The sequence below is a fragment of the Chromobacterium paludis genome (assembly GCF_008275125.1).
Classification (GTDB): domain Bacteria; phylum Pseudomonadota; class Gammaproteobacteria; order Burkholderiales; family Chromobacteriaceae; genus Chromobacterium; species Chromobacterium paludis.
The window spans coordinates 4,118,722-4,175,678 of sequence record NZ_CP043473.1 but is presented as its reverse complement, the minus strand read 5'-3'; the positions used below and the strand labels follow the sequence as shown (position 1 = coordinate 4,175,678).

49 protein-coding genes, 2 tRNA genes and 3 rRNA genes (2 of these 54 only partly in view) are annotated in these 56,957 nt (G+C 63.5%); 18 read left to right on the top strand and 36 right to left on the bottom strand.

The window, feature by feature from the left end:
- The 5 genes from recD to recC form a co-directional block, all read right to left on the bottom strand.
- Positions 1–1,420, bottom strand: partial view of an exodeoxyribonuclease V subunit alpha gene (gene recD / locus FYK34_RS19885; RefSeq protein ID WP_149299524.1) — the 5' portion only. 272 nt of this gene lie to the left of the window's left edge; only the first 1,420 of its 1,692 coding nucleotides appear in the window; the start codon lies at positions 1,418–1,420; the stop codon falls past the left edge of the window.
- 33 nt (positions 1,421–1,453) lie between these two features.
- Positions 1,454–2,200 carry a substrate-binding periplasmic protein gene (locus tag FYK34_RS19880; RefSeq protein WP_149299522.1) on the bottom strand — a complete coding sequence of 249 codons (747 nt, stop codon included), beginning with the start codon at positions 2,198–2,200 and terminating at the stop codon, positions 1,454–1,456.
- Positions 2,193–3,677, bottom strand: a complete 1,485-nt coding sequence (gene pap / locus FYK34_RS19875) for a polyphosphate:AMP phosphotransferase (RefSeq protein WP_149299520.1) — start codon at positions 3,675–3,677, stop codon at positions 2,193–2,195. Before pap ends, FYK34_RS19880 begins: the two co-directional genes overlap by 8 nt.
- A 65-nt stretch (positions 3,678–3,742) precedes the next feature.
- On the bottom strand, positions 3,743–7,303 hold the full coding sequence (recB, locus tag FYK34_RS19870) for an exodeoxyribonuclease V subunit beta (protein WP_149299518.1): 3,561 nt from the start codon (positions 7,301–7,303) through the stop codon (positions 3,743–3,745).
- Positions 7,300–10,497: an exodeoxyribonuclease V subunit gamma gene (gene recC / locus FYK34_RS19865; protein WP_149299516.1), complete on the bottom strand. Its 3,198-nt coding sequence runs from the start codon at positions 10,495–10,497 to the stop codon at positions 7,300–7,302. Before recC ends, recB begins: the two co-directional genes overlap by 4 nt.
- A 246-nt stretch (positions 10,498–10,743) precedes the next feature.
- Between recC and FYK34_RS19860 the strand changes: the two genes are divergently transcribed.
- The 10 genes from FYK34_RS19860 to FYK34_RS19820 all read left to right on the top strand — a co-directional run bounded on the left by FYK34_RS19860 (position 10,744) and on the right by FYK34_RS19820 (position 18,281).
- Positions 10,744–11,127 (top strand): SirB2 family protein, encoded by a 384-nt coding sequence (locus FYK34_RS19860; protein ID WP_149299513.1) that lies wholly within the window; start codon positions 10,744–10,746, stop codon positions 11,125–11,127.
- Positions 11,128–11,260: 133 nt separating this feature from the next.
- A complete protein-coding gene (locus tag FYK34_RS19855) occupies positions 11,261–11,704 on the top strand; it encodes a type IV pilin protein (protein ID WP_149299511.1) in 444 nt (147 codons plus the stop codon).
- Positions 11,701–12,210 (top strand): GspH/FimT family protein, encoded by a 510-nt coding sequence (locus FYK34_RS19850; protein ID WP_149299509.1) that lies wholly within the window; start codon positions 11,701–11,703, stop codon positions 12,208–12,210. The genes FYK34_RS19855 and FYK34_RS19850 overlap by 4 nt, the downstream gene beginning before the upstream one ends.
- Positions 12,207–12,812, top strand: a complete 606-nt coding sequence (locus tag FYK34_RS19845) for a prepilin-type N-terminal cleavage/methylation domain-containing protein (protein ID WP_149299507.1) — start codon at positions 12,207–12,209, stop codon at positions 12,810–12,812. Before FYK34_RS19850 ends, FYK34_RS19845 begins: the two co-directional genes overlap by 4 nt.
- Positions 12,809–14,629, top strand: a complete 1,821-nt coding sequence (locus FYK34_RS20600; RefSeq protein ID WP_168209816.1) for a hypothetical protein — start codon at positions 12,809–12,811, stop codon at positions 14,627–14,629. The genes FYK34_RS19845 and FYK34_RS20600 overlap by 4 nt, the downstream gene beginning before the upstream one ends.
- Positions 14,626–15,000, top strand: a complete 375-nt coding sequence (locus FYK34_RS20595; protein ID WP_168209815.1) for a type IV pilus modification PilV family protein — start codon at positions 14,626–14,628, stop codon at positions 14,998–15,000. The genes FYK34_RS20600 and FYK34_RS20595 overlap by 4 nt, the downstream gene beginning before the upstream one ends.
- Before the next feature lie 79 nt (positions 15,001–15,079).
- Positions 15,080–16,096: a ubiquinone anaerobic biosynthesis protein UbiU gene (gene ubiU / locus FYK34_RS19835; protein WP_149299503.1), complete on the top strand. Its 1,017-nt coding sequence runs from the start codon at positions 15,080–15,082 to the stop codon at positions 16,094–16,096.
- Positions 16,097–16,109: 13 nt separating this feature from the next.
- A complete protein-coding gene (locus FYK34_RS19830; protein ID WP_149299501.1) occupies positions 16,110–17,042 on the top strand; it encodes a U32 family peptidase in 933 nt (310 codons plus the stop codon).
- Positions 17,029–17,457, top strand: a complete 429-nt coding sequence (ubiT, locus tag FYK34_RS19825) for a ubiquinone anaerobic biosynthesis accessory factor UbiT (protein ID WP_149299499.1) — start codon at positions 17,029–17,031, stop codon at positions 17,455–17,457. Before FYK34_RS19830 ends, ubiT begins: the two co-directional genes overlap by 14 nt.
- Positions 17,458–17,522: 65 nt before the next feature.
- A complete protein-coding gene (locus FYK34_RS19820; protein ID WP_149299497.1) occupies positions 17,523–18,281 on the top strand; it encodes a GGDEF domain-containing protein in 759 nt (252 codons plus the stop codon).
- A 47-nt stretch (positions 18,282–18,328) separates the two neighbouring features.
- Here the strand turns inward: FYK34_RS19820 and FYK34_RS19815 are convergent, their stop codons facing one another.
- Positions 18,329–19,300 (bottom strand): LysR family transcriptional regulator, encoded by a 972-nt coding sequence (locus FYK34_RS19815; protein WP_149299495.1) that lies wholly within the window; start codon positions 19,298–19,300, stop codon positions 18,329–18,331.
- Between the two features lie 623 nt (positions 19,301–19,923).
- Between FYK34_RS19815 and FYK34_RS19810 the strand changes: the two genes are divergently transcribed.
- Entirely contained in the window at positions 19,924–20,721 is a 798-nt protein-coding gene (locus tag FYK34_RS19810) for a LuxR family transcriptional regulator (protein ID WP_168209814.1), read from the top strand.
- On the opposite strand, the gene FYK34_RS19805 is transcribed toward FYK34_RS19810, so the two are convergent.
- Positions 20,642–21,295 (bottom strand): acyl-homoserine-lactone synthase, encoded by a 654-nt coding sequence (locus FYK34_RS19805; RefSeq protein WP_149299491.1) that lies wholly within the window; start codon positions 21,293–21,295, stop codon positions 20,642–20,644. The two genes, FYK34_RS19810 and FYK34_RS19805, sit on opposite strands and share 80 nt — an antisense overlap.
- 279 nt (positions 21,296–21,574) lie before the next feature.
- Between FYK34_RS19805 and FYK34_RS19800 the strand changes: the two genes are divergently transcribed.
- Positions 21,575–22,930 (top strand): aldehyde dehydrogenase family protein, encoded by a 1,356-nt coding sequence (locus FYK34_RS19800; RefSeq protein ID WP_149299489.1) that lies wholly within the window; start codon positions 21,575–21,577, stop codon positions 22,928–22,930.
- Positions 22,931–22,975: 45 nt separating this feature from the next.
- Here the strand turns inward: FYK34_RS19800 and FYK34_RS19795 are convergent, their stop codons facing one another.
- From FYK34_RS19795 to FYK34_RS19780, 4 genes are all read right to left on the bottom strand, one after another.
- Positions 22,976–24,421, bottom strand: coding sequence for a hypothetical protein (locus FYK34_RS19795; RefSeq protein WP_149299486.1), 1,446 nt, complete (start codon positions 24,419–24,421; stop codon positions 22,976–22,978).
- Positions 24,422–24,496: 75 nt separating this feature from the next.
- Entirely contained in the window at positions 24,497–25,165 is a 669-nt protein-coding gene (locus FYK34_RS19790; protein ID WP_231137323.1) for a GNAT family N-acetyltransferase, read from the bottom strand.
- Between the two features lie 62 nt (positions 25,166–25,227).
- Complete coding sequence (locus tag FYK34_RS19785; protein ID WP_149299482.1) at positions 25,228–25,971, bottom strand: GNAT family N-acetyltransferase; 744 nt, start codon at positions 25,969–25,971, stop codon at positions 25,228–25,230.
- Entirely contained in the window at positions 25,961–26,353 is a 393-nt protein-coding gene (locus tag FYK34_RS19780; RefSeq protein ID WP_149299480.1) for a rhodanese-like domain-containing protein, read from the bottom strand. The genes FYK34_RS19785 and FYK34_RS19780 overlap by 11 nt, the downstream gene beginning before the upstream one ends.
- 90 nt (positions 26,354–26,443) lie before the next feature.
- Here FYK34_RS19780 and pdxR point away from each other — a divergent pair, with 90 nt between their 5' ends.
- On the top strand, positions 26,444–27,886 hold the full coding sequence (gene pdxR / locus FYK34_RS19775; RefSeq protein ID WP_231137322.1) for a MocR-like pyridoxine biosynthesis transcription factor PdxR: 1,443 nt from the start codon (positions 26,444–26,446) through the stop codon (positions 27,884–27,886).
- Positions 27,883–28,383: a DUF523 domain-containing protein gene (locus FYK34_RS19770; RefSeq protein ID WP_149299477.1), complete on the top strand. Its 501-nt coding sequence runs from the start codon at positions 27,883–27,885 to the stop codon at positions 28,381–28,383. The genes pdxR and FYK34_RS19770 overlap by 4 nt, the downstream gene beginning before the upstream one ends.
- A gap of 103 nt (positions 28,384–28,486) precedes the next feature.
- Here FYK34_RS19770 and rrf read toward each other — a convergent pair.
- From rrf to FYK34_RS19745, 5 genes are all read right to left on the bottom strand, one after another.
- Positions 28,487–28,601 (bottom strand): 5S ribosomal RNA (rrf, locus tag FYK34_RS19765).
- A 123-nt stretch (positions 28,602–28,724) separates the two neighbouring features.
- Positions 28,725–31,613, bottom strand: a 23S ribosomal RNA gene (locus FYK34_RS19760).
- 253 nt (positions 31,614–31,866) lie between these two features.
- A tRNA-Ala gene (locus FYK34_RS19755) sits at positions 31,867–31,942 on the bottom strand.
- 86 nt (positions 31,943–32,028) lie between these two features.
- Positions 32,029–32,105 (bottom strand) — tRNA-Ile (locus tag FYK34_RS19750).
- A gap of 181 nt (positions 32,106–32,286) precedes the next feature.
- Positions 32,287–33,824: ribosomal RNA gene (locus FYK34_RS19745) — 16S ribosomal RNA — on the bottom strand.
- Together the 16S, 23S and 5S rRNA genes with 2 tRNA genes alongside form the textbook arrangement of a ribosomal RNA operon.
- A gap of 400 nt (positions 33,825–34,224) precedes the next feature.
- On the opposite strand from FYK34_RS19745, the gene FYK34_RS19740 reads away from it, so the two are divergent.
- Positions 34,225–34,860, top strand: a complete 636-nt coding sequence (locus FYK34_RS19740; RefSeq protein WP_149299475.1) for a pyrimidine 5'-nucleotidase — start codon at positions 34,225–34,227, stop codon at positions 34,858–34,860.
- Between the two features lie 60 nt (positions 34,861–34,920).
- Here the strand turns inward: FYK34_RS19740 and FYK34_RS19735 are convergent, their stop codons facing one another.
- The 5 genes from FYK34_RS19735 to FYK34_RS19715 form a co-directional block, all read right to left on the bottom strand.
- Positions 34,921–35,985, bottom strand: coding sequence for an ABC transporter substrate-binding protein (locus FYK34_RS19735; protein ID WP_149299473.1), 1,065 nt, complete (start codon positions 35,983–35,985; stop codon positions 34,921–34,923).
- A 75-nt stretch (positions 35,986–36,060) separates the two neighbouring features.
- Positions 36,061–36,855 carry an ABC transporter permease gene (locus FYK34_RS19730; protein WP_168209813.1) on the bottom strand — a complete coding sequence of 265 codons (795 nt, stop codon included), beginning with the start codon at positions 36,853–36,855 and terminating at the stop codon, positions 36,061–36,063.
- Positions 36,848–37,741 carry an ABC transporter permease gene (locus FYK34_RS19725; RefSeq protein WP_231137321.1) on the bottom strand — a complete coding sequence of 298 codons (894 nt, stop codon included), beginning with the start codon at positions 37,739–37,741 and terminating at the stop codon, positions 36,848–36,850. Before FYK34_RS19725 ends, FYK34_RS19730 begins: the two co-directional genes overlap by 8 nt.
- Positions 37,742–37,744: 3 nt before the next feature.
- Positions 37,745–38,830: an ABC transporter ATP-binding protein gene (locus FYK34_RS19720; RefSeq protein WP_149299471.1), complete on the bottom strand. Its 1,086-nt coding sequence runs from the start codon at positions 38,828–38,830 to the stop codon at positions 37,745–37,747.
- Positions 38,831–39,328: 498 nt separating this feature from the next.
- Positions 39,329–39,940: an OmpW/AlkL family protein gene (locus FYK34_RS19715; RefSeq protein ID WP_149299469.1), complete on the bottom strand. Its 612-nt coding sequence runs from the start codon at positions 39,938–39,940 to the stop codon at positions 39,329–39,331.
- 146 nt (positions 39,941–40,086) lie between these two features.
- Between FYK34_RS19715 and ubiD the strand changes: the two genes are divergently transcribed.
- Entirely contained in the window at positions 40,087–41,562 is a 1,476-nt protein-coding gene (gene ubiD / locus FYK34_RS19710; RefSeq protein ID WP_149299467.1) for a 4-hydroxy-3-polyprenylbenzoate decarboxylase, read from the top strand.
- Between the two features lie 56 nt (positions 41,563–41,618).
- On the opposite strand, the gene FYK34_RS19705 is transcribed toward ubiD, so the two are convergent.
- Positions 41,619–42,188 carry a HutD/Ves family protein gene (locus tag FYK34_RS19705; protein WP_168209812.1) on the bottom strand — a complete coding sequence of 190 codons (570 nt, stop codon included), beginning with the start codon at positions 42,186–42,188 and terminating at the stop codon, positions 41,619–41,621.
- 106 nt (positions 42,189–42,294) lie between these two features.
- Here FYK34_RS19705 and FYK34_RS19700 point away from each other — a divergent pair, with 106 nt between their 5' ends.
- A complete protein-coding gene (locus FYK34_RS19700; protein WP_149299463.1) occupies positions 42,295–42,654 on the top strand; it encodes a YggL family protein in 360 nt (119 codons plus the stop codon).
- A 114-nt stretch (positions 42,655–42,768) separates the two neighbouring features.
- On the opposite strand, the gene FYK34_RS19695 is transcribed toward FYK34_RS19700, so the two are convergent.
- The 4 genes from FYK34_RS19695 to FYK34_RS19680 form a co-directional block, all read right to left on the bottom strand.
- Entirely contained in the window at positions 42,769–43,347 is a 579-nt protein-coding gene (locus tag FYK34_RS19695) for a YdcF family protein (protein ID WP_231137320.1), read from the bottom strand.
- 89 nt (positions 43,348–43,436) lie between these two features.
- Positions 43,437–43,676, bottom strand: a complete 240-nt coding sequence (locus FYK34_RS19690) for a DUF2164 domain-containing protein (RefSeq protein WP_149299459.1) — start codon at positions 43,674–43,676, stop codon at positions 43,437–43,439.
- Positions 43,677–43,809: 133 nt separating this feature from the next.
- On the bottom strand, positions 43,810–45,213 hold the full coding sequence (aspA, locus tag FYK34_RS19685) for an aspartate ammonia-lyase (protein ID WP_149299457.1): 1,404 nt from the start codon (positions 45,211–45,213) through the stop codon (positions 43,810–43,812).
- A 150-nt stretch (positions 45,214–45,363) separates the two neighbouring features.
- The gene (locus FYK34_RS19680) at positions 45,364–46,272 is read right to left on the bottom strand and encodes a LysR family transcriptional regulator (RefSeq protein WP_149299454.1); all 909 of its coding nucleotides are present in this window, start codon (positions 46,270–46,272) and stop codon (positions 45,364–45,366) included.
- Positions 46,273–46,423: 151 nt separating this feature from the next.
- On the opposite strand from FYK34_RS19680, the gene FYK34_RS19675 reads away from it, so the two are divergent.
- Positions 46,424–47,002, top strand: a complete 579-nt coding sequence (locus tag FYK34_RS19675) for a hypothetical protein (protein WP_149299452.1) — start codon at positions 46,424–46,426, stop codon at positions 47,000–47,002.
- 32 nt (positions 47,003–47,034) lie between these two features.
- On the opposite strand, the gene FYK34_RS19670 is transcribed toward FYK34_RS19675, so the two are convergent.
- The 10 genes from FYK34_RS19670 to FYK34_RS19625 all read right to left on the bottom strand — a co-directional run.
- Complete coding sequence (locus FYK34_RS19670; protein WP_149299450.1) at positions 47,035–48,915, bottom strand: polysaccharide biosynthesis protein; 1,881 nt, start codon at positions 48,913–48,915, stop codon at positions 47,035–47,037.
- A 2-nt stretch (positions 48,916–48,917) separates the two neighbouring features.
- Complete coding sequence (locus FYK34_RS19665) at positions 48,918–49,385, bottom strand: GNAT family N-acetyltransferase (protein ID WP_149299448.1); 468 nt, start codon at positions 49,383–49,385, stop codon at positions 48,918–48,920.
- On the bottom strand, positions 49,382–50,050 hold the full coding sequence (locus tag FYK34_RS19660; protein ID WP_269203842.1) for a sugar transferase: 669 nt from the start codon (positions 50,048–50,050) through the stop codon (positions 49,382–49,384). Before FYK34_RS19660 ends, FYK34_RS19665 begins: the two co-directional genes overlap by 4 nt.
- Positions 50,047–51,210 (bottom strand): DegT/DnrJ/EryC1/StrS family aminotransferase, encoded by a 1,164-nt coding sequence (locus FYK34_RS19655; protein ID WP_149299446.1) that lies wholly within the window; start codon positions 51,208–51,210, stop codon positions 50,047–50,049. The genes FYK34_RS19660 and FYK34_RS19655 overlap by 4 nt, the downstream gene beginning before the upstream one ends.
- Positions 51,211–51,383: 173 nt before the next feature.
- Positions 51,384–51,929: a hypothetical protein gene (locus tag FYK34_RS19650; protein WP_149299444.1), complete on the bottom strand. Its 546-nt coding sequence runs from the start codon at positions 51,927–51,929 to the stop codon at positions 51,384–51,386.
- A 473-nt stretch (positions 51,930–52,402) separates the two neighbouring features.
- Positions 52,403–53,632 (bottom strand): glycosyltransferase family 4 protein, encoded by a 1,230-nt coding sequence (locus FYK34_RS19645; protein ID WP_149299442.1) that lies wholly within the window; start codon positions 53,630–53,632, stop codon positions 52,403–52,405.
- A 137-nt stretch (positions 53,633–53,769) separates the two neighbouring features.
- Complete coding sequence (locus tag FYK34_RS19640) at positions 53,770–54,864, bottom strand: glycosyltransferase family 4 protein (protein WP_149299440.1); 1,095 nt, start codon at positions 54,862–54,864, stop codon at positions 53,770–53,772.
- 3 nt (positions 54,865–54,867) lie between these two features.
- The gene (locus tag FYK34_RS19635) at positions 54,868–55,950 is read right to left on the bottom strand and encodes a glycosyltransferase family 4 protein (RefSeq protein ID WP_149299438.1); all 1,083 of its coding nucleotides are present in this window, start codon (positions 55,948–55,950) and stop codon (positions 54,868–54,870) included.
- Entirely contained in the window at positions 55,943–56,461 is a 519-nt protein-coding gene (locus tag FYK34_RS19630; RefSeq protein WP_231137319.1) for an acyltransferase, read from the bottom strand. Before FYK34_RS19630 ends, FYK34_RS19635 begins: the two co-directional genes overlap by 8 nt.
- Before the next feature lie 59 nt (positions 56,462–56,520).
- Positions 56,521–56,957, bottom strand: partial view of a lipopolysaccharide biosynthesis protein gene (locus FYK34_RS19625; RefSeq protein WP_149299434.1) — the 3' portion only. 829 nt of this gene lie beyond the right edge of the window; the window shows 437 of its 1,266 coding nt (coding positions 830–1,266); its start codon lies off the right edge, out of view; it ends in the stop codon at positions 56,521–56,523.

The window sequence follows — 56,957 nt, the reverse complement described above, 5'->3', positions numbered from 1 at the left end:
CATCGGCCGGAAACAGCACGCGCAGCCCCCCGCCCCGCGGCAGGGCAAAACCGATGTCGCCGTTGAACAGCCCCAAGCCGTAGTCGTTCTCCGCGATCATGACCGGCCGCCCCGGATACCACTCGCGCTCAGGCAGCTTGACGCCATCCCGCTCCAGCCGCTGCTCGATGCGCCGATTGCATTCGGCCACCTGCCTGCGCTCCGCGGCCAGCAGCATAAAGGCTGAAAAGGCGCGCGATACCGCGTCCGGGGCCGCGCCATCGGCGACTGAGCGCAAGTAGTCCCGCCGCTTGGCCAAGAGCTCGGCGTCGTCCCATTCGTCCAGCCAGGCCACATCGTCCCGGCCCGCGCCGCGCAGCACCCCCAGCGCCCCCTCGCCATCGCCGTCGTTGACGCGTCGCGCCAGTTCGCCGATGCCGGAATCGGCGCCGAAGCGGTGGCTGCGGGTCAGCAGGGCGACGCAATCCGTCAAGGCGCCGCCCTCTGCCTGGCCCGGCGCCGCGCCCGCCACGCGCGACAGCCATTGCCGCGTGCTCTCTCGATAGCCGATGCGGGCGCACAGCTCGCCCAGCACCGCGCCAGCCTCCACCGAAGACAGCTGATCGCGGTCGCCCAGCAGAATCAGCCGAGCCCGGGAGGGCAAGGCCTCCACAGTGCGCGCCATCAGCGACAGGTCGATCATCGAAGCCTCGTCCACCACCAACAGGTCCAGCGGCAACGGGTTGCCGGCATGATGCCTAGCCAGAGCCACCCCGGGACGCAAACCCAGCAAGCGGTGCAGCGTCTCCGCCTTCGCCGGCAACTGGCCGCGCACCGTATCCGCCACGTCCAGCCGATCACGCGCGGCGCGCACTGACTCGGTCAGCCGCGCCGCCGCCTTGCCGGTCGGCGCGGCCATCGCCATCACCAGCGGCCGCGGCGACATGGCCGCCAGCAGGGCCAGCAGCCGCACCACGGTAGTGGTCTTGCCGGTTCCGGGACCGCCGGAAATCACCATCAGCCGCTGGCGCAAAGCCAAGGCCGCGGCCATTTTCTGCCGGTCCGGCTCATCGTGCTGCCGCGCGGGAAACAGTCGCTGCAACGCCTCAGACAGGCTGGCCTCATCCGGCGGGGCCAAGGGCTCGGCCAGCCGGATCAGCGCCGCGGCCAGCCTGTCCTCATCATGCCAGTGCCGCGCGAAATACAGGCGCCCGGCGTCGTCCAGGATCAAAGGCGCATACGCGCCCGGCACGCCGACCAGGGGGCTGCCGCGCACGGCTTTCAATTCAGCGCGGTGCGCCAGCGGCAGGCAGACGTGGCCGGCCTGATTGGCGTGGCTCAGCTCGCCGATCACGGCCAGCAAGCTGTCATCGATATCGGGCTGCAGCCGCGCGAACAGCGCGGCCAGTTGCCCGGGCAAATGCGGAATCGGGGATTTCATCGGGAAAGTCCATGGGTGGCGCCGCCGCGCCGGCTAATGGGCGCCGGCCGCGCTGTGCAAGGCGAACAGGGGCTTGAGCTTGCCCTGGCTGTTCAGCGTCTGGATGGCCTGGTTCAGCCTGGGCAGCAGGTCCCGGTATTGCGGATGCAGCCGCAGCATCACCGGCAGCCGGCCCGCCGACTCCGACAGCTGGCAACGGCTGCCTTCGATGCGATGGTTCCAGTACCAGGCGCGGCCACGCTCCAGGGCCACCGCCTGCACCTGCCCCAGGCGCAGCTTGTCCAATAGTTCGTCTTCGCTCGTGGACACGTCGCGCTTGATGCGCTGGGACTGGAAGGCCGGCTCCAGCAACGGATAATGCATGCCGGCCAGGGTTCCGACGGTCCACCCCTTCATCTCCGCCAGCGTCACCGGCTGACGCTTCTTGCCCGGCGGCAGGCATAGCTGGAACTCCACTTCGCCTATGGGCTGGGTGTAGAACCCCGCCACCGGCGACAGCGTCCGCCAGGCGGGATTGACGCCCACTTCCACATCGAGCCGGCCGATCTGAAACAGCTGCTCCAGCCGCTGGGTTGGATAATAATCGAGCTGAAAGCGGATGCCGCTTTGCCTGGCGATCAGCGCCAGGGCCGCGCGGTAGGCCTGCAACGCACCATCCCCGCCCGCCTGCCGCAAGGGTTCGCTGGTGTCGTTGGCCACGCCCGCGCGCAACACCTGCTGCGCGCCGGCCGGTTGCCACATCAGGCAAAGGGCCAGGGCAACTCCATACCACTTATTCACTCAATCTCGCCTCCAACGCGTCGCAGATCGTGGTCAGTATCTTGATGCGCGCGAAATATTTGTTATTGGCCTCCACCAGCGTCCACGGCACCTTGCTGGTGCTGGTGCGGTCCACCATGTCGCTGACTGCCTGGCGATACACCTCCCACTTGTCGCGGTTGCGCCAGTCTTCGTCAGTGATTTTGAAGCGTTTGAAGCCGGTGTCCTCTCGCCCCTTGAAGCGCGCCAGCTGCTCTTCCTGGCTGATGGCCAGCCAGAACTTCAGCACGATGGCGCCGTTTTCCGTCAGCTGATGTTCGAAGTCGTTGATTTCGTAGTAGGCGCGCATCCAGTCCGCCTCCTGCGCGAACCCCTCCACCCGCTCCACCAGCACCCGGCCATACCAGCTGCGGTCGAAGATGGTGATGCCGCCCTTGCCCGGCACATTGCGCCAGAAGCGCCACAGCCAGGGCTTGGCCTTTTCCTCCTGCGTCGGCGCGGCCACCGGCACCACGCGGAAACGGCGCGCGTCCAGCGCCTGGGTGATGCGGCGGATGCTGCCGCCCTTGCCCGCCGCGTCATTGCCTTCAAACACCAGCACCAGCGAGTGGGCGCCGAAGCGCGGATCGCGCGTCAGCTTGTTGAGCCGTCCCTGCAGCTGATCCAGCTTCTTCTGATAGCTGTCCTTGTCCAGCTTCTGATCCAGCACCAGCGTGTCCAGCACCAGCTTGTTGTCTATCGGCGCCAGCAGCGGCGGCGCCTCCACCCGGTCCGTCGTCAGCACCGGCTGGCCGATGCGGTTGCGTATCGCCTCCAGTATGGTGTTGGCCACCGTCAGGCTGCGGTAGTTGGCGTCCTCGCCATCCACGATGATCCAGGGCGCGTAAGCGGTATTGGTCAGTCTGAGCATGTGTTCGCCGTACTTGCGTATCTTGTCGTAGCGCTCGTAATGATCCCAGTCGCTCTTGGTGACGCGCCAGCTGGTCGCCGAATCCTGCTCCAGCTGCTTCAGCCTTTGCTTTTGCTTGTCGCGGCTCAGATGAAACCAGAACTTCAGCACCACCGCGCCGTCCAGCGTCAGCATGCGCTCCAGGCGCAGGATGTCGAAAATCTGGCGGTCGAAGGCGTCGCGGTCGCTGCGGCTGAACACGCGGTCAAACAGGGTGTCGGAATAATACGAGCCAAAGAACATGCCGATGCGACCGTTGGCCGGCAACTCTCGCCAGTAACGCCACATCCAGGGCCGGGCGCGCGCTTCGTCGTTGGGTTTGTCGAAGGCGATGGTGTCGATCAGCCGCGGGTCCAGCCACTCATTGATCAGGTTCATCGTTTCGCCGCGGCCGGCGCCGTCGAAGCCATGGATCAGGATCAGCACCGGGAAGTTGGCCTGCTCCTTCAATTCGTACTGCACGTCCAGCAAGGCCTCGCGCAGCGAGGGCATCATCTTGCGGAAAGTGTCTTTGTCTATGCTGTGGCCGATTTCGGCAGATTCAAACATGCTGTGTTGTCCTTATCCACTTGCTTAGCTTAGTTGCAGTCTCCGGTAGTCAGCATTGCGTAAAACTACCGATCCCTCTTGAGCAAACCATCCAGCGCGTCCAGCAGCGCCGCGCTCGGCGCGTCCGCCCACACGCCGCAGCCGGGCTCGCCCATGCCGCGCAGGAACAGATAGCGCACGCCGCCGAAGCAGCCGTCCCAATCCGCGCCGCGCGCGGCGAAGTAGCGGCGCAGCGCCACCAGGTAAATCAGGTACTGCAGGTAATAATGCTCCCGCGCCACCGCCTGGACCAGGCTGTCCTCACGGTAAGCGCCGTAGTCGTCGCCCAGGTGGTTGGACTTGTAGTCGATCAGGTAGTAGCGGCCGCCCGCCTCGCACACCAGGTCGATGAAGCCCTTGAGATAACCCTGCACGCTGGCAAAATCCAAGGCCGCCGCGGCCTGGCGGAACGGTTCGGCCAGGCCGTGCTCCGGCTTTTGCAAGACGGCGATCAGCGCGCCCACGTCCAGCTGTTTGACCGGCAGCGTGAACTCCAGCTCGATCAGCCGCTTGCCGTCCGCCACCTCGCGCAGCCGCGCGCCGGGCGCGATTTCGGCGTTCAGCGTGGACAATATCAGGTCGCAGCCGGCGTCCAGCCATTCCTCCCCAAAACCATGCCGCGCCAGCGCGCGCGCCACCGCCGCGCGGATCTCGTCCTCGTCCGCGCCGAAGCCGATGTTCTCGAAGATTTCATGCAGGCAGACGCCGGCCTTGGCCCCGCGCGGGAAACGGAAGCGGTCCCGCGCCGGTTCCGCCGCCGGCTCTGCGGCCGCCTGCCGCGCCGCGCGGTCGTAATCCGGCGCTTCGGCCAGATGGCTGCCGGCGTCATGGGTCAGCGACGTGAAGCTGGCGATGCGCCAAGGCGTGTACAGCTTGCGCGCGAACGGCCGCGCGGCGTAGACGCGGCCGCCGTCATGGCTGCCCGCCAGCGCGCTGGGTTCAACCTCCGCCAGCCAGCGCGCCGCCTCGCCGCGGCCGGCCAGGAAATCGCGCAGCTGCGCCTCCACCATGCCGCCGTCCAGCTCCAGCGCCTCCAGCGCCGCCAGATCGCGCGCGCCCGGCGCGTGCAGCAGCCAGGACAGCGCGGCGGTCTTCAGTTCCCTCACCCAGCCCCAGGCGATGTACTGCCGGTACTGGGCGCGGGTCAGCGCCACGTACAGCAAGCGCAGCTTCTCCGCCAGCAGCTCGCTGCGCGCCGCCTGCTTCACCGCGTCGTCGGCGGCCGCCTCCGGCGCGAGCCAGGGCTCGTCGCCGTCGTGATAGCTCCAGAAGCTGGCGCCGCGCCGCTCCAGCGCGCCATTCCACAAGAATGGGCAGAACACCACCGGGTACTGCAAACCCTTAGACGTGTGGACGGTGACGATCTTCACCAGCGCCGCGTCGCTCTCCAGCCTGAGCGCCGCCTCCTCGCCGCGCGGCGGATCGGCGACGCGGGCGGCGAACCAGGCCAGCAGCGGCGCCATGCCCTGCCGGCTTTCGCTCTCTTGCTGGATCAGTTCGGCCAGGTGGCCCAGATTGGTCAGCCGCCGCTCGCCGTCCGGCAGCGGCAGCAAGCGCTCCGCCGCGCGCTCGCGGGCGAACCAGTGCCGCCAGGCGGCCATGAAGCCGCGCTCGCGCCAGCGCTGGTGGTCGTCGGCGTTCTTCAGCAGCTGGGCTTCCCAGCGTGTCTCATCCTCCAGCTCGGCCTTGATCTCCGCGGCGTTCAAGCCCGCCAGCTCGGTGGCCAGCGCGCGGCGCAGCCGGCCCTCGTTGGCCGGCTCGGCCCAGGCGTGCAGCACGGCCAGCAACTCGCCGGCCTCGCGGCTGGCGAACACGCTCTCCTGAGTCAGCGCCACGCTGGCCACGCCGCGCGCGCGCAATTCGCCGCGCACCCGGTCGCCCTGGCTGTGGGTGGCCACCAGCACCGCGATGTCGCCGCCGGCCAGCGGCCGCCGCGCCTCGCCCTGGACGATGGCGGCGCGGCCCTCGCCCGCCAGCGTCAGCAAGCGGGCGATCTCGTTGGCGCAGGCTTCGGCCGCCGCGCGTTCCGCGGCCTCCTTGCTCAATTCTTTTTCGCCGGCCTGTATCCATTGCGCGTTGAACGGCGCGCGGTCGTCATCCACTTCCAGCCTGCCGCCGGACGAGGGACTGGCCGCCACCGGCTGGTAAGCGATGCCGTCGAGCAGGAACGGCAGCTCGCGGCCGAACAGCGCGTTGACGGTGGCCACCAGCGGCGCGTCTGAGCGGCGGTTGGTGTCCAGCGTGTACTGGCGCTCGGCGTCGTGGCGCGCCGCCAGGTAGGCGAAGATGTCCGCGCCGCGGAAGCTGTAGATCGCCTGCTTGGGATCGCCCACCAGGAACACCGGCCGCGCCTCCTCGACGAAGCAGCGGCGGAAGATCCGGTACTGGGTGGGATCGGTGTCCTGGAATTCGTCGATCAAGGCCACGGCGAAGCTGTCCGCCACCTGCGCCGCCAGCAATGGGCCGGTTTCCGGGTGCGCCAGCGCCGCGCCCAGGTCGGTCAGCAGGTCGTCGAAGCTGCGGCTGCGCTCCACGCCGCGCCGCCGCGCCAGCTCTTCGTTGGCCCAGGCGATCAGCTCCAGCTTGAGCCCGGCCAACGACTTGGCCACCTGCTCCAGATACGCGCCCCAGGCGTCGAGCCAGGCTTCCACCAGTTCGAACAAGGGATGAGCCGGCGGCTCGCAGCCTTTCTTCATGCCCTTGGCCAAGGCCTCCGGCAGCAGTTTTTCCATCAGCTTGCGGCTGTCGCTGTCCAGCTCCGGCAAGTCGTCCGGCTGCGCCAGCCAGCCGCGCAGCGCGTCGGCGGCGCGCGCCATGGTGTCCGGCCGGTAGATATTGGCCTTGAAACCGGGGTGGTCGAGGAACCGCGCCAGCCCCTCCTCCACCCGCTCCGGCGCGGCAGCCAGCCGCTGCCATCGCTCGCTCGCCGTCCGTCTCGCCGTCTCCAGCCCCGCCGCATCCGGCGCGCGCAGCTTCAGATACGGTTTGGACAGATAGGGGCGGATCTCGGCCAGCCAGGCGTCCGGCGTTTCCCCGCGCTCCACCAGCACCTGGGCCAGCAAGGGCGCGGCGACGATGCGGCGGCGCCAGAAATCGTCGACGATCTCGGCCAGCCGGGCCGCGTCGTCGTCCACCAACTCGGCCTGAAAGGTCTGGCCGCTCTCGAACGCCGCGTCGGTCAGCACCCGCTGGCAGAAGCCGTGGATGGTGTAGATGGCGGCGGCGTCGAAGCCGTTGACCGCGGCAGTCAGCCGCTGGCGGGCCACGTCACGCGCCGGGCCCTCCGGAAAGCGCGCGGCCAGCGTCCGCAAAAAATCGTCCCCGTCGGCCTTGCCGTCCAGCAGCGCCAGCATCTCGGCCAGCCGCTTGCGCAGCCGCTCGCGCAGCTCGGCGGTGGCGGCCTTGGTGTAGGTCACCACCAGCACCTGGTCGATCAGCGGCGGCGGCGCGCCATCGCGCTCTTCCAGCAACAGCCGGACAAACAGCGCGGCGATGGTCCAGGTCTTGCCGGTGCCGGCCGAGGCCTCGATCAGGTTGACGCCCGCCAGCGGGCAGTTCAGCGCGTCCAGCGCCTGCATCGCGCTCATGCCCCGTCTCCCAGCAGCCGTTCCGCCAGCGGCAGCAGCAGCGTTTCCGCCAACTGGGCGAACAGCGGATCCTCCAGCGGGTCTTGATGACGGAAGGCCAGCGCGATCGCCGGCTCGTCCTTCTGCGCGATGCCGTCGCCCTGGATGAAATTGGGCTCCCACTTCTGCCTGGCGGCGGCCAGGGCTTTTTCGCGGTTTTCCGGCGCTTTGGCCAGCGCCTCGGCATAGGCCCAGCTGGTGCGGCCGAAGAAGGGCAAGGGCTGGGCCTGGCCCTGTTGCCAGCGGACGAGCCACGGCGCCAGCAGGCCGGCGGCGTCGATCTCGTCGCGCAGCACGGTATTGCCGGCGTCGTCATAACAGGCGCTGTGGCAGGCGATGCCGGGCGGCCGCGCCGCGCACAGGATCAAATGGCTCAGCCACAACGCGACGCGCTGGGCGGCGTTCATCTTGCCGACAATGAAATCCAGCCGTCCCTCCGGCCGCAGGCCGTACAGCTCCCCCACCAGAGTGAAGCCGGATATCTGCAGATGCACCGGCTGCGGCGGCAGCGGCTCTTCCCGCAACGCGCCCGGCAGCCTGCCTGCCAGGCGCAGGCTGGCGCGCCCCTCCTCCTGCAGCCAGGCCTGGCCCAGCTCCCCGGTGGGCAACAGGCCGGCGGCGGCCACGCGCTGGCGCACCGGCTGCGGCGGTTTGCCGTGCAGCATGGCCTCCACCAGTTGGCGGCGCAGTTCGCGGCTGGCGTCGCGCGCCATCGCGAACGGCTCCCGCGCCGGCTGCGCTTCGCCCTGGTAGGCGACGCGCAGCGCCAGCCGGTCCGCCAGCCAGGCCCGCGCCGGGTTCTGCCAGAAGCGGATGAAATCGTGCAGATTGACCACCGTCGCCGCCGCCTCGTCCGGCAGCGGCGCGATGAAGGGCGCGGGTTTGGCCGGCGGCGCGGCCAGCGCGGCGGCGAAGGCCGGCTCGAAGCTGGCCAGCCGCGCATCGCCGCCATCGAAAGCCCGGGGCGAGAACGGCTGCAGCGGGTGGCGCAGCGTCAACCGCGCCGCCATGTCCTCGCCGCACATCGCCGACAGCGTGTCCAATAGCTCGGACACCAGCGGCGACGGCGGCAGCGGCTCGCCGCTGCGCGCCGACTGGCCGACATAGGACAGATACAGTTTGCCCCGCGCCGACAGGATGGCCTCCAGGAACAGGTAGCGGTCGTCGAAGCGGCGCGAGCGGTCGCCGCGGCGCGGATTGCGCGCCACTAGGTCGAAGCTGACCGGCCGCTCGTCGCGCGGGTAGGCGCCGTCGTTCATGCCGATCAGGCACAGCGCCTGGAATGGTATCGAGCGCATCGGCACCATCGCGCAGAAAGTCACGCCGCCGGACAAGAAGCCCTGGGCCGACGACAGCGACAGCTTGCGCAGCAGCCAGTCGCGCGCCACCGCCAGGCCCGCCTCTTGTTCGAACCCTGCCAGCTCGGCGTCTTCGGCCAGTTCGCCGAAGGCCTCGCGCAGCAGCTCCAGCGCGGCTTCGTCGTCGCCTTCGGCCAGGAACAGCGCGTCGCAGGCCCAGTGGAAGCGCTGCGCCCAAACTGCCGGCGCCGCCGGCCGCGCCCATTCGCGCGCCAAGTCGTCCAGCGCGTCGTAAAAATCGGCGAAGCGCGCCAGCGTCTCGCCCAACTGGCCTTGCGCGGCGGTGTGCGGCAGCAGGCCGGCGAACAGGCCGGCCTCGTCGCCAGCCAGCGCCGGCGGCAACACGGTGCCCAGCAGCAGCCGGTCCAGCCCCCAGCGCCAGGTGTAGGCGGCCTCGGCCGGCAGGCCCAGCGCCGCCTTGTGCGCGGCGTCGCGGCCCCAGCGGATGCCGGCGCCGCGCACCCAGTCCTGGATGAAGCCGAGATCGGCGTCGGCCAGGCCGAAGCGCGCCAGCAGCGCCGGACAGTCCAGCAGCGCCAGCACTTCGTCGGCGGCGAAGCGGGAGTCGGCCAGCTTCAGCACGGCGGCGAAGGTGGACAGCAGCGGCTGCTCGCGCTCGACGCGGCGGTCGGCGATGCCGTAGGGGATGTTGGGCGCGTCGTCGCGGCGGCCGAACACCGCGTCGATATAGGGCGCGTAGGCGTTGATGTCCGGCGTCAGCACCGCCACGTCGGCCGGGCTGAGCTTGGGATCGGCCGCGAACATCGCCAGCAGCCGGTCCTTCAGCGTTTCCAGCTCGCGCATCGCGCCGTGGCAGGCGTGCACCTCGACCGAGTCGTCGGCCGGATCGTACGCACGCGGCAGCTGCGCCGGATCATTGAGCTGCAGGATGTCGCGCTGCAGCCGGGCCAGCAGGCTGTCGCCCTTGGGCGCGGCGAACAACGGCCGGGCGTCCAGCTCGGCGTCTTCGGCGATCAGCTCGAAAAAATCCCGCCCCTGCTTGCCCAGGGAGGCCAGCAGCGGATGGCCCTGGGTTGCGAACAGGTCGCCGGCTTGCCTGAGCTTGAGCATGCGGCGCGCGTCGACGATGTCGCCCCAGTAGGCTTCGCATGGATTCAGCGTGAACAGGCAGACGTCGGTCAGCTCGGCCAGGCGCTTGACCAGGGCCAGGTACATCGGCGCCAGGCTGGCGATGCCGAACAGCGTCACCCGCTGCGGCAGGTGTTCTGTTTTCAGCGCGGAGAAGAACTGGTCTAGCATGCGCACGCGGTGGCGGCCGGGATCGCTGTCGGCCAGCGCCCGCCACAGCGCCGCCTGCCAGGCTTCGTCCTCGCCCAGGCCCAGCAGCTCGCCGGCCTCCCAGGCGCGTATCCAGTCGGGGCGGAACACCAGGTATTGGTCGAAGATGTCGGCGATCTTGCCGGCCAGCTCGAAGGCCGCCGTCTCGCCGCCCTGCAGATAATGGATGACCGGCTCGAAAGGCTCGCCCTCCAGCCGCGGCAGGAGGGCGAGCAGCCGCCAGGCCAGCACTTCGGGCACGAAAGCGGACTTCTTCGGCAGGTCCGGCATCACTTTCTGCATCAGCCGCCAGGCGAAGGCGGCCGGCAGCGCGAAGTCGATATTGGCCGCCACGCCGGCCTCGCGCGCCAGGTCCAACGTGATCCAGCGCCCCATGCCGCGGCTCTGCACGATGACGGTTTCGGCGGCGAAGGGGTCGGCCAAGGGCATGGCCTGAGTCATGCCGCGGAACAGTTCGCCCAGTTGCTCGAGTCGATTGGATTGGTAGAGGAACAGCATGGGATGCGCAGCCGGGTGGGATATGGGCCGATTGTAGCATTGAGCATGGCCACGAAAGGGGCTGGCCACGCTTATTGATATGGATCAACGCAACACAATACCAATAAAATACCATATGCAAAATGAATTGCACTGATTTGTCGTCGCCCACTGCCGCGTTACGGCGCAGACAGGCTAGAAAACGCCGGCCGTCGCCTATAACATGGCCGGCATCGGCGCGTCGCGCCCTCTTTGCCCATACCTGCCATGTATCCATACCTGATCGTCAAGCACGCCCACATGGGCTTTGCCTTGCTGTCCATCTTGCTGTTCGCCGCGCGCGGCGCGCTGGTGTTGGGCGGCCGCGGCCACTTGCTGCAAAACAAGCCGCTGCGCATCCTGCCGCATGTGATCGACACCCTGCTGCTGGGCTGCGCCATCGCCCTGGTGATAATGGGCGGCTGGCCGATCCTGCAAAGCCCCTGGCTGATGGCCAAAATCGTCGGCCTGGTCGCTTACGTGGCGCTGGGCAGCGTCGCGCTGCGCGGGCCCACGGCGCGGGCGCGCGGCTTCGCTTTTGTCGCCGCGCTGGCGGTGGTGGCTTACATCGCCTGGGTGGCGCTCACCAAGTCCGTGCTGCCAGGAGCGTGAGCGGCGGCGCAATCTTGACTGTACTGATTGAAACTTCTAGGACTCAGTTAGAGATGCCTCCGCTAGAGCCGCGCCTTGCCGCGTTCTCGCGCCCGCCCCGCCCCCTGCCATCGTTGTCGGAGCCTGCGGCCTGATGATCAGTTTCCTTCGCCCCTCCCCGCGCGCCGGCGGTTTTTCCTTGCTGGAACTGCTGATTGTGCTGACCCTGGTCGCCCTGTTGCTGGGTTTCGCCATTCCGGGCTACCAGCACTATATGCAGCGCAGCCGCCGCAGCGACGCGCTGGACGCGCTGTACCGGCTGCAGCAGGCCCAGGTGCGCTATCGCGGCTTCCACACCGGCTATGCTGGCGCCTTGGCCGATTTGAAAACGCCGTTTGCCAGCGGCAACAGCACCCAGGGCTACTATCGGTTGGAAACCGGCACGCCCAAGGGTGAAGAAGCCTACAGTTTCTTCGTACGCGCCCAGGCGGTCGCCAACGGCGCCCAATCCGGCGATGCGGACTGCCAGACGCTCACGCTGAACCAGCGCCAGCAAACGGTGACGCTGGAGCCGCCGGCTTGCTGGAGCGGTCGATGAAACACAAGCTGCGCGGCGTCACCCTGCTGGAGCTGCTGGTGACGCTGACCCTGTTCGCCCTGCTGCTCACCCTGGCGCTGCCCGCCGTCGGCCAATGGATCGCACGCCAACAGCTGCAGGGCGCGCTGGACGATGTCCGCCAGAGCCTGGAGCTGGCGCGCCGCTCCGCCACCACGCGCCAGCGCCTGGTCTGGGTGGAGTTCAGCCAGCAGAATGGCGGCTGGCTGATGCGGGTTTCCGAACAAGCGGCCGGCGCCGGCTGCGACAGCCAGCACGACCTGCGCTGCATCGGCAGCGAACAGCACGCCGGCATCGTCCTGAATCCCGTCGGCCAGACGCTGCCCTTGCGGTTGGCGTTTTCCCCGCTGCGCGGCATGCCGCAGGATGTCGGCGGCAACGCCATCAAGGAAATCGACCTGCGGCTCAGCCGCGCGGCCTGCCAGCCGGCCACGCTGCAGCTGCTGTCCACCGGGCTGATCCATAACGAAGCCGTGCGCTGCCCATGAGCCGGAAAACGATACGCGGCGTCAGCCTGCTGGAGCTGCTGGTGGGCATGACCATAGGCCTGTTGCTGCTGCTGGCCATGTCCACCTTGCTGGTGGGCCTGCTGGGCAGCCAGAGCCATGACCGCCGCCAGGCCCAGCTGGGTGCCATGCTGGACGGCGCGCTGTCGCTGATGGCTATGGAGCTGCGCCGCGCCGGCTATTGGTCCGGCACCGGCGCCGTCAAGGATAATCCTTTCGGCAAGCTGTATATCGAAATGGGCGGCGCCTGCCTGCGCTACGCCTATGACGCGCCGCCGCCGGCCAAGAGCGACGGCAAGCGCTACTTCGCCTTTCGCCTGAAGCGCGACGCCGCCGGCCAGGGCCGCATCCAGCGCCTGGCTGCGGACCAGGCCGGCTGGAGCTGTTCCGCGCCGGACGCGCAATGGGACGACCTGAGCAAGCCGGAGATCGGCGTCATCGACGCCTTGCGCTTCGCCCCGGACGGAGCCGACGCCATCTCGCTGAGCGTCAGCGCCCGCGTCCCGGCCAACCCGGACGATGAAAAGCTGGACATCCGCACCAGCGTCACCCTGCGCAATCAGCCCGTGCGGGAGACAAAATGAACGGCCGCAGCCGACAGCGCGGCTTGGCCACGCTATTCATGGCGCTGACGCTGCTGGCCATCGCCAGCCTGGTGCTGCTGTCCGCCTCGCGCCAGCTGATCCTGGCCCACGCCAACGCGCAGAACCAGCATCGTTACCACCAGGCGCTGAACTATGCCGAGGAGGGCTTGCTGGCGGGCGAGGCCATGCTGGCCAAGGGTCAAGCCTTCCCCAAGACGGCCGCGGACGGCCGCTACCAGGTCAGCCGCGTCGACCAGGGCAAAAATGGCGTGATGCTGATCAGCGTCGGCCGCTACGACGGCCACCAGGTGACCGTGCGGCGGCTGTTCCTGCAAGGACAGGGCGACGAGGGCGCGCGCGATGCGCTCAACATCGTGGGCGACCTCGATCTGGGCGGCGATTTCAAACTGATCAGCGACACGCCGGTGAACGTCACCGTGGACGGCAAGGTGGCGCTGGGCGGCAGCGTGCTCAACATCGACACCCTGCAAAGCACCGGCGACATCACCGTCAGCGGCAACCAGTCCATCAATACCTTGCACTCCAACGGCAATATCGAACTGTCCAACGGCCGCTACCAGACCGTGAAGGCCATGGGCAATCTGACGCTGAGCGGCAGCGCGATGATAGAGCAACTGGCGCGCGTCAACGGCAACGCCCGCTTCCTGAGCAGCCCCGGCGGCCAGTACGCGGTCCGGCAGGCGCAAGTGAAGGGCAATGTCGAAATCAACAGCGGCGGGGCCAAGTTCGGCGGGTTGGAGACCGAGGGCAAGGTGGACATCCAGCAGTTTGGCGGCATGGAAGCGCTGCGAGCGCTGGGCGACCTGCTCATCCAGGGCTGGGGCGCGCCTATCGACGGCGTCGTGGCCGGGCGCGTCGGCTACAACGTCAACAATCCGGACATCCGCGTCCGCCTCGACCCCAAACTGCAAGTCAAACTGCAGCCCGTGCCCAGGCTGGACGTCACGCGGCCGCGCATCGACGCCTACGACTTCCGCGGCGAGGCCAATTACCGCTTCGAGCGCGACGCGCAAGGCCGCATCCTGGTGACGGTGCGCCAGGTCAACAATATTCCCGACGGCAGCTACCAGCTGGGCAAGGCGGCGGACAGCCAGCAGCCCAACCATTTGTGCCGCGAGCTAGACGGCGCGGGACGCTGCCTGGGCCACGGCCCCAGCTATTTGATCTGCAAAGGCTACGATCCCAACACCAGCGACTGTTTCGCCGGCAGCGCGCCGGGCAAGTGGAAGCTGGCCGGCGCCACCATGGCGCCCGGCGTGCTGTGGTTCGACGGCGATCTGGAAATCGGCAGCGGCACCTATTACAACAGCTTTCTTGCCACCGGCCACATCGCCACCAGCGGCCAGCATGTCAGCTACGCCGTCAATTACGCCGGCACCATCGGCATCTGCAGCAATAGCGACTTCCCGCTCAACGCGCCGCGGGACTATTGCCAGGGCAAAATATTCAAAGGCCGCCCCGTGGGCAATATCGTGCTGCTGGCCGGCGGCTTTCGCGGCGGCAAGTTCCAGGGCGGCAACATCACCCTGGGCGCGTCCAGCCAGGTCTTCGGCAATGTATGGGCCGGCAATCTGCTGAATGCCGGCGGCAGCACCACCATACACGGCTATATCAGCGCGGCCCGCCAAGGCGACGCCAGCGGCCATCACGAATGGGGCGGCAGCGTCACGATGGACCTGAGCGACCTGCCCGACTCCTTCCAGCCCGGCGACACGCCCAGCCAAGGCGGCGGCAGCGGCGGCAAGACGCTGCAGGCGCTGCCCTACAGCTGGATGGACAGCGGAGCCGGCTCATGAAACGCCTGGCCGGCTTCACCCTGCTGGAAATGATGATCACCCTGCTGGTGCTGGCGGTGGGCGTGCTGGGCCTGCTGCGGCTGCAGACCGAGCTATTGCACAGCCAGATCGCCGCCAACGACTACAACACCGCCACCAACCTGGCCCAGGCGGTGCTGGAAGAAAGACACAGCGGCGCGCAGTTGAGTTGCCTGGGCGCCAGCTACGCCCCCTACCAGAGCAGCGGCCCGCTGGCCCGCTTCCAGTGCCTCAGCGCCGCCGCCGGCGGCATGCTGACCGTACGCATGCGCTGGACCGACAGCCAGGGAGACGCCAACGAACTGAGCCTGAGCGCCCCTATCTTGCTCCAAACCGCGCCGCCGCCCAAGTGAGCCGCGCGCTTGACTCAAGACAAGGGCCGCTCCGGCCGCCTCTGTTACTGTCGGCGCATTTCCCTCACCCCAGACTCCCATGCCAGCCAGACAGCCTCTGCCGGAACTGGTGTGCCCCGCGGGCAGCCTGCCCGCGCTCAAGGCCGCCGTAGACAACGGCGCCGACACCGTGTATTTCGGCCTGAAAAACGACACCAACGCCCGCAACTTCGCCGGGCTCAATTTCGACGACCACACCGCCCGCATCGGCATCCGCTACGCGCATGAGCGCGGCCGCAAAGCGCTGCTGGCCATCAACACCTATGCCCAGGGCGGCGACATCGCGCGCTGGCAGCGCGCAGTGGACCAGGCCGCGGACCTGGGCGTGGACGCGGTCATCCTGGCCGACCTGGGCCTGCTGGCCTACGCCCGCCGCCGCCACCCCGCGCTGCGGCTGCACCTGTCGGTGCAAGGCTCCGCCACCAACCACGAAGCGCTGCAGCTGGCGCACGAGCTGTTCGGCATCCAGCGCGCCGTGCTGCCGCGGGTGCTGACGCTGGAGCAGGTGCGCCAGGTCATAGCGCGCAGCCCGGTGGAAATCGAGGTCTTCGGCTTCGGCAGCCTGTGCGTGATGGTGGAGGGCCGCTGCCTGCTGTCCAGCTACGCCACCGGCGAATCGCCCAACAGCCACGGCGTATGCTCGCCGGCCAAGCACGTGCAATGGCTGCAAGGGCCCACTCACCTGGACGCGCGGCTCTCCGGCATCCTGATCGACCAATACGGCAAGGACCAGCCCGCCGGCTACCCCACGCTGTGCAAGGGCCGCTTCGAGGTCAACGGCGACACTTATTACGCGCTGGAAGAACCCACCAGCCTCAACGTGGTCAGCATGCTGCCGCAGCTGCTGGACATAGGCGTGGCCGCCATCAAGGTGGAAGGCCGCCAGCGCAGCCCGGCCTATGTCGCGCAAGTGACGCGGGTGCTGCGCGAGGCGCTGGACGCCGCCGGCCGCGAACGCCAGCGCTTCATGGTGCAGCCCGCCTGGCAACAGGCGCTGAGCAAGGTGGCGGAAGGCTGCCAGCAAACGCTGGGCGCGTATAACCGCCCCTGGAAATGAGACCGAGGACGCCATGCAAGCCATCCCATTGAAACTGTCGCTCGGCCCGGTGCTGTTCTTCTGGAGCCGCGACGACATCCTGCGCTTCTACGCCGACGCGGCCGGCTGGCCCGTAGACAGCATTTACCTGGGCGAAGTGGTGTGCGGGCGCCGCCAGCAGATGCGCGCCCAGGACTGGATCGCCCTGGCTGGCGACCTGGCCGCCACCGGCAAGGAAGTGGTGCTCAGCAGCCAAGCCCTGATCGAAAGCGAGTCCGATCTCAAGCGCCTGCGCAAGCTGGTGGACAACGGCGAACTGGCCATCGAGGCCAACGACCTGGGCGCGGCGCGTCTGGCGCGCGAGCAAGGCCTGCCCTTCGTCGCCGGCCACCACCTGAACATCTACAATGCCGACACCCTGGCCCTGATGCGCAGCCTGGGCGCCTACCGCTGGCTGCCGCCGGTGGAAATGAGCCGGGACATGCTGGCCGGCGTGCTGGACGAAGCCGCGCGCCAAGCGCTGGACATCGAGACCGAAGTCTTCGCCTGGGGCCGGCTGCCGCTGGCGCTGTCCTCACGCTGCTTCACCGCGCGCCACTACAACCTGAACAAGGACGACTGCCAGTTCCGCTGCCTGGAGCATCCGGACGGCATGAGGCTGGCCACGCGCGAAGGCCAGCCTTTCCTTGCCCTCAACGGCATCCAGACCCTGTCCGACGGCTGCCACTCCCTGCTGCCGCATCTGCGCGAGCTGCAAGCCATCGGCGCGCGGCGCATCCGCGTCAGCCCGCAGTTTCAAGGCACGGCGCAAGTGGTGGAGGCCTGCGCCCAGCTGCTGCAAACACCGGAGCGGCAAGACGAACTGCTGGCCAGGCTGGCGCCGCAGGCGCCCGGCGCCCTGGTGGACGGCTACTGGCGCGGCGCCGCCGGCATACAAGCCCTGGAGAATCATCATGCGCATTCCTGACCTGACGCTGCCGGCCCCGCTGGGCCGCCTGCTGTCCAAGCTGCCCGCCACGCCGCCCAGCCAGTTGCTGGCCGGCTCGCTCAATCTGCTGGCCAAGCGCGGCGTGCTGCCGGTGGACATGGCGCTGCTGGAGGGAAAACACTTCGAAATCCAGTTGCTGGACGCCGGCCTGACCCTGAGCCTGGCCGCCACGGCGCATGGCTTCACCGCCTCGCGCGGCCCCGTCGACCTGACCCTGGCGGCGCAATGCGCGGACTTCGCCCGCATGCTGCTGCGCGAGGAGGATCCGGACACGCTGTTCTTCAACCGCAAGCTACGCATAGAGGGCAATACCGAACTGGGACTGATCGTGAAGAATCTGCTGGACAGCATAGACTGGAGCGAAACGCCGCTGGCGCGGCTGATGGTGGCCTGAAGCCATCTTGCCCCTGCCCTCGCCATGGGCTAGCAAGAAGCTAGCACTACGATGAATGGGGCACCATGAAATACTGGCCGTACAGCCAGCGGCGCATCTGGGTGGAACTGGCCTGGATCGCCGCCTTCAATCTGGCAAGCTTCCTGCTGTTTGGCTACCTCGACCTGTTTGAGCTACTGGACGACTGGTTCCACCGCCACCCCGACTCCGAACTGGACGAAGTCCTGCTGGTCAGCTTCACCCTGGCCATTTCCATGTCCGTGTTCGCCGTGCGCCGGCTGCGCGAAGCGCGAGTCCTGCTCAAGGCGCTGCGGCGCCAGGCGGAGCGAGACGAAGTCACCGGCCTGGTCAACCGCCGGCGCGCCAACATCGTGCTGCGAAGAGAAACCGAGCGCAGCTTCCGCTCCAACCGCCCCTTCTCCGTGCTGCTGATAGACCTGGACCACTTCAAGCGCATCAACGACACGCACGGCCATCTAGTCGGCGATCGCGTGCTGCAACGCTTCGGCCACGCGCTGCAACAGCGGGCGCGTCAGCTGGACACCATCGCGCGCTGGGGCGGCGAGGAGTTTCTGGTCATCTGCCCGGAAACCGGCCAGATCGGCGCCCTGCAACTGGCGGCCGACATCTGCCGCCTGCTGCGCGAGTTGGACTTCGCGCCGGTGGACACAGTCACTGCCAGCATAGGCGTCGCCACGCTGCAGGAGGACGACACGCCGGACAGCCTGGTCCATCGCGCCGACATGCGCCTGTACGCGGCCAAAGAGGCCGGCCGCGACCGCATCGTCGGCGAGTTTGGCGACGACCACGCGCTGAGCGCATGAAAAAGGCCGTCGCGCGGCGACGGCCTTGGCCATAGGACAAACAGCGCTCAAACGATGCCGATGCTCTGCTGCAGCGCGCTGCGCTTGGCGCTGAGGTCCAGCCCCGGCAGATCGGCCATGATGTCCGGATGGTCCGACAGCTTCTCCACCACAAAATCGACGAAGACGCGGGTACGCGGCGCGATGTGGTCGCGGTGCGGGAAGCAGATGTAGATGGAGCGCTCCACCGACACCATATCGGTCAGCACCGGCTCCAGTTCGCCGCTGCGTATCAGGTGCACCACCTCATGCCCCGGCAGCTGCGCTACGCCCATGCCCAACCGCGCCAGCTCGGCCACCGCCTCCATGTCGTTCAAGGTGTAAGTGCCGTTCACCTCCACCGGGATGCGTTCGCCCTTGCGGTCGAACTCCCACTTGAACAGGCGGCCGGAGGTCGGGAACTGGAAATTGATGCAGTCGTGGTTGCCCAGTTCCTCCGGCGAGGTCGGCCGGCCGTGGCGGTCCCAATACTCGGGCGAGGCCACCACGTACAAGGGCATCTGCGCCAGGTTGCGCGCCACCATGCGGCTGTCCGGCATCATGCCGGTGCGCACGCCCACGTCATAGCCATCCTCGATCAGATCGCTGAAATGATCGTCCAGGCCAAAAAACACGCGCACCTTGGGGTAGCGTTCGCAGAACTCGCCCATGATGGGCAGAATGAAACGACGGCCGAAGGAGTTGGGCATGCTGACCCGCAGATGCCCGGCCGGCTCGTCGCGGCTGGCTTTCAACTGATTGATCGCCGAATCCAGATTATTGACCGGGCCGCGGCATTGGGCATAGAAACGCCGCCCATCCTCGGTCAGCGTCAGCTGACGCGTGGTCCGGTTGAACAGTCGCACTTCCAGCTCCTGTTCCAGTCTGGCTATGCTCTGGCTGATGGCAGCCGGCGACACGCCAAGCTTGCGGGCCGCATCGGAGAAACTGCCGTTTTCAGCAGTGGTCATGAAGACCATTAGCGCTTTTAAGGTATCCATAGGCGAGGAGATTCCTGAACTGGCATGCTTGCCCGGCAAGCCTCAAACCACTGAGACCATGGCCAGGCATAGCCGTTCACAGGATTGAAGTGAACACTTTAAAAAGATTCCATCAATCCTGGATGATATTGAAAATTCTTCTAAAAATACGGTCATCACGTCGCCGGCTCACGCCACCGCGGCACTACACTTCCCCATCGCCCATCCTGCCGGGCGTCCTCAATCTATTTTTTATGCGAAGCAATTATGCGCTTTAAAGCGTTTGCTTGCCAGAATTTATTAGCTTCCACTTACAATTTATGCCAATGGATTGATCAAAAAACGCGACAGCCTCCCATTCCAGCCTCACCCGCCGGCAGACAAATCCCAATAAAGAACATAGAAAATGTCAAGAAAATATCAATGATGGAAATATTTCCCCATTAACAAAACATGAACGCCAAACAACAAGACCGTGATTTATCAGTAGTTTTCCCAGGAACAATCGCCTGCAAGTTTGGTATACTTACCAACAAAAAAACAACAATGCATATGTTTTTTTGAGCGCGAATTCTTACATGCGCCAAGCATGTAGGCTACTATCTGCTGCGCGTATCGGACATAAACCTAAGGATGACCCGCTCATGGCGATCTCTAAACCCATCAATGCAAGACCTCTACCTGCCGGCCTCACCAGTTCGCAGCAGTGGACTTTGCTGGAATGGATACACATGGCGGGGCACATCGAGACCGAGGGCGAGCTGAAAGCCTTTCTCGACAGCATTCTGGCCCAGGCCCCATCCGACAAACTCATCCTGGTCCTCGGCCGCCTCAACAACCAGAACCAGATTCAGCGCATGGAAAAAGTGCTCAACGTCAGCTACCCGTCCAGCTGGCTGGATCAATATGCCGAGGAAAACTTCGCCCAGCACGACCCCATCATGCGCATTCACCTGGGGCAAGGCCCAGTGAGCTGGGAAGAACGCTTCAGCCGCGCCAAAGGCGCGGAAGAAAAACGCTTCGTGGCCGAAGCCACGCAGAACGGCATGGGCAATGGCATCACCTTCAGCGCGGCCTCGGAACGCAACAACGTGGGCAGCATCCTGTCCATCGGCGGCCGCGAACCCGCGCGCAACGCGGCGCTGGTCGCCATGCTCAACTGCCTGACGCCTCACCTGCACCAGGCGGCGGTGCGCATCGCCAATCTGCCGCCGGCCTCCCCCAACAACATGCCGCTGTCGCAACGCGAATACGACATTTTCCATTGGATGAGCCGCGGCAAGACCAACTGGGAAATCGCCACGATTCTCGACATCAGCGAGCGCACGGTGAAATTCCACGTCGCCAACGTGATACGCAAGCTCAATGCGAATAATCGTACTCACGCCATAGTGCTTGGCATGCATCTGACACAGACACCCCGGGACATAGTGAGTGAATGAGCTCCGGCGGCGCCTGCCGCCAGTCTAGCAGGCCCGTCATCGACATCACCCCGCCATCCAGCGGCAGCGGCACGCCCACCGGCACGATGGGAAAACCAAACATCACCAGCCGACGATAAAACACCGGCTGCACCACGAAATACATCCAGCGCACGCCGCGGATTCTGGACCAAAGCCAGGCCCCCAGATACAACATCCTGGCCGCCATGACGGACTCCCGCCCCCCTAATGCCTCCCGATCTATGGCCAGGCGCGTGATTTCCGAATACTCCCTGCCCTTGACTATCGTCTCGCCGCGCGGCAACAAGCGGGAAAACTCTGCCTCCAGCATGAAGGGGGATTCGCCCCCCGTCAGGCGTATGGCGCCCACCACCTCCCCCGCGCGATACAGAGCCAGGTTATCCGAGAAATCATCGTAATCATCGCGGTCCAAGCCATCCTCGCATACCGGCACCCAGCCCAGTTGCTCCCGAAATATCTTGTGGCGGAACGCCCATAGCGCTTCGCGCTCTGCGGCGGACTCAACCACATCCAACACCAGGTCATTCAACTGCAGCGGGAAAAATGCTTTCATTTCAGCCTCCTATTCTTAAGCCTGTTCAGGCAGCCGAAATGTAAAACCGCCTCTCCACGCGGAAATCTGGCCAAACGGCCAGGAGTCAGCGCAAACCAGAAACCGCAGGCAGGCAAATTGGCTGAAATGAATATTAGGCGCCGTCGACAGCCGCGCCTTTCCGGAAAAACACCAGGCAAAGCAGATTGAAAACAGTAGCTTACAAAACCCAACATTAACAGGGGATGGGTTCATGGCAATTTATTTGTTACATTAACTTTTTTCAGCCATTCCAGCGCCATGACTGCATTCACCAGTTGCAACCCTGCCACCGGCGAGGTGTGCTTTACCCGCTCCGCCTGGACTACGGACACGCTCGCCCATCAGCTCGAACAGCTCCGGCGTGCCCAGCGCGACTGGTCGCAACGCACGGTCGAGCAGCGCGCCGAAGCGTTGCTGAAACTGGCGGAAAAACTGGCGGAGAACCGGGACGCGCTGGCTGACCTGGTGACCCTGGAAGTGGGCAAACGCACCAGCGAATGCCTGGCTGAAATCGACAAGTCCATCCAGCTGATACGCTATTACGCCGCGCTGGCGCCGGAGTTGCTGCAAGCACTGCGGATTCCGACCCAGGCCAGCCGCAGCGGCGTCGCTTTTGAACCCTTGGGCCTGGTGCTGGCAGTCATGCCCTGGAACTACCCGGTCTGGCAGGTGCTGCGCTTTGCCGTGCCCGCCCTGATGTCTGGCAACGCCTGCCTGGTGAAGCCGGCGCCATCTGTGCCGCAATGCAGCCAGCTGCTGCTGGACATTGTCCTCGCCTCCGGGCTGGAGACCCTGGGCATGGCCTGGATAGATACCGAGCTGGTTGAGGAAGCCATCCGCCATTGCGATGCCGTCGCCTTCACCGGCTCCACCCACACCGGCCGCACCATCGCCTCGCTGGCAGGCAAACATTTGAAGAAAACCGTGCTGGAACTGGGTGGCAGCAACCCCTTCATCGTGTTGGCCGACGCCGACATTACCGCCGCCGCGCGCGACGCCGCCCATTCGCGCTTCCGCGATGCCGGCCAAAGCTGCAATGCCGCCAAACGCATGATCGTGGTGCCGCAAATCGCCGAGGCCTTTGTCGAAGCCTTCTGCGCCGAGGCCGCGCAATTGCGCGCCGGCGACCCGCGCGATCCGGCCACCACGCTGTCCCCGTTGACGCGCGCCGACCTGAGAGAGGCGCTGCACGCTCAGGTGCTGGATGCCTGCCATCATGGCGCCGTGCTGAAGCTGGGCGGCCAGATGCCTCACACGCCGGGTTTTTTCTATCCCGCCACCGTGCTGGACCATGTCACGCCCGCCTGCCGCGTCTATCACGAGGAAGTGTTCGGCCCGGTGGCCAGCATCTTGCGCGCCGCTGACGAGGCCGACGCCATCCGTCTGGCTAACGATACGCCGTTTGGCCTAGGCGCCAGCGTCTATAGCTCCGACCAGGAGCGAGCCTGGCAACTGGCTCGGCAGATCGAGGCCGGCGGCGTGTTCATCAACCGGCATACCAGCTCGGACCTGCGCCTGCCGTTCGGCGGCGTGAAGGCATCGGGCTATGGCCGCGAGCTGTCGGAATTCGGACTGTACGAATTCGTCAACGTCAAAACCTACTGGCAAAAGTAACGCAAAAGGGGGCCTAAGCCCCCTGTTGGATGATGCGCCCCGCGCTCAATGCAGCCTGGCCACGCTTTGCGATAGCGGAACGCCCGCCTCGCGCAGGCAATCGGCCAGGTCGCGCCAGGCCGCGTCCCGGTCCGGCGCCACGTCCGGCACCACCAGCCAGGGCACGCGCGCCGCAGCCTCCTCGCTGCCCTTCACCCGCAGCATGACGTCAAAACCCTGGATTTCCGGCTGATATTCGGCCACGGCCTCCAGCTTGTCCAGACCGCCCTGGCTACTGGCCAACAGCGCCGCGGTCACGCCCAGACGCTTGCGGTTCCAGGCGCGCATGCCGCTGTTCAAAGCCTCCCACCATGGCAGCGGCGCAAACAGCTCCGCCTCGCCATATTCCATTTCCGCGGCGACGGCCTGCTGCACCAGCGGCATAGCCACATCAAGGGCGCGGCGGGCCAATCGGCGCGCCTTTTCCATCGGCAGCGCGCCGCGCTCCACCAGGAACGGAATCCAGGCCATCTCCAGTTTGGGGTCCTGGGTCTTGCGCGCCGCCTCATAGGTGGCGCGGGACGACTCCGGATCCAGCGGCGCGAAATCGCAGCCGGCATCCATCACCGGCGCCAGCTGCACCAAGTCCTGGCAGCCGCGCTCGTTCAGCATCTCCACGGTAAACAAGGTAGGCGAAATCCACAGAATGGACTTCTCCGGCACTTCCAGCGCATCGGCCAGCGCCACTTCCAGCGCCTCAAGCCGCGGGAAATGCCACCATACGCCGCCCTGGGCGCGGGAAAAGGCAAACGGCAAGGCCCATAGCTCGAATGACACCACCGAGCCGTCCTTACGCATCACCTCCGGGAACGCCACGGCGTCGCGCGCGCTGTTGATCAGCAACTGGCGCGCCTCGGGCTCGCTCAGCAGGGACAGCTGGGCCTCGGTGAATACCGCCTGATCGCCCGCCAACAAGGCCAGCTGCACCGCGGCAGCCAGCTGCATGCCGCCGACCGGCGTGCCAACAGCTTGCCGCGCCTGCTGCGCCAGCTGAGCGACTGCGCGCTGGCGCTCAGCGGGCGGCAGCGGCTTGGTCGGCCCCATGCGCATCTCGCGCGGCGGCGGCCCGGCGGCATCGCGCTCCATATAGGCCTTCTGCAGCCGCTGGTAAGTCCGCATCGCCTCGTCGCAAATGTCTTGCAACTCCCCGGCGCTCGGTTCGATCTCGTCGTAGAAATTGAAGTCGAACAGTCGCAGCCGCAAATTGCAGACATAGACCGTGATCTTCTCCTCCTCGTCGTACAGCATCGCGCTCGCCAACTCCTCGCGCTCGCGGCCGGGGAAGTCGGTATCGTCATTGCCCACCAGCCGGCAGATGAAGGCGGGTGACTCGGTATGCATCAGGTATTCGCAGCCTTCCAGGCCTTGCTCATCGACGGCATCGCCGAAAATGAAGCGGCTGGGCAGAAAGGGCTCGCCCCGGATGCGGGCGTTGCGCGGCAGAGATTTCATCAGACAACACTATCAACGATTACAAGCATCTATTGTAGCGCCGCCATCCTCTCGCATGAAGCCCGACGCGCGACATCACCCAAATTCAGCTAGACTGCGCCGCTGCTGGCCCGCCTCGTCAAAGTTATCCGCCGCCAGCCAGCGCTCCAGCGCCGCCCGCCGCGCCGGCCATTCGTGGTCCAGCATGGAAAAGCAGGCGGCATCGCGATTTCTGCCCTTGCTGACACGGCGCTGCCGCCATAAAGCCTCGAACGTGAAGCCCAGCCGCAGCGCCGCGCGCGCGGAAGCCTCGTTATGCGCGTCGCAACGCCACTCGCAACGCCGGAAACCCTGTTCGAAAGCCTGCCGCAACATGAGATAAAACATCTCGGTCGCCGCACGGCTCCGTCTCACTTCGGGGGAGAGATGCACGCCGCCGATTTCCAAAACGCCATCGGCAGCGCAGACATGGAGATAAGACGCGATGCCGCACGCCAGCCCGGTCTTAGCCGAAACCAGCGCGTAGTAATGCGCATGCGCCCGCGCCGCGAAACCAGCCAATGCTCTCGCCCAGTCCTGCTGGTCGGGGAATGGCCCTTGGTTGAGATAGGTCCAGCCGGCGCCGTCCGTTTCGCGATGCAGGCTAGAAAACAGCGCCGGACCATGCCGTTCCGCATCCAGCGCCTCCAGCCGGCACCATCGGCCCTCCAGCCGCTGCGGCGGGGGCCAGTCAGCGCCACGCCAGTCCGCCAGCGCATGGCCCACGCGCTGGCCATGCTCATTCCGCGCCCAAGGCTGCAGCAAGCCGCTCCAGCTTGCCGTCCGGCTCATTGCCCGGCCTCAACCGCGAAATCGGCCAAGCTGCGCCGCTGCCGCCCCTGCGCATCGAAATTGCCGTCGTCCAACCACGCTTCCAGCGCGCGCCGCCTCGCCGGCCACTCATGATCGAGGATGGAAAACCAGGCGGTATCGCGATTGCGCCCCTTATTGACGCGCGCCTGCCTAAACAATCCCTCGAAGGTAAAACCCAGCCGCAGCGCGGCCTTGACCGAAGGCGCGTTCTGCGCGTCGCACTTCCATTCATAACGCCGGTAGCCCAGCTCGAAGGCCTGCCGCATCATCAGGTACATCGCCTCGGTCGCCAGCCGGCTGCGCTGCAAGCGCGGCGAGAAATTGAGAAAGCCCACCTCGATGCAGCCATCGGCCGGCGCGATGCGCAGATAGCTGCACAGCCCGATGGCCACGCCGTCGGCGGCATCGACAATGGCGTAGAACTGCGGATCCGCCTGGGCAACGCTGGCCCGCATCCAGGCCAGCCAATCCTCCAGCGCCGCAAACGGGCCATGGCTCAGATAAGTCCAATTGGCGCCGCCTGGCATCTGATGCAAAGCGTCGAACAACTGCGCGCCATGCAGATCGACATCCAGCGGTTCCACGCGGCAATGCCTGCCAGGCAAGGCCAGATGCGGCGGAAATGCCGCGCCTTTCCAGTCCGGCACCGGCAAACCAACCAGCTGACCGGTGGCGATCCGCTCCGCCGGCTGAACCAACGCCTCCCACTCAGCACGCATCGCACACCTCCTTGCCGCAGCCTGCATCACGGGTGGTGGCGTAGCCGTCACGCTTCCACCAATCGAGTCCGCCCTGCAGCTCCTTGACCTGGAAACCCAGGCGAGTCAACTTCAGGGCGCCCTTGGTCGAAGCATTGCAGCCGATGCCATCGCAGAAAGTCACATAAGTGACATCGCGCGCCAGATTCGCGGTGCTCTCCTCCGTCATCAAGCGATGCGGCAGGCTGATCGCGCCGGGGATGCTCTCATGAGCAAACGCCTCCGCGCTGCGCGCATCCACCAGGATCAGGGAATGCTCCCCCGCGGCGATCACGTGCGCCACATCGGCGGCATCCATTTCATAAGCCAACTTGGCGGCGTAAAAGGCTTCTTGGCTGATCATGCCCTGGCTCCCGTTCGTAACAATGCCTGCATCGTACGTCGGATTTAGTACTATCATAAGCGCCACATTCACAGAAATGATGGAACCACTTTGTCCGATGACTGGCTGTGCCGCTACCTGCTTGCCCGCATGCAACGCGGGCAAGGCGAAACCCTGTCGCGCCAACTGTATCGCCTGCTGCGCGAACTGATCCGTCAAGCCAGGCTGGCGCCCGCCAGTCCATTGCCAGCCAGCCGACTGTTGGCCGAATCGCTTGGCCTAGGCCGCAATACCGTGCTGTCGGCCTACGATCAACTGATCGCCGAAGGCTATCTGGAGAGCCGGCATGGCTCCGGCACCTATGTCTGCCGGGCTTTTGCCGCGGTGGAACCGATGTCCGCCAATATGCGCAGGCAGCTGTCCCGCCGCGGCAGCCAATTGCAAATGCGCAGCCGCGTGCCCGCCGCCAAATTGGGCGCCTTCATCCCCGGCCAGCCGGAACTGCAGCAGTTTCCGCATCAACAATGGCAACGTTGCCTGGCGCGCGCTCAACGCAAGGCGCCGCTGGAGTGGATGCACTATCCACGCCAAGGCGGCTTGCCTGCCCTGCGCCAGGTGCTGGCCGAATACCTTTTCCTCACCCGCTCCGTGCACTGCGTGCCCGAGCAAATCCTGATCACCTCGAGCACGCAAGCCAGCCTATCGCTATGCGCCAAGCTGCTGACCGATGCCGGCGACCATGCCTGGCTGGAAGAGCCCGGCTATGCCGGCGCGCAAGCCGCCATGCTGGAAGCAGGCCTTCAATGCCATCCGGTTGCCGTCGACACCCAAGGCATGCGCGCCGACAGGCTCGCGCCCGCCCCCCGAATCATCTATGTCACACCCGCCCATCAATATCCCACAGGCGTGGCCATGACCCTGGCGCGCCGGCTGGAACTACTCAAGCTGGCCAGCCGGCACGACAGCTGGATCATAGAGGACGACTATGACGGCGAGTTCTGCCATACCGCTAACCCGCTTGCCGCTCTGCAGAGCCTGGATCGGGAACAGCGCGTCATCTATCTGGGCACCTTCAGCAAAGTCATGTTTCCCGCCCTCAAGCTAGGCTACTTGGTGCTGCCTCCGGAACTGGTCGACCCCTTCCGCGCATGCCAAAGCCGATTGCAAGGCGAAACCAGCTATCTGCAACAGGCTGCGCTGGCCGACTTCATCGAACGCGGCCACTTCGCTCGCCATATCCGCGCCATGCGAGAAATCTATGCCCGTCGTCAGGACTTGCTGCGGCACGCGCTGACCCAGCTATTGGGTTCAAGCTTGCCGCTCTCCGGCGGCGATGCCGGCATGCACCTGCTGGCCGGACTGCCCTTGGGCTTCGATGAGTGGGCATTGCAAGCGGCCGCAGCCGAACAAGGCTTATGGCTCAGGCCGCTGGCTCGCCACTACTTAGCGCAGCCCGACCGCAATGGCCTGGTACTGGGCTACGCGGCGGTGCCGGATGAGCGTATCCTGCCCGCAGCGCAACAGTTGGCCAAACTCCTGGAAAAACAGCTATGACGAACCCGCCCAAGCTATTGATCAGCGCCTGCCTGCTGGGTCAGCCCGTCCGTTACGATGGCCAGTCCAAACCCATGCGTTCGCCTGCCTGGCAGACCCTTCAAGAAAAGTTTGAGCTGATTGCCGTCTGCCCGGAATGCCTAGGTGGCTTGCCCACCCCCAGACCGGCAGCCGAAATCCATGGAGGACAAGGCGAGGACGTCCTCAATGGGGCTGCCTGCGTACAAACCAACCACCAGCAAGACGTGACCCAGGCCTTTATCTCAGGCGCCGAACAAGCCCTGGCCGTTGCGCAAAGCCATGGCTGCAAACTGGCCCTACTGAAGGCAAATAGCCCATCATGCGGCAATCGCCAAATCTACGATGGCAGCTTCTCCAAGCAATTGCGGCTAGGAAGCGGCGTGACGGCCGCCTTACTGCAACAGCACGGTGTGGCAGTTTGGAACGAGGACGAGTTGGCTGGCCTGTTGGCCACTGCAAAAGGCCGCAAAGAATAAAACAAAGCCCCGGCAGGGCATCCTGTCGGGGCGGGTTGGGGTCGGCGCGCGGCGCCAATGCACAAAGCCCAGCTCGTTTGAGCTGGGCTTTGTCTTATGGGGCGTCTGGCGGTGTCCTACTTTCACATGGCGAATGCCACACTATCATCGGCGCTAAGATGTTTCACGGTCCTGTTCGGGATGGGAAGGCGTGGGACCATCTCGCTAAGGCCACCAGACATAAACTTGTACAAACTCAAGAAGCCTGAACCAGAGAGGTTCTCTGATTCTGAATATTCGGTATTCAATTGTGTCGCACACACTCTATCTCGCGTCTTGGTTCCCCAAGCCACTCAAATGATAGGATCAAGCCTCACGAGCAATTAGTATCGGTTAGCTTCACGCCTCACAGCGCTTCCACACCCGACCTATCAACGTCCTGGTCTCGAACGACTCTTCAGGGAGGTCAAGCCTCCAGGGAAGTCTCATCTTCAGGCAAGTTTCCCGCTTAGATGCTTTCAGCGGTTATCTCTTCCGAACTTAGCTACCCGGCAATGCCACTGGCGTGACAACCGGTACACCAGAGGTTCGTCCACTCCGGTCCTCTCGTACTAGGAGCAGCCCCCGTCAAACTTCCAACGCCCACTGCAGATAGGGACCAAACTGTCTCACGACGTTTTGAACCCAGCTCACGTACCACTTTAAATGGCGAACAGCCATACCCTTGGGACCGGCTACAGCCCCAGGATGTGATGAGCCGACATCGAGGTGCCAAACACCGCCGTCGATGTGAACTCTTGGGCGGTATCAGCCTGTTATCCCCGGAGTACCTTTTATCCGTTGAGCGATGGCCCTTCCATTCAGAACCACCGGATCACTATGTCCTGCTTTCGCACCTGCTCGACTTGTCGGTCTCGCAGTTAAGCTACCTTTTGCCATTGCACTATCAGCACGATTTCCGACCGTACCTAGGTAACCTTCGAACTCCTCCGTTACACTTTGGGAGGAGACCGCCCCAGTCAAACTGCCTACCATGCACTGTCCCCAATCCGGATCACGGACCAAGGTTAGAACCTCAAACACACCAGGGTGGTATTTCAAGGACGGCTCCATCAGAACTAGCGTCCTGACTTCAAAGCCTCCCACCTATCCTACACAAGTCTGTTCAAAGTCCAATGCAAAGCTACAGTAAAGGTTCACGGGGTCTTTCCGTCTAGCAGCGGGGAGATTGCATCTTCACAAACACTTCAACTTCGCTGAGTCTCAGGAGGAGACAGTGTGGCCATCGTTACGCCATTCGTGCGGGTCGGAACTTACCCGACAAGGAATTTCGCTACCTTAGGACCGTTATAGTTACGGCCGCCGTTTACCGGGGCTTCGATCAAGAGCTTGCACCCCATCACTTAACCTTCCGGCACCGGGCAGGCGTCACACCGTATACGTCCACTTTCGTGTTGGCACAGTGCTGTGTTTTTGTTAAACAGTCGCAGCCACCGATTCTCTGCGACCTGTCAAAGCTTCGTGAGCAAGTCACTACACCTCAACAGGCATACCTTCTCCCGAAGTTACGGTATCAATTTGCCGAGTTCCTTCTCCTGAGTTCTCTCAAGCGCCTTAGAATTCTCATCCTGCCCACCTGTGTCGGTTTGCGGTACGGTTCTTATGTAGCTGAAGCTTAGTGGCTTTTCCTGGAAGCGTGGTATCAGTCACTTCAGGTCCGTAGACCCTCGTTATCACTTCTCGGCCTTAAGGGGCGGCGGATTTGCCTACCACCCCAGCCTACCGGCTTGAACAGACTATTCCAACAGTCTGCTGACCTAACCTTCTCCGTCCCCACATCGCACTACATAAAAGTACGGGAATTTTAACCCGTTTCCCATCGACTACGCTTTTCAGCCTCGCCTTAGGGGCCGACTCACCCTACGCCGATGAACGTTGCGTAGGAAACCTTGGGCTTTCGGCGAGCGGGCTTTTCACCCGCTTTATCGCTACTCATGTCAGCATTCGCACTTCTGATATCTCCAGCATCCCTTACGAGACACCTTCACAGACCTACAGAACGCTCCCCTACCACGCACAGTAAACTGTGCATCCGCAGCTTCGGTTATCAGTTTGAGCCCCGTTACATCTTCCGCGCAGGACGACTCGACCAGTGAGCTATTACGCTTTCTTTAAATGATGGCTGCTTCTAAGCCAACATCCTGGCTGTCTAGGCCTTCCCACTTCGTTTACCACTTAACTGATCATTTGGGACCTTAGCTGGCGGTCTGGGTTGTTTCCCTCTTGACGATGGACGTTAGCACCCACCGTCTGTCTCCCATGCTCGCACTTTCCGGTATTCAGAGTTTGCCATGGTTTGGTAAATCGCAATGACCCCCTAGCCATAACAGTGCTTTACCCCCGGAAGTGATACATGAGGCACTACCTAAATAGTTTTCGGGGAGAACCAGCTATCTCCGAGTTTGTTTAGCCTTTCACCCCTATCCACAGCTCATCCCCTAGTTTTGCAACACTAGTGGGTTCGGACCTCCAGTGCGTGTTACCGCACCTTCATCCTGGCCATGGATAGATCACTCGGTTTCGGGTCTACGCCCAGCAACTCAATCGCCCTATTCGGACTCGGTTTCCCTACGCCTCCCCTATTCGGTTAAGCTTGCTACTGAACGTAAGTCGCTGACCCATTATACAAAAGGTACGCAGTCACGGAACAAGTCCGCTCCCACTGTTTGTATGCATCCGGTTTCAGGTTCTATTTCACTCCCCTCCCGGGGTTCTTTTCGCCTTTCCCTCACGGTACTGGTTCACTATCGGTCGATCATGAGTATTTAGCCTTGGAGGATGGTCCCCCCATCTTCAGACAGGATTTCTCGTGTCCCGCCCTACTTCTCGACTGCTTAGTTCTTGCGATGCGTTTTCGTGTACGGGGCTATCACCCACTACGGCTGGACTTTCCATTCCATTCCACTAACGCAACTCATAACACAGTCAGGCTGTTCCGCGTTCGCTCGCCACTACTTACGGAATCTCGGTTGATTTCTTTTCCTCGAGTTACTTAGATGTTTCAGTTCACTCGGTTCGCCTCCTCTGACCTATGGATTCAGTCAGGGATCTCCTTGCGGAGGGGTTTCCCCATTCGGACATCGCGGGATCAAAGCTCTATTGCCAGCTCCCCCGCGCTTTTCGCAGGCTTACACGTCCTTCATCGCCTATGATCGCCAAGGCATCCACCAGATGCACTTAGTCGCTTGACCCTATCATTTCAGTAACCTAAATTACCGCAACAACAGAGAGTGTTTGTGCGACGACTGCACCGCCCCTTTTGATATGGCGACGCAGCCTTAGATACAATCAAATACCCAAGATGACGATTTGTTGATGCACAGAATTAACTCTGCATCTTCATCTCGCCGTCTTTATATATTCGGCTTCTTCAGTTTGTTAAAGATCGGGCGTTTATACAACGCAAACAGAATCCAACTCTTCCGAATTCGATTTTGTTTGCGATGGTGGAGGATGACGGGATCGAACCGACGACCCCCTGCTTGCAAAGCAGGTGCTCTCCCAACTGAGCTAATCCCCCTCTTTTTGGGTGATGCTGCGTTGCTCAGTCGCTCATGTGCATAAGCACATGTCGCTCCTTCGCGCCTTGCCTGACCCAAAAAATACTGGTGGGTCTGGTAGGACTCGAACCTACGACCCCTGCGTTATCAACACAGTGCTCTAACCAGCTGAGCTACAAACCCAGTAGTCGTTTGATACCACATCCTTTTCGATCAAAATCAAGCAGATCCAGGCGAAAGCTGACGACGTGTACATCGAGTACACGAGGAAGCTTTCAACGCAGAGCTGCGCCGATTTTCATCGAAAATGCCCTTAACTTGAATAACCGATAGGCTGTAAGTGCTTGGCGATCGCCTTCTCTAGAAAGGAGGTGATCCAGCCGCAGGTTCCCCTACGGCTACCTTGTTACGACTTCACCCCAGTCATGAATCCCACCGTGGTAAGCGGCCTCCTTGCGGTTAGCCTACCCACTTCTGGTGAAACTCACTCCCATGGTGTGACGGGCGGTGTGTACAAGACCCGGGAACGTATTCACCGCAGCATGCTGATCTGCGATTACTAGCGATTCCGACTTCACGCACTCGAGTTGCAGAGTGCGATCCGGACTACGATCGGTTTTATGAGATTGGCACCACCTCGCGGCTTAGCGACCCTCTGTACCGACCATTGTATGACGTGTGAAGCCCTGCTCATAAGGGCCATGAGGACTTGACGTCATCCCCACCTTCCTCCGGTTTGTCACCGGCAGTCTCATTAGAGTGCCCAACTGAATGATGGCAACTAATGACAAGGGTTGCGCTCGTTGCGGGACTTAACCCAACATCTCACGACACGAGCTGACGACAGCCATGCAGCACCTGTGTTACGGCTCCCTTTCGGGCACCAAGATATCTCTACCAAGTTCCGTACATGTCAAGAGCAGGTAAGGTTTTTCGCGTTGCATCGAATTAATCCACATCATCCACCGCTTGTGCGGGTCCCCGTCAATTCCTTTGAGTTTTAACCTTGCGGCCGTACTCCCCAGGCGGTCAACTTCACGCGTTAGCTACGCTACCAAGGATTCAAACCCCCAACAGCTAGTTGACATCGTTTAGGGCGTGGACTACCAGGGTATCTAATCCTGTTTGCTCCCCACGCTTTCGTGCATGAGCGTCAGTGTCATCCCAGGGGGCTGCCTTCGCCATCGGTATTCCTCCACATCTCTACGCATTTCACTGCTACACGTGGAATTCTACCCCCCTCTGACGCACTCTAGTCGTGCAGTCTCCAATGCCGTTCCCAGGTTAAGCCCGGGGCTTTCACATCAGACTTGCACAACCGCCTGCGCACGCTTTACGCCCAGTAATTCCGATTAACGCTTGCACCCTACGTATTACCGCGGCTGCTGGCACGTAGTTAGCCGGTGCTTATTCTTCAGGTACTGTCATCCCCCAGCGGTATTAGCGCTAGGGATTTCCTCCCTGACAAAAGTCCTTTACAACCCGAAGGCCTTCTTCAGACACGCGGCATGGCTGGATCAGGCTTGCGCCCATTGTCCAAAATTCCCCACTGCTGCCTCCCGTAGGAGTCTGGGCCGTGTCTCAGTCCCAGTGTGGCGGATCATCCTCTCAGACCCGCTACTGATCGTCGCCTTGGTGAGCTCTTACCTCACCAACTAGCTAATCAGACATCGGCTGCTCGTATAACGCGAGGTCTTTCGATCCCCCGCTTTCCCCCTCAGGGCGTATGCGGTATTAATCCGGCTTTCGCCGAGCTATCCCCCATTACACGGTACATTCCGATGCATTACTCACCCGTTCGCCACTCGCCACCAGGAGCAAGCTCCCGTGCTGCCGTTCGACTTGCATGTGTAAAGCATGCCGCCAGCGTTCAATCTGAGCCAGGATCAAACTCTTCAGTTCAATCTCATAGCAATTTTCTGGCACGCAAGTTCAAAGAAATAAACAAGTATCTCTTGTCTCTTGCAGTGCAAGTATTTGGCTTTCACCAAGCACTTACACCTATCGGTTATTCGTTCTGTTAAAGAGCAGTGCTGGACGCTGTTTTCGTCGCACCGGAAACCGTTTCGTTTCCGCCGTTTCGTTCGCTGCGTCAGCTGAGGAGGCGAACTATACGCCCGGGCCTAAACCTCGTCAACACCTTTTGCGAGAAAAGTTGAAAGAATTTCACTCAATCACCCTAAGCAACTGATTTGTAACAAAACTATAATTTAGGAAGACGGCAGAAACGCATCCACTGGCCGGAAAGCCGCCCCACAGGGATAATCAGCCTCCCCCTTTCATTAGCCCATGCAGCGCCAACGTGAACCATAAAACCTGGATTTTCGACCTAGACGACACCCTGCATCACGCCAGCGGCGGCATCTTCGACCATATCAACACCCTGATGACCGAATATATGATGCGCCACCTCGGCGTGGACGAGGAGCAAGCCTGCGCGCTGCGCTCGCGCTACTGGGCGCAATACGGCGCCACCATGCATGGCTTGACCACCCATCACGGCATAGACCCGCAGCAGTTCCTGATCGACACCCACCCGGTGGAAGTGCTGGCGCAATGGCTGCAGTTTGAAGACCGGCTGGCCGAGAGCCTGGCCACCCTGCCCGGCCGCAAGATCATCCTGTCCAACGGCCCCCAGCATTACGTCGAAGGCATTCTGCAAAGAATGAAGATCCAGCACCACTTTTCATCCATCTATGGCGTAGACCAGCTCAACTATATTCCCAAGCCTCATCTGGGCGCGTTTCAGACCGTGCTGGCACGCGAAGGCCTGGACCCGGCCCACTGCATCATGGTGGAAGACTCCCTGCCCAATTTGCTGACGGCCAAAGAGCTGGGCATGACCACGATCTGGGTCAGCCATGAGCCGCGCAAACCGGCCCACGTCGATTACCGCGTGGAGAAGATCAGCCAGCTGCTGCGGCTGCATCTGAACTGAGCGCACATATAAAGAAAGGCCGGGAAACTTCCCGGCCTTTCTATTGCATGGCGTATCCGCTTACTTCAGTTTGATCTCGGACCACACCTTGTTCAGCTCGCGGCGATCCTTAGAATTCAGATCATGCAGCTGCTGCAGGCGCGGCAGGTCGGTGGCGGTCGGGAAGATGGCCGGGATCTTGGTCAGCTCGGTCTTGACGAACTTGCCGGCGGCGGCGTTGGGGTTGCCGTTGCCCAGCTCATTGGTCAGGCCGGCGGCGTTCTTGCCGTCCAGCATGAAGTTGATGAACTTGTAGGCCAGGTCCTTGCGCGGAGCATCCTTCAGCACCACGAAGTTATCCAGCGACAGCGTGTTGCCTTCCTTCTGCAGGCTGAAGTTGATGGCGAAGCTGCGCTTGGCCTTCTTCGCATCTTGCTGCGCCTGGAACATATCGTTGGAGTAACCGAAGGCGACGTAGATATTGCCGACCGTCAGCTCCTTGATATAGGACTGGTTGTTGAAGGCGGCCCAGTACGGCTTGGCCTTCAGGATCACGTCGCGGGCGGCTTTCCAGTCGGCCGGATTGGTGGAGTTGGCCGGCTTGCCCAGATACATCAGCGCGGCGGCCACCAGCTCGCGCTGCGAATCCAGCACGGTGATCTTGCCCTTGATCTTGGCCAGCAGCGCCGGATCGAAAATCAGCGCCCAGCTGTTGACCTTGTCGCCCAGGCCCAGCTGCTTCAGCTTGGTCTCGTTGTAGCCGATCAGCGTGGTGGTGAAGGCGTACGGGGCGGAGTACTTGTTGCCCTTGTCGAAGAAGCTGTTCAGATAGCCCGGGTTCAGGTTCTTGAAGTTGGGCAGCTGGGCCTTGTCCAGCGGCTGGGCCTTGCCCTGCTTGATCAGCGCGTCGACGGCGAAGCCGGTCGGCACCACGATGTCGTAACCCTTGGCGCCGGCGGCCAGCTTGGCCAGCATCTCTTCATTGTCGCCGTAGTAGTCCTGCACCAGCTTGCACTTGCAATAGGCTTCGAAATTCTTGGCCGCGGCTTCGGACAGGTAGTTGTTCCAGTTGTACAGATGCAGTTCATCGGCGGCGAACGCGTGGGTCGACGCTGCCAGCGCCAACAGCGCGAGTATCTTCTTCATATTGTTTCCTTTGTATGGCACAGCATGGTGGTACTGCAAAAGCGGGCAGCCTCTCCCCGATGCCGCCCGAATCCGTCAGCCATTGGCGCGCAGCGCGCTGGGCGACACCCGGGACGCGATGACGATCAGCGCCAGCGTCAGCAACATCAGCAAGGACGACACCGCGTTCACTTCCGGCGTCACCGCGATCTTGATCATCGAATAGATCTCCAGCGGCAGCATGCTGGCGCCGGCGCCGGCGGTGAAGAAGGTGATCACAAAGTCGTCGATGGACAGCGTGAACGCCATCAGCGCGCCGGCGATGATGCCAGGCTTGATCACCGGCAGCGTGATCAGGCGGAAGGCCTGGAACGGGGACGCGCCCAGATCGCGGGCCGCTTCCACCAGGCTGTCGTCCATGCCCTGCATGCGCGCGCGCACCACGATGGCGACGAAGCCGATGCAGAAGGCGATGTGCGACAGCAGGATGGTGACGAAGCCCAGCTCCAGAATGCCGATCAACTGGTTGACGATGACGAAGAAGATCACCAGCGACACGCCCATCAGCAATTCCGGAATCGCGATCGGCGTCAGCACCAGGAAGGGCAGCAGCCTCAGCTTGTACTTATGCAGCGCGATGCCGGCCAGCGTGCCCAGGATGGTGGAAAAGAAGCTGGCCAGGATGCCGATCACCAGTGAGTTACCGGCGGCCGTCAGCATCTTGTCGTCGTGGAACAGCTTGTCGTACCACTTCAGCGTGAAGCCCACCCATTCCGCGTTCAGGCGCGAGTTATTGAACGAGTACAGCACCACGATGAACAGCGGCAGGTAGAGGAACAGATAGGTGACGATGGCCGAAGCCCACAGCCATTTAGATTGTTTCTTAGCCACGCGCCTTCCCCTTTCTGGCCACCACGGCCCCCAGCGCCGCGATCAGCAATACGCCGCCGGTCAGCATGATGGACAGCACGGAGCCGAAGGGCCAGTCGCGGGTGTCCAGAATCTGCTGCTTGATCAGATTGCCTATCATGATGGACTCGGTGCCGCCCAGGATGTCCGGAATGGCGAACATGCCCAGCGCCGGGATGAACACCAGCGCGGAACCGGCGAACACGCCGGGCAGGCTCAGCGGCCAGGTCACGCGCCAGAAGCGCTGCCAGGCGTTGGCGCCCAGGTCCTGCGCCGCGTCCAGCAGCGCCATGTCGTGCTTTTCCAGATTGGCGTACAGCGGCAGCACCATGAAGGGCAGATGCACGTACACCAGGCCAACGATCACCGCGAAGGTGGTGAACAGCAGCCGCACCGGCTCGAAGCCCATCGCCACCAGCACCGTGTTCAGCGCCTTGGTGAAGGCCGACTGCGGGCCGAGGATGATCATCCAGGCGTAGATGCGGATCAGGAAGTTGGACCAGAACGGCAGGATCACCAGCAGTAGCAGCAGGTCGCGGTACTTCTTGCCGGAGCGGGCGATCAGCCACGCCAGCGGATAAGCCATTACCAGGCAGACCACGGTGGTGGTCAGCGCGTAGCCGGCCGACTTGGCGAACAGCTCCAGATACAGCGGTTCCTCCACCAGGCGGTGGAAGTTGTCCAGCGTCAGTTGCCAGACGCGCTGGCCGTCCTCCATGGTGAACAGCGGCGCCAGGCCGCCATAATCGCCGGGCTGGCGGAATGCCGCCACCAGCATGATCAGCGACGGAATCAGGAAGAACAATAGAAGGTACAGCAAGGGGGGCCAGGACAGCGCCCACTTGCCGAAACGATCGCGCATGGCCATGGCTTACTCCGTCAGGAAACTGCCGGCGTCGAAACGCCAGGCGAGTTCGACCACGTCGCCGTCGTCGAAGAACTTGGCGACGCCCGGGATGTTGTTGGCCTGCATGGCCTCCACCATCACGCCATCGGCCACCTCCACCACATACAGGGTGACGTCGCCCAGGTAGAGGCAATCATGCACGCGGCCCTTGAAGTGGACTTCGTCCGCCGCGGCAGCCAGCGTCTTATCCAGCCGCACCTTTTCCGGACGCAGCGCCAGCCAGCCTTGCTGGCCTTCCTTCACGCCCGGTTTCACCTGGCAGACCACATCGCCGCAGCCCTTGAGAGAGACGGTCATGCTGTCGCCGTGCAGCGCCTTGACCACGCCCTCCAGCACATTGCACTGGCCCAGGAAGTCCGCGACGAAACGGTTCTTCGGATTGCTGTACAGCTTCTCCGGCGTGTCCAGCTGCTCCACCTTGCCGTGGCTCATCACCGCGATGCGGTGGCTCAAGGCCAGCGCCTCGCCCTGGTCATGCGTCACGTAGACGAAGGTGATGCCCACTTCCTTCTGCAGATTGATCAGCTCGATCTGCATCTCCTCGCGCAGCTTGGCGTCAAGCGCGGACAGCGGCTCATCCAGCAACAAGAGGCGCGGACGGTCCACCAGGGCGCGGGCGATGGCCACGCGCTGACGCTGGCCGCCGGACATTTCATGCGGATAGCGGTTGCCGAACTGAGTCAGCCGCACATCAGCCAGCAGCTGATCCACCTGGCTGGCGATCTTGGCCTTGTCCCACTTGGCCATCTTCAGCGGAAACGCGATGTTCTCGCGCACCGTCATGTGGGGGAACAGCGCATAGCTCTGGAACACGGTATGCACTGGACGCTTCTCCGGCGCCACCTGCGACATGTCCTGGCCATCCAGCAGGATCTGGCCGGCGTCCGGCTGCTCGAAGCCGGCCAGCATGCGCAGCAAGGTGGTCTTGCCGCAACCGGACGGTCCCAACAGGGTGAAAAACTCGCCCGCCTCGACCGACAGGCTGACGTCATTGACGGCCGTATAGTCGCCGAAGCGCTTGACCACGTTTTTGATTTCAAGGAGAGCCATGAATCTTCCCCGCCACGAAAAAGGGCGCCAGTTTAACAAAAATTCATAGGTCTAGGCCGGCGAATTCCCCAGCAAATTCAAGCCCTCAGCCTATTTTCGAACATCGCGCAAATGGCATGGCTATCCATTGGCATAAGTTGCTCTTTTCAATGAAAAAAGCCGGGAAACCCTCCTTGACGCCGCGCGTTCTCGGCTGGACAAAATTGATGCTTTTTGACAACAAATTTGTCTAAATGCGACATCCATCCACGCGCAAAACGACGATAAGCGCCTTCTTCAGAGCCGGATATCCTGCCATCAACGGGTATGCAAGCAGTTGCTGCCTGACTCGCATATAAACAGGGACACCGCGCAATCCTAGAAATTCACTGCAAGCGGCCATGACGACCTCGCCGCACGCCAGATACGGACATGCAATTCCAATGTCATCAAACAAGCCATAAGCCAAAACAAAAGGACGCCTGGCGGCGTCCTTGTGATCACGGCAAATCGAGAAGATCAGAACTTGGTGCCGATGCCGATGCCGAACACCCACGGATCGACGTGCAGCGTGCCCAGCTTGGCCCCGGCCAGCTTGTCGGCGGTTACGTCCGTCTGGATCCACAGCTTTTTCACGTCGACGTTGAAGAACCAGTCCTTGTTGATCGCGATATCCGCGCCGGCCTGCAGCGCCGGGCCGAAGCTGTTGTTCTTCACGCTCAGCGGAGTACCCAGCGCACTCAGGCCCGAGCTGTAGAAACGGGTGTAGTTCAGACCGGCGCCGACATACGGACGGAAGGTGGCCTCAGGCATGAAATGGTATTGCAGGGTCAGGGTCGGCGGCAGCACCGACACCTTGCCAATGTCGCCGCCGTTGGCGGTGATCTTATGGCGGGAGGTGCCCAGGATCAGCTCGGCGCCGATATTGTTGGTAATCATGTAGGTGAAATCCAGCTCAGGCACGGTGTCGTTCTTGGCATCGACGCTCAGGCCCGGCACCACGCCAGAATTGCTCCAGCTGGCGGACGGATCGACATTGATCACGCGGAAACGGGCCAGGATGTCGCCTTGAGCGGCAAAAGCGCTGGCGGAAATCATGCCGATCATGGCGGCGAGTGCGAGCTTCTTCATGGTTTTTTTTCTCCAAGGGTAAAGAAAATCAAGCCTGACGCTGGCTGCCTTTGCCAGTAAAATGGCCAACTCAGCCGTGCGCGACGTCCGAAGCCAGATTATCCAAGCGCCCATCCGCCAACTTTGCGCCAGATCATGAAACAGTCATGAAATATGCCGACCTCCGGGAATTCATTGCCCAACTCGAACAAAAACAGCTATTAAAGCGCATCAGCGCGCCGGTATCGCCACATCTGGAGATGACCGAGATCGGCGACCGCGTGCTGAAAGCCGGCGGTCCCGCCCTGCTGTTTGAACAACCGCGCCGCGAAGGCCGCGGCTACGACTTCCCGGTGCTGGCCAATCTATTCGGCACCCCGGAGCGCGTGGCCATGGGCATGGGCGCGGAAGATGTGATGCAACTCAGGGAGATAGGCAAGACCCTGGCCTATCTGAAAGAGCCGGAGCCGCCCAAGGGTCTGAAGGATGCCTGGGGCAAGCTGCCGCTCTTGAAGCAGGTACTGTCCATGGCCCCCAAGGAAGTCAAGAAAGCGCCGTGCCAGGACATCGTCTGGGAAGGCGAAGCGGTGGATCTGGAAAAATTGCCCATTCAGCATTGCTGGCCGGGCGATGTGGCGCCGCTGATCACCTGGGGCCTCACCGTCACCCGCGGCCCCAATAAAAAGCGGCAAAACCTGGGCATCTACCGCCAGCAGGTGATAGGCAGGAATCGCGTGATCATGCGCTGGCTGGCCCACCGCGGCGGCGCGCTGGATTACCGCGAGTTCCGCCAGCAAAACCCGGATAAACCTTATCCGGTGGCGGTGGTGTTGGGCTGCGACCCCGCGACGATACTGGGCGCGGTGACGCCGGTGCCGGACACGCTGTCCGAATACCAGTTCGCCGGCCTCTTGCGCGGCAGCCGCACCGAGTTGGTGAAATGCATAGGCTCGGACCTGCAAGTGCCGGCGCGGGCGGAGATCATCCTGGAAGGCCACATCCACCCCAACGACATGGCGATGGAAGGCCCATACGGCGACCATACCGGCTATTACAACGAGCAAGACAGCTTCCCGGTGCTGACCATAGATCGCATCACCATGCGCGAAAACGCGATCTACCACAGCACCTACACCGGCAAGCCGCCGGATGAGCCGGCGATTCTGGGCGTGGCGCTGAACGAGGTGTTCGTGCCCATCCTGCAAAAGCAGTTTCCGGAAATCGTGGATTTCTATCTGCCGCCGGAGGGCTGCAGCTACCGCATGGCGGTGATCAGCATCAAGAAGCAGTACCCGGGCCACGCCAAGCGCGTGATGATGGGCTGCTGGAGCTTTCTGCGCCAATTCATGTACACCAAGTTCATCGTGGTAGTGGACGATGACGTCAATACCCGAGACTGGAAGGAAGTGATCTGGGCGATCACCACCCGCATGGATCCGGTGCGCGACACGACCTTGATCGAGAACACGCCCATTGACTACCTGGACTTCGCCAGCCCGATCTCCGGCCTGGGCGGCAAGATGGGCCTGGACGCCACCAATAAGCTGCCGGGCGAAACCAGCCGCGAATGGGGCACGCCCATCGTGATGGACGACGCGGTCAAGGCCCGCGTCGACGCGCTATGGAGCGATCTGGGACTGTAAGGGTTCTGCGCGCGTCGGAAGCCGGGCAGGCGCCCGGCTTTTTTCTGGTTGCCGCCTCAGGCCCGCACACGCCGGACCGTGGCGCGCCAGGCCACCGCGCCGCGGCCGGCGAGCAGGCTGGCCGCCTCATTTTCCAGCAACAGCAGCCCGCCGCTCGGCAGGGCCTGGCCGTCCCGTGTCCACTCGCCGCGCTGCAAGTAGAGCAGCGCCACATCGGCCGCCGCCAGCCGCACGGTCTCGCCATGGGCCGGCGCCAGCCGCGCCAGCTCGCCTCGTCCCCAGTCGCGCGCCAACATCAGATTGCAATCGCGCAGCGGCCCCGCCAGCAAACGGCATTGCACCCCGATCTCGCCGGCAAAAGACACCACCTGTCCCAGCCCATCCAGAAGAAGATGGCCGCCATCATCCCGCTCTAGCGCCATGCCCCCGCCATCCAACAGGCCCAAATGGCGATCAATGCCGGGAAAATGCGAAAACGGCCCGCCGCTCTCCACCTCGGCCACGGAGAAGCGCATGGCGAACGCCTCGGGCCGCGCCGGATGCGGCAGCCGGAACAGCTCGCAAGTCATGCCGCCGCCATTGGCCCAGGGCATGCGGCGGAAATCGTCTATGGTGTAAATCTGCATCAGGACTGTTCCCATCGTGAACGCGCAGCCGCGCACGGCATGATCTTAACCGGAATGCGCGCCAAAACCTGATATGATCGCCCGATTTGAAGAACGAGGATTTCCCATGGCCTTCCCGCGCAACCCCAACTCCGTCCAACGCCTGAAACGCCTGAACGCCCGCCAGCGCAAGAAAATGCGCGTGGGCGAATTCCGCGAGCTGGGCTTCCACCTGGTGGCCGAACTGCATGAAGGCGTGGACGCCGACGCGCTGCTGGATGGCTGGCTCAGCTGCGTCGACGAAGCCGGCATCAGCTTCGGCGGCCATTTCGACGGCAAGGGCAAGCTGGAAGGCGTGGCCTTCCCGGTCAGCGAGCGCAAGATCGACGACGCGCTGCGCGGCGAACTGACCGCCTGGCTGCAGGCCCGCGCCGAAGTGAAGTCGCTGGAAGCCAGCGAGCTGATCGATCTGTGGCACACCGCCTGAGCGAGCGCACCTCGCGCATGAAGAAAGCCGGCTCACGCCGGCTTTTTTCTTTGCGCAAAGCGCGTTTGCCACTTATCCACAACCATGAGGCTTCTTCAAACTTATCCACATCGTTCAGGACAGCTGGCGGAACACGCGATACCCCACGTAAAGCCAGGTTTCGCGCGCCAGGAAGCGCGACCAACTGGACAAGGTGCGGAAACGGCTGGACTGGGTGGGCGCCGGAAAGGCGCGCAGGCCCAGGTCATTGGCCATCAGCACCGCGCGGCGCATGTGCAGCGGGTCGCTGACCAACAAGTAGGAGCGGATGCCGAACTGCTTGCCGATGTCGCGCGCGTTGGACAGGTTCTGCCACGTCGTGCGCGACTGGTTTTCCACCAGCATGGCCGTCATCGGCACGCCCTGGCGCGCGGCGAACTCGCGGCCGACATCGGCCTCGGCCGGGTAGCCCGGCTCCGGCGTGCCGCCCGTGAATACGATCCAGCGCACCTTGCCGCTCTGGTACAGTTTGACCGCGTGGTTGATGCGTTCGCGGAACACCGGCGACGGCTTGTGGCCCCAGGCGGCCGCGCCTAGCACCAGGGCGGCGTCGGCGCCGCCCTGTTCGCCCGGCTGGCCAAACTCGACGATGCTCCAGGCCACATAGGCGAAGCCGAGCACCACCATCAGCATCACCAGCAGGAAGCCTCTCATCATCAAGCGCAAATAAAGCATTCGGCAACATGGGAAATCTGGGGGAAGCGCAATTGTAACCCCAATTGAATCCGCGGTCAGTCCGCGCGCTATTTCTCTAGCTCCCAAATGGCGGCCTGCAAGCTCTCCATGCGCGCAGCCAACGCCGTTTGCGCATCCTGCAAGGCCTTGTTGTAGATTGCGCGGCCCATTTCCTGCGCCAGGAAGTCCAGCAGAAAACGGGCCTCGAAACCGCCTGCCTCCACGCCCAGCTGCTCCGCCAGATAGGTCTGCAAGCGCGGCGTCAGCGTTTGCAATTGTTCTTCGCTCAATAGATAGGTTTGGGCCATGCCGCGCTCCGGTCAAAACTTGGATTATCGAGCAAGCCGCCAGGCCTGGCGAGCGCCGGACGCGCGCAAAAAAAAGCCGGCGCACAAGGCGCCGGGAATCACGAGTCAAACAAAGGAGAAAAGAGAAAGCGGTTTACAGCGTCACCCAGCGCGGCTGGGTCAGGGTTTCCGGTTGCAGGATGTCGTCCAGCTGCTCTCGGGTCAGCAGGCCATGGGCCAGCACCACGTCGGCCACGCTGCTGCCGTTGGCGTGCGCCTCGGCGGCGACGCGGGTGGCGGCTTCATAGCCGATCACCGGGTTCAGCGCGGTCACCAGGCCGATGGAGTTTTCCACGCTCAGGCGCAAGCGCTCGCGGTTGGCGGTGATGCCCTTGACGCAGTGCTCGGTCAGCGTGTCGCAGGCATTGGCCAGATGGCCGGCGCTGCGGAACAGGCTGTAGGCGATCACCGGCTCGAAGGCGTTCAGCTGCAGCTGGCCGGCCTCCGCCGCCATGGTGATGGTCATGTCGTTGCCGATGACTTCATACGCCACCTGGCTCACCACTTCCGGAATCACCGGATTGACCTTGCCCGGCATGATGGACGAACCCGCCTGGCGCGCCGGCAGATTGATCTCGCCGAAGCCGGCGCGCGGGCCGGACGACAACAGGCGCAAGTCGTTGCAGGTCTTGGACAGCTTGACCGCCACGCGCTTGAGCACGCCGGACAGTTGCACGAAGGCGCCGCAGTCCTGGGTAGCTTCGATCAGATTGGGCGCGGTGATCAGCTGGCTGCCGATCAGCTCGGACAGGTGCTGGCACACCAGCTTGGCGTAATCCGGATGCGCGGTGATGCCGGTGCCGATGGCGGTGGCGCCAAGGTTGATCTCCAGCATCAGCGCGCTGGCTTCCTTCAGGCGTTGCTCGTCTTCGCCCAGCATCACGGCGTAAGTCTGGAATTCCTGGCCCAGCGTCATCGGCACCGCGTCCTGCAGCTGGGTGCGGCCCATCTTCAGGATGTCCTTGAATTCTTCAGCCTTGTCCTCAAAGGACTTGCGCAGCACCTCCATGCGCGACACCAGCTTCAGCACGCCCCAGAAGGCGGCCAGACGCAGCGCGGTGGGATAGACGTCGTTGGTGCTCTGGCACAGGTTGACGTGCTCGTTCGGGTGCAGATATTGGTACTCGCCCTTGGCGTGGCCCAGCAGCTCCAGCGCGCGGTTGGCGATCACCTCGTTGGCGTTCATATTGGTGGAGGTGCCCGCGCCGCCCTGAATCACGTCGACCACGAACTGCTCATGCAGCTTGCCGGCGCGGATTTCCTCGCAGGCGGCAACGATGGCCTGGGCCAGCTTGGGCTCCAGGATGCCGAGGTCGCGGTTGGCCTGGGCGGCGGCTTGCTTGATGCAGGCCAGCGCGCGGATCAGGTCGCCGTAGCCGCCTATGGTCTGGCCGGTGATGGGGAAGTTTTCGATGGCGCGCAGGGTATGGACGCCCCAATAGGCGTCGGCCGGCACATCGCGGTTGCCAAGCAAATCGTGTTCGATGCGGGTGTTCATCTGCGGGTCTCCTCAAGGCGGCCGTCATCGCGGCCTGCAATGCCACGCACTGTATGCCTGCCCCGCCGGCTTGGCCAATTCCGAATGCGGATGGGGTTATGCAGAAAATGCATAACCCTGCCAAAGCCTTGCCTGCACTGGACGCCAGACTCACACCGCCGGGTAGCGCTCCGCCAGATAGGCCCACAAAGCGGCCTGTTCCGGCTTGGCGTGGCGCAGATCGCAATACAGCTGGATCTCCATCTGCACGCTCCATTCGTCGCCGCCTGCCGCCGCCAGCAGGCCCGCCTGGCATTCCGCGGCCACCGAGCTTTCCGGCAGAAAGGCCAGGCCGTGCCCAGCCAGGGCCATCTGCTTCAGTCCTTCCGCCATATCGGTTTCATAGCGCAAGGACAAATGCGCCGGCTGCGGCCCGCTGACCAGCAGCAGATCGCTCATCAGCCGGAAATAGGCGTTGCTGGCATAGCCCAGGAAAGGCAGGGGCGCTTCCGGGCTGCCGGGCAAGGCGTAGCGTGGCGCGCCGTCCGCGGCGATGGAATACGGCCGCAGGCGCTCCGCGCCCAGGCGCAAGCCGCCGTAGCGCGCGTCCTGCAGCTCCACCGGCTGCTTGGGGTGGTGGTAGCACATCAGGAAATCGCTGCCGCCTTCGACGAAAGCCAACACCGCGTCGTGCACATTGCTGGCCTGCAATCGGCAAGACAGCTCGCCGAAACCATGCTCCACCGCCGTCAGCCACTTGGGAAAATACGAGAACGACAGGGTGTGCGGCACGGCGAACTCCAGCGTGCCCCGCGGCAGCGGCTGCAGGCCGCGCAGCATGGTGCGGGTGGTATTGAGCTGGGCCAACAACGGCACCGCCTGTTCCTGCAGCAGCTTGCCGGCGGCGGTGAGCTTGGTCGGGTAGGTGGTGCGGTCTATCAGGTCAGCGCCCAGCCAGCTCTCCAAGGCGCGGATGCGGCGCGAAAACGCCGGCTGCGTCAAATGGCGCAATTCGGCCGAGCGGGTGAAGCTGCCGGTGTCGGCCAATACCAAAAAATCTTCCAGCCAGCGGGTTTCCATCGCCAGATGTCCATGGGGGAGAGATGCCCGATGTTACACCGGCGCGGCACTTTCCGGCGTCGCCGCGCTCTATCACATCCCGCGCATTCCGCGACACAATGCCAACAATTAGACCATTGACATATCAAGGCCAGATATTCAGATTTATCCGATGATCACTCTTCTTTCCCAGCCGCCGCTCCGCCCAAGGCGCGGCCGCGCCCTGGCCATCGGCGCCAGCGTTTTGCTCCATGTCTTGACGCTGCTGTATCTGCGCATAGACCACACCCCGGTTCCGGCGTGGCGCGAAACGCCGCTCGTGCAGGTGAGGATTCTGCCGATTACGCCAAGCGCGCCGGCTTCTGCCCTTGCCCAGCCCGCGCCGGCCATCCCGCCCGCCGCGGCTCGCCCTGTCATCGCCGCCCAATCGTCCGCAAGACCGACCGCTCCGGCCCAATCACCCGCCTTGGCTGCGCGGGCTCACCCGCGCCGAGGCAAAGCCGACGCCAGCGCGGCCAAGGACGAACCTCGCCTGACGATGGAAGGCTTGCGCCAGCAAATGCGCCGCCTGGAGCCGGAAAACCCCAATGCCAAACCTTTGCGCGAAGACCCGGACAAGGCAAAGCTGGCAAGCAGCATAGATAGCGCCCAGCGCGCAGATTGCAAAAACGCCTATGCCAGCCTGGGCCTGTTGGCCGCGCCCATGTTGCTGAAGGACGCCTTCGATAAAGACAACGGCTGCAAGTGGTAGCTTGCAGCCGTTGATTGCGGGAGGGGGAGCGATCAGCCCTGCAGCGTCACCCAGTCCTGGGTGGCCTCGGCAGCCTGGAATTCATGCACCGCTTCCTGCATCAGGGCGAAAGCTTCCGGCGCGTCCAGCCTTTGGCAGGCATCGCGCAGCCGCGCCAGCAGCGAAGCCATTTCGTCCTCTGACAGATGGTACTCCTGGGCGCGCAGGATGCGGGCGTGGTCGGTGGGCAGCACGTTGTCGCCTATCAGCAGCTCCTCGTACAGCTTCTCGCCCGGACGCAGGCCGGTGACCAGGATTTCAATGTCGCCGTCCGGCTGCTCCTCGTCCCGCACTTCCAGGCCGGACAGGTGGATCATGCGCCGCGCCAGGTCGATGATCTTGACCGGCTCGCCCATGTCCAGCACGAACACGTCGCCGCCGTCGCCCATCGCGCCGGCCTGGATCACCAGCTGCGCCGCTTCCGGTATGGTCATGAAGTAACGCGTGATGTCGGCGTGGGTCAGCGTGATCGGACCGCCGGCCTGGATCTGGCGACGGAACAGCGGCACGACCGATCCCGAGCTGCCCAGCACATTGCCGAAGCGCACCATGACGAAGCGGGTGCGGCTGCCGCGCGCGTGGCGCGTCTGCAGCGTCAGCTCCGCCAGGCGCTTGGTGGCGCCCATCACATTGGTGGGGCGCACCGCCTTGTCGGTGGAGATCAAGACAAAGGTATCGACGCCGCAATCCTCCGCCGCGCGGGCGGTGGTGTCTGTGCCGAAGGCGTTGTTGACGATGCCGGCCACCGGGTTGTGCTCCACCATCGGCACGTGCTTGTAGGCGGCGGCGTGGTAGACCGTCTCCACCCGGAAGGCGCGCATCACCTGGCTCAGCCTGTCGTAGTCGGTGACCGAGCCCAGTATCGGCGTGCGCGGAATCCGCGGCGCGATCTGCGCCAGCTCCTGGTCTATGCTGTACAGCGCGAACTCGGACAGCTCGAACAGCACGATGCGCGACGGCCGGTTCTTGACGATCTGCCGCGCCAGCTCGGAGCCGATGGAGCCGCCGGCGCCGGTGACCATCACCACCTTGCCCTTGATGTTGCGCGCCAGCAGCTCGGCCTTGGGCGGCACCGGATCGCGGCCCAGCAGGTCCTCGATCTCCACTTCCTTCAGCTCCTCCACCCGCGCCTCGCCGGAGACCAGATCCGCAATGCCGGGCAGGCGCTTGATCGGCACCCGCAGCTTTTCCAGCGATTCCAGTATCTCGCGCTGACGGCCGCGCCCCACCGAGGGCATGGCCAGCAGGATGCACTTGGCCCCGGTGTCCTTGATCAATTGCGGCAGCTCGTCCGGCGCGTGCACCGCCACGCCGCGGTAGGTGCGGCGGCGCAGCTCAGGGTTGTCGTCGACGAAGGCCATGGGCCGGTATTCGCGGCCGGCCTGCAGAGCCAGCAGCAGCTGCACACCGGCGCGGCCGGCGCCGTAGATGATGACCGGATCGCGCGGCGCGTCGGTGGCGTCTATGCGCCGCACCAGGCCGCGCAGCAGGAAGCGGCTGCCGCCGATATAAGCCATGGCGAACACCCAGAAGATCACCACCGAGGCGCGTGGCATGGCCCAGATCGAGAACATCTGGATCACGCCCTGCAACACCAGCACGGACAAGGTGACGCCGCTGAACACCGTATAGATGATCTTGTCGTCCAGATACTTCAGCACCGCGCGGTACAGGCCCAGCTTGATGAAGATGGGAATGGCCCACAAGGGCGGCACGATGAAGATCCACAAGTGCGGGTTGAGCTTGTGATCCCAATAGCCGCCCAGGCGCAGGAACACCGCGCTCCACAGCGCCAGCGGCAGCAGCAGGGCGTCCATCAGCGCCAGCATCGCCATCTTGTTGTGGCGGGAGAAGGCTAGCAGTTTTTCAAACATGGTCATTCTTTCGTATCCGGCCGCCATTGATATAGCGCGTCCGGACAGCGTTCCTCGTTATCGTGGCCGTCGCCCAGGCTCAGCAGTTTGAATCCATGCGCCTCGTAGAAGCGCCGCGCGCCGGCATTGGCCTGGAACACATGCAGGCGGCAGGACGGCGTGCGCCCCGCCAACACCTGCTCCAGCAAAGCCTGGCCGATGCCCGCGCCCTGATGCCGCGCGGCGACATACAACTGATCCAGCCAAAACTGGCCATCCTGCTGGGAGCAAGCGGCGAAGCCGGCGATCTCGCCATTGCGCTCAGCCAGCCAGACGCCGCCCGATGGCAGCAAAACGCCGGCGAACCAGGCGCGCACCGCCGCCTCAGCATGCGCCAGCGGCGCGTAGTCCATGGCGCGGCGGCAGGCCAGGTAGATGCTGGCCAAGGCGTCGGCATCGGCTTGCGCGGCGGATCGGATCGCGATGGTCATCGGCTGACGATCTTCATCAAGGTGGCGACGATGATGCGGATGTCTTCCCACAGGCTATGGGTTTCGGCGTAGCGCACGTAATAAGCCAGCTTCTCCGGCAGCACTTCTTCGATATAGGCGCGCTCCGGATCGGCGGCGCGGCCCAGTATCTCGTTCTCGTCTATCATCTGGATCGACGCCCAGTCGGTGATGCCCGGGCGCACCGACAGCACGATGTCCTTCACGTCCGCCGGATAGTGCGCCACGTATTTGGGCACCTCCGGCCGCGGACCGACCAGGCTCATATCGCCGAACAGCACGTCCAGCAGCTGCGGCAGCTCGTCCAGCTTGGTCTTGCGCAGCAGGCGGCCGGCGCCGGTGATTCTCGAATCGGCGCCGACGGTCAACTGGCCCTGGCGCTCGGTGTCCACCTGCATGGTGCGGAATTTATGGATGCGGAACAGCGCGCCGCCCCGCCCCACCCGCACCTGGCGGAAAAACACCGGCCCCGGCGAATCCAGCTTCACCCACAAGGCGACAGCCAGCAGCGGCAGTGCCAGCACAGCCAGGCCCGCGCCGGAAGCGGCGATGTCGAACAGGCGCTTGATCAGCCGCGAGCCGTGGCGGCGCGGCCGGCAGCAGGGCGGCAGCAGTTCGCCGCCCTCTTTTTCCAACCGCTGGCTCATGCGCCCAGTATCTCGCGCACGGCGGCGATGACGCGGGTCTGGTCATCGTCCGTCATCCGGGTGTACAGCGGCAGCGTCACCTCGGCTTCGAACGCCGCGTCGGCCACCGGGAACTGCTCGCGCGTCAGCTGGTAGCCATCGCGCCATACCGGCTGGCGGTGCAGCGGGATGAAGTGCACCGAGCAGCCTATGCCCTTTTCCGCCATCTTGGCGATGAAGTCGTCGCGGCTGATGCCGGCTTCCGGCTGGATCCGCACCGGGTACAGGTGCCAGGCGTGGTTGCTGCCCTCGTCCTTGGCGCGCGCCGGCAGGATCAGCGGCAGATCGGCCAGTTCGCGGTCGAAGCGCTGGGCCATGGCTTCGCGCTTGTCGTAGAAGCCGCGGATTTTCTTCAGCTGATGGATGCCCATCGCCGCCGCGGTATCCGGCATATTGTACTTGTAGCCCGGGGCCACCACCTCGTAGAACCAGGCCGGGGTCTTGGACACATAGCGGTCGAAGGCGTCGCGGCTGATGCCGTGCAAGCGCATCACCTTGCAGCGGGCGATGATGTCCTTGTGCTTGGACACCACCATGCCGCCTTCGCCGGTGGTCATGGTCTTATTGGCGTAGAAGCTGAACACGGTCACGTCCGAATCCAGCGTGCCCACCAGCTTGCCCTTGTAGTAAGTGGGCATGGCGTGGGCGGCGTCCTCCACCACTTTCAGCCCGTGTTCGCGGGCGATGGCGATGATCTCGTCCATCTCGCAGGCCAGGCCAGCGAAGTGCACCGGAATGATGGCCTTAGTCTTAGACGTGATGGCGGCGCGAATCGCATCCGGACGGATGTTGAAGGTCGCGGCGTCCACGTCCACGCACACCGGATGCGCGCCCAGGTAGCGCACCACTTCGGCGGTGGCGGTGAAGGTATAGGACGGCACGATCACTTCGTCGCCGTCCTTGATGCCGATGGCTTCCAGCGCCAGGTGCAGGCCGGCGGTGGCGGAGTTGACCGCGATCGCCTCGACGCCGTCGCCCAGGAAGGCCGCGAAGTCAGCCTCGAACTGCTTGGTCTTGGGGCCGGTGGTCACCCAGCCGGAACGCAGCGCGTCGACCACTTCGTTGATCTCTTCCTCGCCGATGTCCGGCAAGGCAAACGGCAAGAATTTCTGTTCGCTCATTTCCCAGTCTTTCGTCTTAGCGCGGCCGCAATCGGCCGCCATCCCTGTCCATCGCCGCGCGCCACGCGCGCGGCCTGCCAAATCTTGCGTAGGGCGGAAGCCCCAAAGGGGCGTTCCGCCATCACGCTATTCATCTCAGCAAAGGCGAAACACCCGCACAGCGGGCTTCCGCCCTATCCACTCACCACACTACGTCGATTACGGAAAAAATAGGCAGCATGAGCAAGCATGATTAATAAACTCACCCCCGAAAAAATCAATCCTTTTTGGAGCAGCGACCTACTTTCTCGTCGGTAATGCTGGATAGCATCTTGGTAATCGAAAACTAATTTGCCATCCACGCGAAGGCTGTAAATCATTCCGCCTGAACGACGGGATGGCCAGAATCCGACTTGCACTGCGGAACCAAATGCCTCTTCGGACCGCACTTTCCCTGCGTCATTGCAACGCTTAGCTATTGCACAGGCGGAGCATTCTCCCCAACCATCCAAAGAACAATACAAGTTGTAAACTAAATCGACTTGTAGACCAGGATGTTTATTTCTTGGGAAAGACACTTCCGTTATTTTACCTGAGTGATAACTCAACCTCGCCTCTTCCGGCTCCTTATACTGGGACCCTATCCACGAGAAAAACGCTCCCGCAAAGAAAAAATACAAAAGCCCGCTGATGTAAAACGACCAACCCAATGTTTTCCAAATTGAATGAACATTAGCCATCGCCCACTTTCGATCCACGTTTCGATTGAGCTTAGTAGGGCGGAAGCCCCGAAGGGGCGTTCCGCCATCACTCGATTCATCTCAACAAAGGCGGAACGCCCGCATAGCGGGCTTCCGCCCTACGCGCTTAACGACGCCGACTCGCCCCCCTCCCGTTGGCGCGAGCCGTCATGTTTCATGCCGCCAAGGTTTTAAGCCGCCGTTTTGTTTGAGTCCCGCGACGTTAGCGCGGGACGAGTTCGGCGGCGCCTTGGCGGCATGAAACAGGACGGGGTTTCGAGCAGCCTCGGGTCGCCTTTTCTTTGGGTACTTTCTTTTGGCGAAGCAAAAGAAAGTACCTCGTCCGCCGGGCGAAACCGGCGCTTCAAACATCGCCGCGCAGCGGCAACAAACGCCATCCCTCACCAAGCCCTTGAGCGAGTGCCCGGCATCGGCGGAACGCCCGCTATGCGGGCTTCCGCCCTACGCCAAAATCACAGCTTCACCGCCGCCAGGAAGCGCCGCGCCAGCACCGCGTAATCGTGGTTGGCCAGCACATAGGCCTTGCCGGCCGCGCCCATCGCTTCGCGCTCGGCCAAGGGCAGCACCGCCATGCGCTTGACCGCGTCGGCGATGGCCGCCGGGTCTTCCACGCCTACGCTCAGCCCGGCGCCGGCGTCCTTCACCATGTCGTTGCCGGCTTCCACCGAGTGGATCACCGGCTTGCCCGCCATCATGTAGTCGAACAGCTTGTTCGGGTTGATGCCGAAACGGTAGATCGGCAGCTTGCGCCAGCCTATGTACAGCGCGTCGCACTCGGCCAGGAAGGCCGGCACACTGCGCTTGGCGATGGACGGCAGGAACATCACATTGTTCAGTTTCAGCTCGGCGGCGCGCGCCACCAGGGCGGCCTTGTCCGGGCCGTCGCCCACCAGCACGAAGGTCACCGGCACGTCCTGCATCAAGGCCGCGGCCTCCAGCAGATAATCCAGCGCATTGGCCAGGCCGTGGCCGCCGGCGTAGCCGACGACGAAGCGGCCATGAGACTTCAGCTCCGCCAACCGCATCCGGTGCTCGGCGGACAGCGGCAGCGCCTCGCCCTGCCATTCGCCCACGTCCACGCCATTGGGAATCACCGCGTATTTTTCCGGCGCCATGCCATGCGCCATCATGTAGTCCCTGGCGCAGGGCAGCATCGACACCACGGTGTCCGCGCGCTTGTAGCCGAAATCCTCCGCCCATTGCAGCAGGCGGATGAAAGGATGCTTGGGCGACATGCCGCCCACTTCCACCGGCGTCAGCGGCCACAGGTCGTGCACCTCGTACACCAGCCGCGCGCCGGTCTTGTTGGCGATCCACGCCGCCGGCACGGTGTCCAGCGGATAGGTGGACGAGGCGATCACCACGTCCGGCTTCCATTGTTTGAGATAGCGCTTGGACAAGCCCATCACCTTGGCGAGGAAGCTGAAGATGTTCAGTACCCGGCCGACACCGTTGCCGCTATACGGCCGCGTCTTGCACCAGGTGTAGCGGATGCCGTCGATGTCCTCGTCGCGGTACTTGCCGTCCACCTGCGGATGGCTCTGCCGCAGGTGGGACACGTCGGCCGCCAGCATGTTCACTTCGTGGCCGGCCTTCACCCATTCGCGCGCCAGGTAATAGGGGCGGAATTCCATGCCGTGGCGCGGGCTGCCGGCGTAGTGGTTGATATACAGTATCTTCATCTTGTAATTAGCCACGGAAACACACGGAGCAACACGGACAAAACCCAAGTACGGCTCGACCTGCCGCCTCCCAGACTTCAACAGCGATGCGTCCCTGTCTGTCCATCTGCTTCCGTAGCTAAATCATCCTTTAGTTTTTACAAGGACGCATACAGCGCCACCAGCTTGTCGGCCTCGGCCGCCCAACTGTATTTGTTCAGCACCGCCCGCTTGCCGGATTCGCCCAGCGCGCGCATGCGCGCTTCGTCGCCCAGCAGTGCGTTGATGGCGGCGGCGATGGCCGCGGCGTCTTGCGGATCCACCAGCACGCCGCAGCCGGCGTCGTCGACGATCTCGCGCCATATGGGGAAGTCGCTGGCGATCACCGGCATGCCGGCGGCCATGTATTCGAATAATTTGATCGGCAGCGCGTCGACGTAATTAGGCGTGGGGAACAAGGTCACCAGGCCGATCTTGCTCTTGGCCAGCACCTCGGCCACGCCCTTGCGGTCCAGCACGCCCAGGTCGTTGACCCGCGCCCAGCCGGGCTGGGCCTGCACCTTGGCGCGCAAATCGCTCTCGCTCCACGGCCCGGCCAGGTTGAGCCGGGTGGACGTGTCCGGCAGCGCGGCGACGATGGGTTCGATGCCGCGGATGCGGCTGATGCCGCCGATATAGCACACCTCGTTGCGGCGGCTTTCCCACGGCGTGTCGCGTACCAGCTCTTCCAGGATCGGGAAGTTGCACACGTCCAGCGCCTTGGCGCCCAGCTTCTCGAAGCGTTTGCGGATGTGCGGCGTGGAGGTGACGATGGCGTCGAAGCGGCGCGCGGCCCAGTCTTCCAGCGTCTCGAAGCCGCTGGACACCAGCGGGCGCACCGCGCCGGGTATCCAGTGCTTGGCCAGAATCTGGCGCGGCACGTCTTCGTGCACGTCGTACACCACCTTGATGCCGGCCTGCTTCAGGCGCACGCCGGCGGGAATCAGCTCCGGATCGTGGAAATGCACCGCGTCCGGCCGCAGCTTCAAGGCGGCCTGGTAAACGCGCCTGACGGTGCCCGTCATGCGCGAGAAACGGCCGCCGCTCTTGGGGCCGACATCGTGGATGCGCACCCCGTTGCGGATTTCCTCGCCCTGGCCGTCGGCGACGATCAGCGTCACCTCGTGGCCGGCCGCCGCCAGCGAGCTGCACTCCTTGACGAAGATGCGGATGTCGTGGCGCGGGTGGGCGGAGGTCAGATGGGCGATTTTCATTTTTTAAACCTTTTGCGCGGCCAGCTCGCGGAGCAAATCGGCGAAGCCGGCCATATTGGCCTGATGCAGCGCCTTGGCCGCCACCAGGCCGCGATTCGTTTCGGCGATGCGCGACAGCGCGGCGTCGTCTTCGGCCCGCTCCATGGCGCGGAGCAGTTGCGGCGCCAGCCGGCTCACGTCCTCGGCGATCATGCCGTTCAGGCCGTCTATCACCCATTCGCCGTTGGCCGGCAGATTGGACAACAGCGGCAGGCAGCCATGGCCCATCGCTTCCAGCAAGCTGATGCTGGTGGCGTCGGAGCGCGGCACGCTGACGAAGACGCGGGAGTCGGAGTACAGCTTGCCCAGCGCGGCACTGTCGACGAAGCCGGCGAACTCGACTCGCTTGAGGCCCAGGGAGGCCGCCAGCCGCTTCAAATTGTCGGTCTCGCCGCCGCTGGCGGCGACCACCAGATTCCAGCCATCAAACTGGCCGCTGCTTTCCACCTCGGCCCAGCCCTTGAGGATGGCGTCGATGCGGTACAGCGGCTTGTGCAAACGGCAAGACAAGACCTGTTTCTTCTTGGCGGCGATAACAGGCTGCGGCGGCAGCGCGTCGATGCCGTAATTGAGCAGGGCGATGCGGCAGTCCCCCGCCAGCTCGCGTATCTTCGCCGCCATATACAGCGAATCCGAGGTAATGGCCGCCGCAGCCTGCAGATTGCCGCGCACCATGGCGCGCATCACGGGGTTCTGATCGGGCAGCAGCAGCACGTCCGAGCCCCAGGCCGTCAGCAGCATGGGGAGATTCGAGCCAGCCAGCGCGCGGCGCGCGTGCCAGGCCACGCTATTGGCCTGGTGCACATGAACCACGTCGGGCTTCACCTCGGCGATCCAGGACTTGAGCTTGCCGGCGCTGGACAGCGCCTTCAGGCTGAAATCGACGCGCAGCTCGGCCTTCAGATTGGCCGGCCGCCGGTCGGCGGGCACCTCGCCGTTGCAGGCCAGGTACAGCTCGTCCACGTGCGGCGCGATGCCGGCCAGGAAGCGCCAGGTATGAATCGAGGCCGAACCCACCACCAGCAGGCGGGCGATGCGATCAGTCATCGGCCCAGGCCTCGTACAGGTGATGCAGCTCCGGGTTCTGCGCCAGCCATTCGGCGTCGGCGTCGCGGGTGTCGCCGACGACGCGCGCCGGGTTGCCGGCCAGAATGGCGAAGTCGGGGTACTCGCCGGCCTGCACGAAGCTATAAGCCGACACGATGCTGCCCTTGCCCAAAACCACGCCCGGCATCAGCACCGAATGCGGGCCGACGAAGCTGTATTTGCCTAGCCGGCTCGGCTTTTTCAGATAGCCGACGTGCTTGCTTTGCGACAGGTACTCGCGGCCATACAGGCGTATCGCCACGTGGCTGGAGTGCGTCAACACCGACACATAATTGGTGATCTGGCAGCCCTCGCCGATGTGGAGGCCGCCGGAGGCGTCGATCAGATTGAAGTGGCCGATGTAGACATTGTCCTCGACCATCAACTTGTCGATATGCTCCAAGCGCGTCATGTTGGAAACGCGGGTACGCTTGAGGTAAACGCCATCGCCGCGCCGGAAGCCGTAAACCATGCGCGGCCGAATCCATGCGGACAATCGAAAGCGGATACGGCTGAAAAGTCCGTGCAAGTTCATCGCGCCGCCTTATAAAGCCAGGAGAAATAAACCAGGAAGTAACCGGCCATCACCACAGAGACCAGCTGGAAAGTGGCCACCGCATCCCGCCAGAGATGGAATCCCAGCCACAATGACCCCAGGAACAGCACGGACTGCACCAGGGACAAGAAAAAGGCGAAACGCTGCCGGTTGATCACCGGGGGCACCATGCCCAGCGGCGAGGCGACGAAGTGGAACAGGATGAACAGCGACATCGCCTCGGCGTAGCGGCCCGCTTCCGACCACTTGGGACCCAACACCAGAGTGAAAACCTCCTGGCCGAATAGCTGAATCACCAGGAAAGGAAATAACCCCATGCCGAACAACATCAACATCATCTTGCGCAGGATAGGCCGCAAGGGCTGGCCCTGATTGCGCGCCTCGGCCAACTCCCGATAGGCCACTTGCCCCA

Bases quoted from the DNA above. Each gene is read 5' to 3' on its own strand.
- FYK34_RS19675 (WP_149299452.1), top strand. From the start codon at position 46,424: ATGATCACTCTTCTTTCCCAGCCGCCGCTCCGCCCAAGGCGCGGCCGC.
- FYK34_RS19830 (WP_149299501.1), top strand. From the start codon at position 16,110: ATGCAAGCCATCCCATTGAAACTGTCGCTCGGCCCGGTGCTGTTCTTC.
- FYK34_RS19715 (WP_149299469.1), bottom strand. From the start codon at position 39,940: ATGAAGAAGCTCGCACTCGCCGCCATGATCGGCATGATTTCCGCCAGC.
- FYK34_RS19630 (WP_231137319.1), bottom strand. From the start codon at position 56,461: ATGGTTTACGGCTTCCGGCGCGGCGATGGCGTTTACCTCAAGCGTACC.
- recC (WP_149299516.1), bottom strand. From the start codon at position 10,497: ATGCTGTTCCTCTACCAATCCAATCGACTCGAGCAACTGGGCGAACTG.
- FYK34_RS19650 (WP_149299444.1), bottom strand. From the start codon at position 51,929: ATGGCTAATGTTCATTCAATTTGGAAAACATTGGGTTGGTCGTTTTAC.
- FYK34_RS19700 (WP_149299463.1), top strand. From the start codon at position 42,295: ATGGCCTTCCCGCGCAACCCCAACTCCGTCCAACGCCTGAAACGCCTG.
- FYK34_RS19705 (WP_168209812.1), bottom strand. From the start codon at position 42,188: ATGCAGATTTACACCATAGACGATTTCCGCCGCATGCCCTGGGCCAAT.
- FYK34_RS19845 (WP_149299507.1), top strand. From the start codon at position 12,207: ATGAGCCGGAAAACGATACGCGGCGTCAGCCTGCTGGAGCTGCTGGTG.
- FYK34_RS20595 (WP_168209815.1), top strand. From the start codon at position 14,626: ATGAAACGCCTGGCCGGCTTCACCCTGCTGGAAATGATGATCACCCTG.
- recB (WP_149299518.1), bottom strand. From the start codon at position 7,303: ATGAGCGCGATGCAGGCGCTGGACGCGCTGAACTGCCCGCTGGCGGGC.
- FYK34_RS19795 (WP_149299486.1), bottom strand. From the start codon at position 24,421: ATGAAATCTCTGCCGCGCAACGCCCGCATCCGGGGCGAGCCCTTTCTG.
- FYK34_RS19720 (WP_149299471.1), bottom strand. From the start codon at position 38,830: ATGGCTCTCCTTGAAATCAAAAACGTGGTCAAGCGCTTCGGCGACTAT.
- FYK34_RS19660 (WP_269203842.1), bottom strand. From the start codon at position 50,050: ATGAGCCAGCGGTTGGAAAAAGAGGGCGGCGAACTGCTGCCGCCCTGC.
- FYK34_RS19680 (WP_149299454.1), bottom strand. From the start codon at position 46,272: ATGGAAACCCGCTGGCTGGAAGATTTTTTGGTATTGGCCGACACCGGC.
- FYK34_RS19665 (WP_149299448.1), bottom strand. From the start codon at position 49,385: ATGACCATCGCGATCCGATCCGCCGCGCAAGCCGATGCCGACGCCTTG.
- FYK34_RS19860 (WP_149299513.1), top strand. From the start codon at position 10,744: ATGTATCCATACCTGATCGTCAAGCACGCCCACATGGGCTTTGCCTTG.
- FYK34_RS19785 (WP_149299482.1), bottom strand. From the start codon at position 25,971: ATGCGTGCTGAGTGGGAGGCGTTGGTTCAGCCGGCGGAGCGGATCGCC.
- aspA (WP_149299457.1), bottom strand. From the start codon at position 45,213: ATGAACACCCGCATCGAACACGATTTGCTTGGCAACCGCGATGTGCCG.
- FYK34_RS19735 (WP_149299473.1), bottom strand. From the start codon at position 35,985: ATGAAGAAGATACTCGCGCTGTTGGCGCTGGCAGCGTCGACCCACGCG.
- FYK34_RS19670 (WP_149299450.1), bottom strand. From the start codon at position 48,915: ATGTTTGAAAAACTGCTAGCCTTCTCCCGCCACAACAAGATGGCGATG.
- FYK34_RS19800 (WP_149299489.1), top strand. From the start codon at position 21,575: ATGACTGCATTCACCAGTTGCAACCCTGCCACCGGCGAGGTGTGCTTT.
- ubiU (WP_149299503.1), top strand. From the start codon at position 15,080: ATGCCAGCCAGACAGCCTCTGCCGGAACTGGTGTGCCCCGCGGGCAGC.
- FYK34_RS19820 (WP_149299497.1), top strand. From the start codon at position 17,523: ATGAAATACTGGCCGTACAGCCAGCGGCGCATCTGGGTGGAACTGGCC.
- FYK34_RS19805 (WP_149299491.1), bottom strand. From the start codon at position 21,295: ATGAAAGCATTTTTCCCGCTGCAGTTGAATGACCTGGTGTTGGATGTG.
- ubiD (WP_149299467.1), top strand. From the start codon at position 40,087: ATGAAATATGCCGACCTCCGGGAATTCATTGCCCAACTCGAACAAAAA.
- FYK34_RS19690 (WP_149299459.1), bottom strand. From the start codon at position 43,676: ATGGCCCAAACCTATCTATTGAGCGAAGAACAATTGCAAACGCTGACG.
- FYK34_RS19725 (WP_231137321.1), bottom strand. From the start codon at position 37,741: ATGGCCATGCGCGATCGTTTCGGCAAGTGGGCGCTGTCCTGGCCCCCC.
- FYK34_RS20600 (WP_168209816.1), top strand. From the start codon at position 12,809: ATGAACGGCCGCAGCCGACAGCGCGGCTTGGCCACGCTATTCATGGCG.
- pap (WP_149299520.1), bottom strand. From the start codon at position 3,677: ATGTTTGAATCTGCCGAAATCGGCCACAGCATAGACAAAGACACTTTC.
- FYK34_RS19810 (WP_168209814.1), top strand. From the start codon at position 19,924: ATGGCGATCTCTAAACCCATCAATGCAAGACCTCTACCTGCCGGCCTC.
- ubiT (WP_149299499.1), top strand. From the start codon at position 17,029: ATGCGCATTCCTGACCTGACGCTGCCGGCCCCGCTGGGCCGCCTGCTG.
- FYK34_RS19780 (WP_149299480.1), bottom strand. From the start codon at position 26,353: ATGATCAGCCAAGAAGCCTTTTACGCCGCCAAGTTGGCTTATGAAATG.
- FYK34_RS19850 (WP_149299509.1), top strand. From the start codon at position 11,701: ATGAAACACAAGCTGCGCGGCGTCACCCTGCTGGAGCTGCTGGTGACG.
- FYK34_RS19855 (WP_149299511.1), top strand. From the start codon at position 11,261: ATGATCAGTTTCCTTCGCCCCTCCCCGCGCGCCGGCGGTTTTTCCTTG.
- FYK34_RS19770 (WP_149299477.1), top strand. From the start codon at position 27,883: ATGACGAACCCGCCCAAGCTATTGATCAGCGCCTGCCTGCTGGGTCAG.
- FYK34_RS19695 (WP_231137320.1), bottom strand. From the start codon at position 43,347: ATGAGAGGCTTCCTGCTGGTGATGCTGATGGTGGTGCTCGGCTTCGCC.
- FYK34_RS19815 (WP_149299495.1), bottom strand. From the start codon at position 19,300: ATGGATACCTTAAAAGCGCTAATGGTCTTCATGACCACTGCTGAAAAC.
- FYK34_RS19635 (WP_149299438.1), bottom strand. From the start codon at position 55,950: ATGACTGATCGCATCGCCCGCCTGCTGGTGGTGGGTTCGGCCTCGATT.
- FYK34_RS19655 (WP_149299446.1), bottom strand. From the start codon at position 51,210: ATGAGCGAACAGAAATTCTTGCCGTTTGCCTTGCCGGACATCGGCGAG.
- FYK34_RS19640 (WP_149299440.1), bottom strand. From the start codon at position 54,864: ATGAAAATCGCCCATCTGACCTCCGCCCACCCGCGCCACGACATCCGC.
- FYK34_RS19645 (WP_149299442.1), bottom strand. From the start codon at position 53,632: ATGAAGATACTGTATATCAACCACTACGCCGGCAGCCCGCGCCACGGC.